Source organism: Burkholderia sp. SR8 (assembly GCF_052851275.1).
Window position 1 is genome coordinate 114065 of sequence record NZ_JAULUC010000010.1, and the last position, 55484, is coordinate 169548.

General features: G+C 68.6%; 56 protein-coding genes and 1 pseudogene (2 of these 57 running past the window's edge). 23 read left to right on the forward strand and 34 right to left on the reverse strand.

Annotated elements, in window-relative coordinates; translation table 11 throughout:
- Positions 1-568, forward strand: partial view of a LysR family transcriptional regulator gene (locus Q3A80_RS15370; RefSeq protein ID WP_446329817.1) — the 3' portion only. Its footprint begins 332 nt before the window's first position; the window shows 568 of its 900 coding nt (coding positions 333-900); its start codon lies off the left edge, out of view; it ends in the stop codon at positions 566-568.
- Between the two features lie 43 nt (positions 569-611).
- Here the strand turns inward: Q3A80_RS15370 and Q3A80_RS15375 are convergent, their stop codons facing one another.
- Genes Q3A80_RS15375 through Q3A80_RS15385 form a run of 3 tightly spaced genes read right to left on the reverse strand, consistent with a single transcriptional unit; the run spans position 612 to position 2148 of the window.
- Positions 612-932 carry a DUF7660 family protein gene (locus tag Q3A80_RS15375; RefSeq protein WP_446329818.1) on the reverse strand — a complete coding sequence of 107 codons (321 nt, stop codon included), beginning with the start codon at positions 930-932 and terminating at the stop codon, positions 612-614.
- 24 nt (positions 933-956) lie between these two features.
- Complete coding sequence (locus Q3A80_RS15380) at positions 957-1223, reverse strand: hypothetical protein (protein ID WP_446329819.1); 267 nt, start codon at positions 1221-1223, stop codon at positions 957-959.
- Positions 1224-1275: 52 nt separating this feature from the next.
- Positions 1276-2148 carry a LysR family transcriptional regulator gene (locus tag Q3A80_RS15385; RefSeq protein ID WP_446329820.1) on the reverse strand — a complete coding sequence of 291 codons (873 nt, stop codon included), beginning with the start codon at positions 2146-2148 and terminating at the stop codon, positions 1276-1278.
- A gap of 177 nt (positions 2149-2325) precedes the next feature.
- Here Q3A80_RS15385 and Q3A80_RS15390 point away from each other — a divergent pair, with 177 nt between their 5' ends.
- Positions 2326-3789: an MFS transporter gene (locus Q3A80_RS15390; RefSeq protein WP_446329821.1), complete on the forward strand. Its 1464-nt coding sequence runs from the start codon at positions 2326-2328 to the stop codon at positions 3787-3789.
- Between the two features lie 105 nt (positions 3790-3894).
- On the opposite strand, the gene Q3A80_RS15395 is transcribed toward Q3A80_RS15390, so the two are convergent.
- Positions 3895-4098, reverse strand: a complete 204-nt coding sequence (locus tag Q3A80_RS15395; protein WP_446329822.1) for an oxidoreductase-like domain-containing protein — start codon at positions 4096-4098, stop codon at positions 3895-3897.
- An 88-nt stretch (positions 4099-4186) separates the two neighbouring features.
- Here Q3A80_RS15395 and Q3A80_RS15400 point away from each other — a divergent pair, with 88 nt between their 5' ends.
- Positions 4187-4609, forward strand: coding sequence for a RidA family protein (locus Q3A80_RS15400; RefSeq protein ID WP_446329823.1), 423 nt, complete (start codon positions 4187-4189; stop codon positions 4607-4609).
- Positions 4610-4629: 20 nt separating this feature from the next.
- Here Q3A80_RS15400 and Q3A80_RS15405 read toward each other — a convergent pair whose 3' ends face one another.
- Positions 4630-5343, reverse strand: a complete 714-nt coding sequence (locus Q3A80_RS15405; protein ID WP_446329824.1) for an SDR family NAD(P)-dependent oxidoreductase — start codon at positions 5341-5343, stop codon at positions 4630-4632.
- A gap of 353 nt (positions 5344-5696) precedes the next feature.
- Between Q3A80_RS15405 and Q3A80_RS15410 the strand changes: the two genes are divergently transcribed.
- Complete coding sequence (locus Q3A80_RS15410; protein WP_446329825.1) at positions 5697-6404, forward strand: dihydrodipicolinate reductase; 708 nt, start codon at positions 5697-5699, stop codon at positions 6402-6404.
- Between the two features lie 80 nt (positions 6405-6484).
- Here the strand turns inward: Q3A80_RS15410 and Q3A80_RS15415 are convergent, their stop codons facing one another.
- Positions 6485-7294, reverse strand: a complete 810-nt coding sequence (locus Q3A80_RS15415) for an SDR family oxidoreductase (RefSeq protein ID WP_446329826.1) — start codon at positions 7292-7294, stop codon at positions 6485-6487.
- Positions 7291-8124 (reverse strand): molybdenum cofactor biosynthesis F family protein, encoded by an 834-nt coding sequence (locus tag Q3A80_RS15420; RefSeq protein ID WP_446329827.1) that lies wholly within the window; start codon positions 8122-8124, stop codon positions 7291-7293. Before Q3A80_RS15420 ends, Q3A80_RS15415 begins: the two co-directional genes overlap by 4 nt.
- A 172-nt stretch (positions 8125-8296) precedes the next feature.
- Between Q3A80_RS15420 and Q3A80_RS15425 the strand changes: the two genes are divergently transcribed.
- From Q3A80_RS15425 to Q3A80_RS15435, 3 genes are all read left to right on the forward strand, one after another.
- Positions 8297-9091 carry an AraC family transcriptional regulator gene (locus tag Q3A80_RS15425; RefSeq protein WP_446329828.1) on the forward strand — a complete coding sequence of 265 codons (795 nt, stop codon included), beginning with the start codon at positions 8297-8299 and terminating at the stop codon, positions 9089-9091.
- Between the two features lie 202 nt (positions 9092-9293).
- The gene (locus Q3A80_RS15430; protein ID WP_446329829.1) at positions 9294-10250 is read left to right on the forward strand and encodes a DMT family transporter; all 957 of its coding nucleotides are present in this window, start codon (positions 9294-9296) and stop codon (positions 10248-10250) included.
- Between the two features lie 125 nt (positions 10251-10375).
- The gene (locus Q3A80_RS15435; RefSeq protein WP_446329830.1) at positions 10376-10924 is read left to right on the forward strand and encodes a permease; all 549 of its coding nucleotides are present in this window, start codon (positions 10376-10378) and stop codon (positions 10922-10924) included.
- 98 nt (positions 10925-11022) lie between these two features.
- Here Q3A80_RS15435 and Q3A80_RS15440 read toward each other — a convergent pair whose 3' ends face one another.
- Entirely contained in the window at positions 11023-11157 is a 135-nt protein-coding gene (locus tag Q3A80_RS15440) for an entericidin A/B family lipoprotein (RefSeq protein ID WP_011659177.1), read from the reverse strand.
- A gap of 235 nt (positions 11158-11392) precedes the next feature.
- On the opposite strand from Q3A80_RS15440, the gene Q3A80_RS15445 reads away from it, so the two are divergent.
- Positions 11393-12685 (forward strand): aspartate carbamoyltransferase, encoded by a 1293-nt coding sequence (locus Q3A80_RS15445; RefSeq protein WP_446329831.1) that lies wholly within the window; start codon positions 11393-11395, stop codon positions 12683-12685.
- Positions 12686-12825: 140 nt separating this feature from the next.
- On the opposite strand, the gene Q3A80_RS15450 is transcribed toward Q3A80_RS15445, so the two are convergent.
- Both Q3A80_RS15450 and Q3A80_RS15455 read right to left on the reverse strand, forming a co-directional pair.
- Positions 12826-13245, reverse strand: a complete 420-nt coding sequence (locus Q3A80_RS15450) for a PIN domain-containing protein (RefSeq protein WP_446329832.1) — start codon at positions 13243-13245, stop codon at positions 12826-12828.
- Entirely contained in the window at positions 13242-13481 is a 240-nt protein-coding gene (locus Q3A80_RS15455) for a FitA-like ribbon-helix-helix domain-containing protein (protein ID WP_446329918.1), read from the reverse strand. Before Q3A80_RS15455 ends, Q3A80_RS15450 begins: the two co-directional genes overlap by 4 nt.
- Before the next feature lie 322 nt (positions 13482-13803).
- Here Q3A80_RS15455 and Q3A80_RS15460 point away from each other — a divergent pair, with 322 nt between their 5' ends.
- From Q3A80_RS15460 to Q3A80_RS15490, 7 genes and pseudogenes are all read left to right on the forward strand, one after another.
- Complete coding sequence (locus tag Q3A80_RS15460; RefSeq protein ID WP_446329833.1) at positions 13804-16047, forward strand: TonB-dependent receptor; 2244 nt, start codon at positions 13804-13806, stop codon at positions 16045-16047.
- A gap of 3 nt (positions 16048-16050) precedes the next feature.
- Entirely contained in the window at positions 16051-16806 is a 756-nt protein-coding gene (locus tag Q3A80_RS15465) for a tetratricopeptide repeat protein (RefSeq protein ID WP_446329834.1), read from the forward strand.
- Positions 16803-17486, forward strand: coding sequence for a Fe2+-dependent dioxygenase (locus Q3A80_RS15470; protein WP_446329835.1), 684 nt, complete (start codon positions 16803-16805; stop codon positions 17484-17486). The genes Q3A80_RS15465 and Q3A80_RS15470 overlap by 4 nt, the downstream gene beginning before the upstream one ends.
- Positions 17487-17606: 120 nt before the next feature.
- Positions 17607-17846: a type II toxin-antitoxin system Phd/YefM family antitoxin gene (locus tag Q3A80_RS15475; RefSeq protein ID WP_446329919.1), complete on the forward strand. Its 240-nt coding sequence runs from the start codon at positions 17607-17609 to the stop codon at positions 17844-17846.
- A pseudogene (locus Q3A80_RS15480) lies at positions 17843-18234 on the forward strand (type II toxin-antitoxin system VapC family toxin). The gene Q3A80_RS15475 and the pseudogene Q3A80_RS15480 overlap by 4 nt, the downstream one beginning before the upstream one ends.
- A 353-nt stretch (positions 18235-18587) precedes the next feature.
- Entirely contained in the window at positions 18588-19172 is a 585-nt protein-coding gene (locus Q3A80_RS15485) for a nucleotidyltransferase family protein (RefSeq protein ID WP_446329836.1), read from the forward strand.
- 198 nt (positions 19173-19370) lie between these two features.
- Positions 19371-19514 (forward strand): hypothetical protein, encoded by a 144-nt coding sequence (locus Q3A80_RS15490; RefSeq protein ID WP_170297501.1) that lies wholly within the window; start codon positions 19371-19373, stop codon positions 19512-19514.
- Positions 19515-19715: 201 nt separating this feature from the next.
- On the opposite strand, the gene Q3A80_RS15495 is transcribed toward Q3A80_RS15490, so the two are convergent.
- From Q3A80_RS15495 to panE, 8 genes are all read right to left on the reverse strand, one after another.
- Positions 19716-20474: an SDR family oxidoreductase gene (locus Q3A80_RS15495; protein ID WP_446329837.1), complete on the reverse strand. Its 759-nt coding sequence runs from the start codon at positions 20472-20474 to the stop codon at positions 19716-19718.
- Complete coding sequence (locus Q3A80_RS15500) at positions 20471-22018, reverse strand: FGGY-family carbohydrate kinase (RefSeq protein WP_446329838.1); 1548 nt, start codon at positions 22016-22018, stop codon at positions 20471-20473. Before Q3A80_RS15500 ends, Q3A80_RS15495 begins: the two co-directional genes overlap by 4 nt.
- A gap of 31 nt (positions 22019-22049) precedes the next feature.
- Entirely contained in the window at positions 22050-23138 is a 1089-nt protein-coding gene (locus tag Q3A80_RS15505) for an alcohol dehydrogenase catalytic domain-containing protein (RefSeq protein ID WP_446329839.1), read from the reverse strand.
- 46 nt (positions 23139-23184) lie between these two features.
- Positions 23185-24192, reverse strand: coding sequence for an ABC transporter permease (locus Q3A80_RS15510; protein ID WP_446329840.1), 1008 nt, complete (start codon positions 24190-24192; stop codon positions 23185-23187).
- Positions 24179-25699, reverse strand: a complete 1521-nt coding sequence (locus Q3A80_RS15515; protein ID WP_446329841.1) for a sugar ABC transporter ATP-binding protein — start codon at positions 25697-25699, stop codon at positions 24179-24181. The genes Q3A80_RS15510 and Q3A80_RS15515 overlap by 14 nt, the downstream gene beginning before the upstream one ends.
- A 62-nt stretch (positions 25700-25761) precedes the next feature.
- Complete coding sequence (locus Q3A80_RS15520) at positions 25762-26715, reverse strand: substrate-binding domain-containing protein (RefSeq protein ID WP_446329842.1); 954 nt, start codon at positions 26713-26715, stop codon at positions 25762-25764.
- A 129-nt stretch (positions 26716-26844) separates the two neighbouring features.
- Complete coding sequence (locus Q3A80_RS15525) at positions 26845-27804, reverse strand: AraC family transcriptional regulator (RefSeq protein ID WP_446329843.1); 960 nt, start codon at positions 27802-27804, stop codon at positions 26845-26847.
- A 336-nt stretch (positions 27805-28140) separates the two neighbouring features.
- Complete coding sequence (panE, locus tag Q3A80_RS15530) at positions 28141-29079, reverse strand: 2-dehydropantoate 2-reductase (RefSeq protein ID WP_446329920.1); 939 nt, start codon at positions 29077-29079, stop codon at positions 28141-28143.
- A gap of 359 nt (positions 29080-29438) precedes the next feature.
- On the opposite strand from panE, the gene Q3A80_RS15535 reads away from it, so the two are divergent.
- Positions 29439-30992 carry a methyl-accepting chemotaxis protein gene (locus Q3A80_RS15535; RefSeq protein WP_446329844.1) on the forward strand — a complete coding sequence of 518 codons (1554 nt, stop codon included), beginning with the start codon at positions 29439-29441 and terminating at the stop codon, positions 30990-30992.
- A gap of 90 nt (positions 30993-31082) precedes the next feature.
- Here the strand turns inward: Q3A80_RS15535 and Q3A80_RS15540 are convergent, their stop codons facing one another.
- Positions 31083-31760: a LuxR C-terminal-related transcriptional regulator gene (locus Q3A80_RS15540; protein ID WP_446329845.1), complete on the reverse strand. Its 678-nt coding sequence runs from the start codon at positions 31758-31760 to the stop codon at positions 31083-31085.
- Positions 31761-32136: 376 nt separating this feature from the next.
- Here Q3A80_RS15540 and Q3A80_RS15545 point away from each other — a divergent pair, with 376 nt between their 5' ends.
- Positions 32137-32628 (forward strand): hypothetical protein, encoded by a 492-nt coding sequence (locus Q3A80_RS15545; RefSeq protein WP_446329846.1) that lies wholly within the window; start codon positions 32137-32139, stop codon positions 32626-32628.
- A 39-nt stretch (positions 32629-32667) separates the two neighbouring features.
- Here Q3A80_RS15545 and Q3A80_RS15550 read toward each other — a convergent pair whose 3' ends face one another.
- From Q3A80_RS15550 to Q3A80_RS15580, 7 genes are all read right to left on the reverse strand, one after another.
- Complete coding sequence (locus tag Q3A80_RS15550; protein WP_446329847.1) at positions 32668-34029, reverse strand: sigma 54-interacting transcriptional regulator; 1362 nt, start codon at positions 34027-34029, stop codon at positions 32668-32670.
- A 143-nt stretch (positions 34030-34172) separates the two neighbouring features.
- A complete protein-coding gene (locus Q3A80_RS15555; RefSeq protein WP_446329848.1) occupies positions 34173-34757 on the reverse strand; it encodes a hypothetical protein in 585 nt (194 codons plus the stop codon).
- A 155-nt stretch (positions 34758-34912) separates the two neighbouring features.
- Positions 34913-36634 (reverse strand): chemotaxis protein CheA, encoded by a 1722-nt coding sequence (locus Q3A80_RS15560; RefSeq protein ID WP_446329849.1) that lies wholly within the window; start codon positions 36632-36634, stop codon positions 34913-34915.
- A gap of 44 nt (positions 36635-36678) precedes the next feature.
- Entirely contained in the window at positions 36679-36960 is a 282-nt protein-coding gene (locus Q3A80_RS15565) for a hypothetical protein (protein ID WP_446329850.1), read from the reverse strand.
- A gap of 77 nt (positions 36961-37037) precedes the next feature.
- A complete protein-coding gene (locus tag Q3A80_RS15570; protein WP_446329851.1) occupies positions 37038-37628 on the reverse strand; it encodes a hypothetical protein in 591 nt (196 codons plus the stop codon).
- Between the two features lie 111 nt (positions 37629-37739).
- Positions 37740-38066 carry a hypothetical protein gene (locus Q3A80_RS15575; protein WP_446329852.1) on the reverse strand — a complete coding sequence of 109 codons (327 nt, stop codon included), beginning with the start codon at positions 38064-38066 and terminating at the stop codon, positions 37740-37742.
- 1973 nt (positions 38067-40039) lie between these two features.
- Positions 40040-40966, reverse strand: a complete 927-nt coding sequence (locus tag Q3A80_RS15580) for an AraC family transcriptional regulator N-terminal domain-containing protein (protein WP_446329853.1) — start codon at positions 40964-40966, stop codon at positions 40040-40042.
- Between the two features lie 181 nt (positions 40967-41147).
- On the opposite strand from Q3A80_RS15580, the gene Q3A80_RS15585 reads away from it, so the two are divergent.
- The 6 genes from Q3A80_RS15585 to Q3A80_RS15610 all read left to right on the forward strand — a co-directional run bounded on the left by Q3A80_RS15585 (position 41148) and on the right by Q3A80_RS15610 (position 47647).
- Positions 41148-41609 (forward strand): (2Fe-2S)-binding protein, encoded by a 462-nt coding sequence (locus Q3A80_RS15585; RefSeq protein WP_446329854.1) that lies wholly within the window; start codon positions 41148-41150, stop codon positions 41607-41609.
- A 2-nt stretch (positions 41610-41611) separates the two neighbouring features.
- Positions 41612-43822: a molybdopterin cofactor-binding domain-containing protein gene (locus Q3A80_RS15590; RefSeq protein WP_446329855.1), complete on the forward strand. Its 2211-nt coding sequence runs from the start codon at positions 41612-41614 to the stop codon at positions 43820-43822.
- Positions 43823-44197: 375 nt separating this feature from the next.
- Complete coding sequence (locus Q3A80_RS15595; RefSeq protein WP_446329856.1) at positions 44198-44596, forward strand: winged helix-turn-helix domain-containing protein; 399 nt, start codon at positions 44198-44200, stop codon at positions 44594-44596.
- 400 nt (positions 44597-44996) lie between these two features.
- Entirely contained in the window at positions 44997-46181 is a 1185-nt protein-coding gene (sctQ, locus tag Q3A80_RS15600; RefSeq protein ID WP_446329857.1) for a type III secretion system cytoplasmic ring protein SctQ, read from the forward strand.
- Positions 46182-46184: 3 nt separating this feature from the next.
- Entirely contained in the window at positions 46185-46859 is a 675-nt protein-coding gene (gene sctR / locus Q3A80_RS15605; protein WP_040140436.1) for a type III secretion system export apparatus subunit SctR, read from the forward strand.
- Positions 46859-47647 (forward strand): lytic transglycosylase domain-containing protein, encoded by a 789-nt coding sequence (locus Q3A80_RS15610; protein ID WP_446329858.1) that lies wholly within the window; start codon positions 46859-46861, stop codon positions 47645-47647. The genes sctR and Q3A80_RS15610 overlap by 1 nt, the downstream gene beginning before the upstream one ends.
- A 41-nt stretch (positions 47648-47688) precedes the next feature.
- On the opposite strand, the gene asnB is transcribed toward Q3A80_RS15610, so the two are convergent.
- The 8 genes from asnB to sctJ form a co-directional block, all read right to left on the reverse strand.
- Positions 47689-49656: an asparagine synthase (glutamine-hydrolyzing) gene (gene asnB / locus Q3A80_RS15615; RefSeq protein ID WP_446329859.1), complete on the reverse strand. Its 1968-nt coding sequence runs from the start codon at positions 49654-49656 to the stop codon at positions 47689-47691.
- A gap of 233 nt (positions 49657-49889) precedes the next feature.
- Positions 49890-50921 carry an EscU/YscU/HrcU family type III secretion system export apparatus switch protein gene (locus Q3A80_RS15620; protein ID WP_446329860.1) on the reverse strand — a complete coding sequence of 344 codons (1032 nt, stop codon included), beginning with the start codon at positions 50919-50921 and terminating at the stop codon, positions 49890-49892.
- 27 nt (positions 50922-50948) lie between these two features.
- Complete coding sequence (gene sctT, locus Q3A80_RS15625; protein WP_446329861.1) at positions 50949-51758, reverse strand: type III secretion system export apparatus subunit SctT; 810 nt, start codon at positions 51756-51758, stop codon at positions 50949-50951.
- Positions 51752-52453 carry a hypothetical protein gene (locus Q3A80_RS15630; protein ID WP_446329862.1) on the reverse strand — a complete coding sequence of 234 codons (702 nt, stop codon included), beginning with the start codon at positions 52451-52453 and terminating at the stop codon, positions 51752-51754. Before Q3A80_RS15630 ends, sctT begins: the two co-directional genes overlap by 7 nt.
- Positions 52446-53831: a type III secretion system ATPase SctN gene (sctN, locus tag Q3A80_RS15635; RefSeq protein ID WP_446329863.1), complete on the reverse strand. Its 1386-nt coding sequence runs from the start codon at positions 53829-53831 to the stop codon at positions 52446-52448. Before sctN ends, Q3A80_RS15630 begins: the two co-directional genes overlap by 8 nt.
- Positions 53828-54457 carry a type III secretion system stator protein SctL gene (gene sctL, locus Q3A80_RS15640; protein WP_446329864.1) on the reverse strand — a complete coding sequence of 210 codons (630 nt, stop codon included), beginning with the start codon at positions 54455-54457 and terminating at the stop codon, positions 53828-53830. The genes sctN and sctL overlap by 4 nt, the downstream gene beginning before the upstream one ends.
- Positions 54439-55179 carry a SctK family type III secretion system sorting platform protein gene (locus Q3A80_RS15645; RefSeq protein ID WP_446329865.1) on the reverse strand — a complete coding sequence of 247 codons (741 nt, stop codon included), beginning with the start codon at positions 55177-55179 and terminating at the stop codon, positions 54439-54441. The genes sctL and Q3A80_RS15645 overlap by 19 nt, the downstream gene beginning before the upstream one ends.
- Positions 55176-55484, reverse strand: the 3' end of a protein-coding gene (gene sctJ / locus Q3A80_RS15650; RefSeq protein WP_446329866.1) for a type III secretion system inner membrane ring lipoprotein SctJ. The gene runs 582 nt beyond the window's last position; only the last 309 of its 891 coding nucleotides appear in the window; its start codon lies off the right edge, out of view — the gene reads right to left on this strand; its stop codon occupies positions 55176-55178. The genes Q3A80_RS15645 and sctJ overlap by 4 nt, the downstream gene beginning before the upstream one ends.

Consider the following 55484-nt stretch of genomic DNA (forward strand, 5'->3'; position numbering starts at 1 on the left):
GCCGATGCTCGCGCAGTTGCGGCGCGACCATCCGGGGCTCGTGATCGAACTCGTGCCGACCGACCGCATCCAGGACGTGCTGAATCGCGAAGCCGACGTCGCGGTGCGGATGGCCGCGCCCGCGCAGGAAGCGCTCGTCGCGCGGCGCGTCGGCGAGATCGACGTCGGGTTGCATGCGCGCGACGACTATCTGGCGCGCAACGGCACACCGGCTACGATGGACGAACTCGCCCATCACGCGCTGATCGGGTTCGATACGGTGACGCCGTTCATTCGCTCCGCCGGGCGCGGGATGCCGTTCTGGAAACGCGATGCGTTCGCGCTGCGCACCGACAGCAATCTCGCGCATCTCGCGATGATCCGCGCCGGCTACGGGATCGGCTTCTGCCAGAACCGGCTCGCGCAACGCGATGCGCGGCTCGTGCGCGTGCTGCCGGACGGGCCGGGAATGAAGCTGGAAACCTGGGTCGTCATGCACGAGGATCTGCGCACGAGCCCGCGCTGCCGGGCCGTGTTCGATGCGCTGGCGAACGGGCTGCGCGCGTATGCGCAAGGGACGGCCGACTAGGTCGTTCGCACCCGGCGCGCGCGTGCATCGCCGCGGCGCGGGCTCATTCGCAAGTCTTGCCGGCGAACAGGATGTCGGCGATGCGCCGCCACGGGTTGCCGGGCAGATCGTGGCAATGCAGCGCTTCCTCCGATGCTTCGGCCCAGTCGACCATCGCGTCCAGATACTCGCCGATCGAGCGATTTTCCGAGCCGGGCGCGGCGATCGCATGCGGCGACAGCGGCGCGTCGGCTTCGAGCTGGCGCTCGGTGTGCCAGTCGTGGCCGAGCACGCGCAGGAAGTGAATCAGCGAGCGTTCGTCGACCACGCGTTCGAGCGCGTGCTGCAGCCGCTCGGCCATCCGGCGTTTCAGTTCGTCGTGCATGCGTATCGCCCTGGTACGCAACGCTCAGAAAGCTTCCATCTCGCACCAACCGGGATACGTTTCCTCGACGATGAAGAAATCGTCGAAGTAGACCAGCCCGAGACGTGCGAGCGACCTCATGCACGCATCGGCAGCGTCGCCGCCGAAGAATGGGCCGAGCGACACCAGCCGGTCCGACTCGTCGAAGCAGCAGGTGAAATTGAATTCGCGCATGACCGCTGACAGGTCGACCGCTTTCTCGACGAGAGCCGCGCGCCGCACGACAATCCCGAAATCGCTCGATATTTTCATCGGCGCCGACTCCCATCGAATGCGTATTGCCTCGCTAACGCACATCCGTGCTTCACATCAGCAACTGCCGCGACAGCACCTCGCGCGCCTGCGTGACCGTGTCGCGCTCGCCCGGCATCGGCGGCGTCAGCGAGAACACCGCGTCGGGCAGCGCCGGCAGCCGGTATTTCGCGCCGAGCCGCACGAGGCCGTCGCCGATCGCCGACGCGCACAGGCAACCGACACCCAGCCCCGCCGCCAGCATCGACTGCAGCCCGGCGACACCCGACGCGCTGTGCACCAGCACGTACGGCGCGTGCTGCTCGTCGAGCGAGCGCACCGCGATCTGATGCATCATGCAGTCGTCCGGCAGCAACACCAGCGGCAACGGCTCGGGCAACTGCTCGGCGAGCGCGGGCGACGCGACCCACGACAGCGCCTCGCGCCGCAGCACCCACCGCGTATCGGCCGACGCGGGCCGGAACGGGCCGCTCGACAGGTTCATCACGACGCCGAGATCGATCTGTCCGCGCGCATGCGCGGCCTCGATGTCCGCGCTCTTCATCGCGCTCACGTGCAGGCTCAACTGCGGGTAGCACTCCCGCAATCGCGCGAGCAGGCCCGCGACTTCATGGGTCCGGTAGTAGTCGGTGATCGCGACGCGCAATTCGCCCTTGATCGCCTGTCCGCGCAGTTCGTCGAACGCGGCCTCGTTCAGCGCCACGATGCGCCGCGCATGCTGCAGCAGCCGCGCGCCGGCCGGCGTCGGCTCGACGCCGCGCTTGCTGCGCACGAACAGCGGCACGCCGGCGCGCGACTCGAGCTTGCGCACCTGCTCGCTGACCGTCGACTGCGACAGATGCAGCAGCGGCGCGGCGGCCGTCAGGCTGCCGGCGTCCGCCACCGCCGCGAAAGTGCGTAACTGATCCAGGTCGAAACCGCGCATCGCGCCCTCCATCCATCGAATAACCCGATGGATGCTACCACCAATTCCCGCTTTTCCGAATCATCGACGATCCGCAGAATATCGGTTCAACGGCCGCCTGGACGCGTCGCCACGGGATTCGGGACGCGTTGTGCGCACTGCGTGCGTTGCGGCCCTCATTCTTTCGGATCTTCATTCATGAGCGACAACACTCTCGCCCCTTGCGCGCCGGCCGGCGCGGCCGCCGCGGCACCGCCGCGCAGCCATCACGGCTGGGCGCTCGTGGTCCTGCTGGTCGGCGCCATTCTGCCGCCGCTCGACTACTTCATCGTGAATCTCGCGCTGCCGGCGATCCGCGACGGCATCGGCGCGCGGCCGGCCGAGCTGCAGCTCGTCGTATCGGCCTACGCGTGCGCGAACGCGGTCGTGCAGATCACCGGCGGGCGTCTCGGCGATCTGTACGGCCGCAAGCGGATGTTCATGGTCGGGATGGCGGGCTTCGTCGTCGCCTCCGCGCTGTGCGGGCTCGCCGGAAGCGGCGCGGTGCTGGTCGGCGGCCGCGTGCTGCAGGGCCTGTTCGCCGCAATCCTCGCGCCGCAGGTGCTCGCGACGATCCGCAGCGTATTCAGCCCGCAGGAGCAGGTGCGCGTCATGGGCTTCTACGGTTTCGTGTTCGGGCTCGCGGCCGTGCTCGGCCAGTTGGGCGGCGGCGCGCTGATCAGCCTGCATCCGTTCGGACTCGGCTGGCGCGCGATCTTCCTGGTCAACGTGCCGATCGGCATCCTTGCGCTGCTCGGCAGCTGGCGGTTCATTCCGGAAAGCCGGCCGCCGCGCGGCCAGCGCATCGACGTGCCCGGCACCGTGCTGCTGTCGCTGTTCCTGTTGATGCTCGTCTATCCGCTCACGCACGGACGCGAGGCCGGCTGGCCGCTGTGGATGGTCGCGTGCATCGTCGGCGCGTTGCCGATGCTGGGCGCACTGCTGGCAGTCGAAGCACGGCGGCTCGCCGGCGGCCGCGATCCGCTGCTCGACGTGCGGCTGCTGCGCAATCCGGTCGTCGCGCTCGGGCTCATGCTCGCGTTCCTGTTCTACATGCTGAGCGCGTTCTTCCTGAGCTACGGGATCTATCTGCAGGGTTGCCTGAACTGGTCGCCGCTCGCGTCGGGGCTGGCGATTCTGCCGCTCGGCCTCGGCTTCCTCGCGAGCCCGCTGCTGATGCCGCGCCTGGTGGACCGTTTCGGCGGCCATCGCGTGCTCACGCTCGGCTTCGCGATGCTCGCGGCCGGCGTCGCGACCGCCGCCGCACTCGCAGGCGAGCATGCGCCTGGCGCGGGTTTCTATGCGGGCATCGCGGCGATCGGCATCGGGCAGGGTCTCGTGCTGCCGTCGGTCGTGCGGATCGTGCTCGCCGAAGTGGACGCGGCGCGCGCCGGCGTCGCATCCGGCATGGTCACCGCGATGCTGCAGATCGGCGCGGCAGTCGGCGCGGCGACGCTCGGCGGATTGTTCTTTGCGCGGCTCGGCGCGCAGCCCGGTGCGCTCGACTACGTGCAGGGATTCCGGACGGCGATGGGGGCGTTGACGGTGGTGCTGCTCGTGTGCGTCGCGTTGTCAGCCGCGTTGGGGCCGCTGCACCGGCGCCGGATGCGGGCCGCCGCGTGATGCTCTCGGATCGGGAACGCATCGGCGGCAGCGCAACGGGACGAAACGGCACGCGCACGGCCGGTAGCCGGTAGCCGGTAGCCGGTAGCCGGTAGTGGGATCACTTCACCGCTGATGGTTCTGTTGCGGGTGCCGCGCTTCCCATTCGGCCAGTTCGACGCGATAGCGCGCCAGTGCTTCGTCGTACAGGTCGAATACGCACGGCGAGCAGCCGCTGTTGCAGCAGTCTTCCAGTTCGGGTTGTTCGGGCGGGGTCGGACGCGGATCGTCGGCGAGCGCGGGCGTATCCGCGGAGGCAGGCTTGGTCACGGCTTCAGTCACATAATGTCGAATTCCAAGTATACGGTGACGGTCCGCGGCATGCATCCGCGCGTCCATCACCGACCGGAGTCGCGTCATGTCGAAAGCAGTGAATCCGCCGGAAGTCTGGGCGCCGTTCGGCGCGTTCTCGATGGCCGTGATCCAGGGCGACGGCCGGATCGTGCATCTGAAGGGGCAGGTCGCGCTCGACCGGGACGGACACGTCGTCGGTCCCGGCGATATGCGCGCACAGGTCAGGCAGGCGCTCGGCAACATTCGCGACGTACTCGCCGCACTGGGCGGACAGATGCAGGACGTGATCTCGCTGGTTCACTACGCGACCGACATCGACGCGTTCATGCAGGCCGGCGACATTCGCAATGCGTTCTTCGCCGAGCCCTACCCGGTGACGACGACCGTTCAGGTCGAACGCCTGTACCGCACCGATCTGCTGATCGAAATCGCGGCGATCGCGGAAATTCCGCTGGCGCGATTCCGGATGGCTTCGCGTCGAACATGAGTCGGCGAGCAAGCCTTTCGTTACGCCACGCGCCCGCTCACCGGAATCGATGCGCCGGTGATCGCCTGCGCGTCCGCCGACAGCAGGAACCCGATCGTCGCCGCAAGCTGCTCCGGCCGCACCCAGCGCGAGAAGTCCGCATCGGGCATGTCCTTGCGGTTCGGCGGCGTGTCGATGATGCTCGGCAGCAGCGCGTTCACGGTCACGCCACGGTCGAGCAACTCCGCCGCAAGCGCCTCGGTGAGCCGCGCGACGCCAGCCTTTGCGGCCGCATACGCGCCCATCCCCGCACCGGCCTTGAATGCCGCGCCCGCGCCGATGTTGACGATGCGGCCCGCCGGGCTCGCCACCAGATACGGCAGCGCGGCCTTCGACGCGTTCAGCGCCGTCTTCACGTTCAGGTCGTACATGCGGTCCCACGTCGCCGCATCGCCATCGGCGATCGTCTGCCACACGAATGCGCCCGCGATGTTCAGCAGCGCATCGACCCGGCCGAATTCGCGATTCATGGTATCGAGCGCGCGCACGGCCGCCTGCGGATCGACCAGATCGATGCCGCCGATGCGCAGCGCATCGGCCGGCACGCCGGGCAACGCATGCGCGTCCGGCGCCGCGCCGCGGCCGATCAGCGCGACGCGCGCGCCACGCGCGCCGAGCCACGCGGCCGTTGCAATGCCGAGATGGCCAAATCCGCCGGTAATCGCGACTGCCTTGCCTTTCAGGTCATGTTCCATCGATATGCTCTCCTGGGTCGAGTGGGTATCGGATGATACGGCGTTCGGAGCCGGTGCGGCCGCGACACGGACAGACCGGTCGGCGTTTCGACAGCGTAGCGCCGTTCACGCTGCGGTGCGAACGGCGGCGAACGAGCGGGTGCGACGAATCGGCGAAGCCGATGCACCGACACCACGACGAGCCCGGGCCGACCCGCACGCGGGGAACCCGCGCGGGCATAATGCGCGAGGCCGCTGCGCAGCGCGGCGCAACGGACACGGCGGTTTCGCCGGTCCTTCGAACGCGCTGCGCGGGCTGCCAATCGAAACCCGAAAGAAACCCGAAAGAAACCCGAAACTTACCCCGCCCTCCCATGCAAGTACTCGTCGTAGGCACCGGCAAGCTCGCAACCGAACTGCTCGGTTCCCACCGGCTCGACCCGGCAACCTGCCGCGTGGTGCCGTGGCCCGACCGCGCCGCCGCCGAGGCCGCACATGGCGACGCCGCGCCCGGCGACGCCCGTTCGATCGTCGTGCACGCCGGATCGGGCCGCGAGCTGCCCGCCGCGATCGAATTCTGCCGCGCGACGGGTTCGCCGCTCATCGAGCTGTCCACCGGCTCCGCACTCGAAACCGGATCGCACGGCTTTCCCGTCGTGCTTTGTCCGAACACGAACATCCTGATGCTCAAGTTCATGAGCATGCTGGAAACCAGCGGCCACCTGTTTCGCGACTGCCGCATCAGCGTGACGGAGTCGCACCAGGCCAGCAAGACGTCCGTGCCCGGCACCGCGCTCGGCATCGGCCATTCGCTCGGCGTTCCGGCGCACGACATTCGCTCCGTACGCGATCCCGCGGAGCAGCGCGACGCGCTGCAGATTCCCGACGATCAGCTCGGCCGCCATGCGTTTCACCGGATCCGCATCGACGACGGCGCATGCAGCCTGCAGTTCGAATCGCGCGTGTACGGCGCGGCGCCCTACGCGGACGGCGTGTCGCGAATCGTGGACGCCGTGCGGCAGCACGAACTCGAGCCGCGCCGCTACTCGATCGTGGAATTCATTCACAACGGCTGGCTGTAGGCGCGCCGCGGCACGAGCCGCCGGCCCACGCTCCGCCGGCGCACACGGCGGCCGCGCCGGCGCCAGGGTCGGCATTCCCGTCACCCGCCGCCCAGCACGGCCCCGCTCTCCGGCAGCGTCGCGCCGCCGTCGACGACGATCGTCTGCCCGGTGATGTACGCGGCATCGGCCGATGCGAGAAACAGCATCGCATTCGCGATGTCTTCCGGCTCGCCCATCCGCGCGAGCGGAATGTCGCGCGCGATCTGCTCCGCGACGGATGCGTCGCCGAGATTGCCGGCTGCCGGCGTGCGGATCATCCCCGGCTCGACACCGTTGACCGTCACGTTGCGGCGCGCGAGTTCGAGTGCCGCCGCGCGGATGAAGCCGTTCACGCCGGCCTTCGATGCCGCGTAGTGCGCGAGCCCCGGATACGCGACGCGCGGCCCGGTCACCGACGACGTGACGAGCAGCCGGCCCGCCCCCGCGCGCTCGAAAGCCGGCAGCGCCGCCTGCGCGAGCCAGAACAGCGCAGACAGGTTGACGGACAACGTGCGTTCGAGCGTCGGCTCGTCGATTCGCGCGAACGGCGTGAGCGGGAAATACGCGGCATTGTGGATCACGACGTCGAGCCGCCCGCCGTCGCGCTCGACCGCCGCGACGAGCGCGACGAGTTCGGCGCGGCTGGCGGCGTCCACGCGATACGCACGCGCATTGGCGCCCGCGCACGCCAGCGTATCGGCTTGCGCGGCGGCGGCATCGCCGTTCAGGTCGGCAATCGCGACGAATGCATCGGATTCCGCGAAACGGCGCGCGATCGCCGCGCCGATGCCCTGCGCGGCACCCGTGACGAGCACGACGCGGCCGCTGAAATCCGCACGCAACCGGCCGCTGCCCGGCACGGCGTTCATCGTTGCGCCTCGGCACCGAGCGGATGCACGGTTTCGTTCAGCACCTGCGCATGCGCGCCGACGGGAAAGTTCGACAGCGTGCCGAAATCGCCACCCTGATAGCCGAAGATCTTGCCGTCGGTCTTGCGCTGCGCGAGGTCGATCAGCACGACACCGAGCGTCGGCACCACCTTCTCGCGCCACACGAACAGATACAGTTGCTCGGCGATTTTGAAGTAATGACAGCGGTCCACGTCGGCGAGCCCGCCTTCGACGCCCTGCAAACACTGCCATGCATAGAAGTTCTCGTTCAGGTAGATGTGCTCGTAGCATTCGGTCGGGCTGTAGCGGTACATCGTGCGCTTGCCGATCAGTTCGCGCGTGGGCCCGTGCAGCGCGCCCGGCTGCGCATGGCCGCCGAGCATGCCGTGCCGGAACGTCGCGTCGACGCCCGTCAGCGGCAGCCCGCGCGCGACGCGCGTGAATGCGTCGATATGCGTATCGGCTTCGGTCGGCAGCGTGCCGACCACCGACGTCCATACGCCGTTGCCGATGTCGATCACGAGGCTGACCGACGTTGCACGCGCGGCCGGGTCGATGTAGTCGACGAAATACAGGTCGTCGCGCAGCCGCGTCACGCGGCACGGCGCGCGGCCGCCCGTGTCGGTCGCCGCGTCGCGCCATTGCAGCGCGTCCGCGTCGAACGTATAGACACGCCACGCGCCCGATGCATCGTCGAGGGCGATCGAGCGCCCGACGAGCGCGTTGACGGGCGCGAGGATGTTGGCGTCGGGCGCGAAGCCGTCCGCCAGAGCGCCAACCTGAATGAATACCGGATCCTGTCGTTCCACCTGCCGTCTCCCGCGCGGCTTCAGGCCCGGCGGGCCGTGTACGCTGCGCATGTGCACACATGGTGCGGGTTGCGCGCGGTGCGCGGTATCGGCCAAAAGGATGAAGGGCGCGCGACGCCGGAACGCGCTAAAGTGCACGTGATCCGCGCCGCGGCCGGCGCGAGGAGCGCTCATGCATCGTGTCACCCATTACCGACGCACCGACGAAGGAATCGAGGCGATCAGCCTCGAGTCCGATCGCGCGTTTCCGCGGCATGCGCACGACGAGTTCGGCATCGGCGTGATCGTCAGCGGCGCACACCGCTCCTGGAGCGGCCGCGGGCAGGTAGACGCGCTGGCCGGCGACGCGATCATGGTCAATCCGGGCGAAATGCACGACGGCATGCCGATCGACGCAGGCGCGGTCCGGCGCTGGCGGATGTTGTACCTCGCACCCGCGCTGGTCGCGGGCGTCGCGGCGGAAGAAGGCCTGGGCGCGGTCGAGCTCGCGCATCCGGCCGTGCGCGACGCCCGGCTTGCCGCCGCATTCGGCCGGCTGCATGACCGGGTCGTCGCGGGACACGCGCCACCGTTCGCCCGCGACGAGGCGCTCGTCATGCTGGTCGCCGCGCTCCTGGCACGGCATGCGAACCGCACGCTGCCGGCCACCGGCGTCGCACCGGCCATCCGCGTGGCCCGCGAACGGCTCGACGCGGCGCCCGGCGCGCCCGTTTCGCTCGCCGAGCTGGCCAGCCTGAGCGGCGTGAGCCGGTTCCAGCTGCTGCGCGGGTTCGCGCGCGAACTCGGCATCACGCCGCATGCGTATCTGGTGCAATCGCGCACGCGGCTGGCTCGCGCACTGCTCGCGAGCGGCCGGCCGATCGCCGATGCCGCCGCCGAAGCCGGGTTTGCGGACCAGAGCCACCTCACGCGCGCGTTCGCACGCCAGTTCGGGATCACGCCGGGACGATTCACGCAGGCCGGCTGACGGGTCTCCGCATTCGCCGCACGGCGACGATCGCGCGGAGGTGCCAATCGTTGCGAATCCGCGGTGACGAGCGATGATGCCGGCGCGCGCGATCGTCGGGAAACACCGGCTGCTGCATGCCTCTACCCGTTGCGCTGCGCCCGGCCACGTCGCTGCAATTTCGTTCAAGACGCCCGCGGCCCCGCACGCGATGATGCGACGCATGAAGACACGACTGATCGGTTATCTCTATCTCGCCGCCGCGATGGCGGGCGTCGGCAGCACCGTCATCGCGAGCCGCCTCGCGGCAGGCGGCCTGCCGCCGTTCGCGGCCACCGCGCTGCGCTTCCTGATCGCAACGCCGTTGCTGTTCGCGCTGATGCGCGCGCAGCGGCTGCGCTGGCCGCGCATCTCCGCACGTGATGCCGTGCTGCTGGTCGTGCAGGCTGCGGCCGGCGGGGTCGGCTATACGGTGCTGCTGATCTGCGGCACGAAGCTGTCGTCGCCGGTCGATGCAGGCGTAATGTTGGGCACGCTGCCGGCGATGTCGACGCTGATCGCGGCGGTCGTGCTGCGCGAGCGGCAGACGCCGCGCGACTGGAGCGCGGCCGCGCTTGCCACCGCCGGCGTGCTGTTCGTCACGTTCGCGCCCGGCCATGCGATGCCGTCGCTGCGCACGCTCGCCGGCGACGCGCTCGTACTGGCCGCCGTCGCATGCGAAGCCGTGTTCATCCTGCTGAACCGGCGGCTGTCGGCGCCATTCCCGCCGCTCGCGCTGTCGACCGCGATGTCGGGCCTCGGCTTTGCGCTCGCGCTCGTGCCGGCCGTGTTCGAATGGCACGCGGTGGCGGCGAGCTGGACCGTCGGCGCGGTATCCGCGATCGCGTACTACGCGCTGATCCCGACCGTGCTCGGCTATGTGTGCTGGTATGCGGGCTCGGCCCGCACGAGCGGCACGGAAGCCGCGCTGTTCACCGCGGTCGCACCGGTCTCGGCCGTGCTGTTCGCCGTGGTGCTGTTCGGCGAAACGCTGGGCGGCACGCGGTTGCTCGGCATCGCGCTCGTCGTCGCCGGAATGCTGGTGGGCGCGACGCGCCGGCGTGAGGTGCCGGCGCGCGGCACGGAAGCGCGGTCGACGTCGCCCGAGCGGGCGCCGACAACGTCGGCCGCTACCGACTGATCCGCGCGAACGACGGCTGTAGGAATGTGTCCGCGCGCGGCAAAACCGTTGCGCACCGCCGTGCAAGATGCAATATTCGCGTGGCCGGGCCATTTGACAACCACCGAACAATAATTCGCATCGCCATGAACAAGAAGGAAGCCAAAACGAGAATCGCGGCGCTGCTGTCCGCGGGCGCAAGGAAGGCCGACGTGCTGGCCGAACTGGCCGGACAGGGCCTCAAAGATAGTGTGCTCGCCCGCCTGATCGCGTCGCGCGCGGACCCCGGGCTGTGCCGGAAAAACAAGCTGCACACGCGCGTCCTCGTCGGGCTCGGCGTCGCGCAGCTGTTTATCAGCATCGGCCTGGCGTACCTGCTGTTGGTGGACACCCTCAGCAAGGGCGCGTCGCTGCTGTTCCTCGCCGCGACGGTGCCGCTGTCGCTGCTGTTCATCTGGGGCTTCGCGACCCATCGCGTCGGCGCGTATCACGCGTTCATCATCCTGTCGCTGCTGCAACTGCCGAAGACCATTGCCGATCTCGCGCACGATCCGTCGACCGCGCTGCCGAGCCTCGCGCTGACGGTCGTTCTCGTCGGCTACGTGTGGTTCGTGCGCAACCGGATGTTCCCCGATTTCGGCTGGTTTACGCCACGCAAAGTCGACGGCCGCTACGCGTTCGTGGAAACCGCCTGACTCCGGCTGCACCCGCGCCGCGAACAATAAAAAAGGCGCCGGCCCGCCCCGCAATCGCGGGACGGGCCGGCGCCTTCTGCATTCCGGAACCCGGCGGCTTACTTGGCCTTTTCAGCCGAGTCGCTGATCGCCTGGCCGCCCTTCGAAATGTCCTGCCCGACGCCTGCAACGGTATTGCAACCGGCGAGCGCGGCGGTCACCACCAGCAGCACTGCAGCAATCGTACGCGTCATTCTCGTTCTCCTTTCGAATCAACAAGCCCGACCGGGCGAATCGTGTGCGGCGTGGCGTCCCGCGGTGCGCAGGACACGGGGCCTGACCTGATTATACGGAGACGGCTGCCGCGCGCCAGTAGTGACCGACGCGGCATTGCGCGCGGCCGCGCTGCGGGTCGCGCATATTTTCCTTGACATCGCGCATCCGCGAACTAATATACGCACCGCGTATATTTCTCATCAGGTGCCGCCGATGACCGTTCCCCAGCAAGCCTTCCTGCGCGACGCGATGCGCCGCCTCAACATGACCCGCGAAGCGTTCGCGAGCCGCATCGGCGTCAGCCGCCGCGCGCTGGACACGTGGCTGCTGCCCGACGATTCGCAGGAATCGCGCGGAATGCCCGAGATCGTCGAGCGGTTCGTGTCGGAAATCGTCGAGCGCTCGCCGGACGGCGGAGAATATACGCAAAGCGTAGACAAGCAAGGCCTCGCGAAGCAGTTCCTGTTCGAGGGCAAGCCGCAGCTGATCTCGGTCGACCAGTTCTCGCGGGACTCGGTCGAGGCGCTGTTCCGCGTCGCCGACGTGATGCAGCCGATCGCGCGCCGCCACAAGATTTCGCGCGTGCTCGAAGGTGCGGTGCTCGGCAACCTGTTTTTCGAGGCCAGCACGCGCACCCGCGTGTCGTTCGGCGCGGCGTTCTGCCGGCTCGGCGGTTCGGTGTGCGACACGACCGGCTTCACGTTCTCGTCGATGGCCAAGGGCGAATCGATCTACGACACGAGCCGCGTGATGGCAGGCTACGTCGACGCGCTCGTGATTCGCCATCCGGAAAAGGGTTCGGTGGCCGAATTCGCGCGCGCGACCAATCTGCCGGTAATCAACGGCGGCGACGGTCCGGGCGAACACCCGAGCCAGGCGCTGCTCGATCTCTATACGATCCAGCGCGAATTCTCGCGGCTCGGCAAGATCGTCGACGGTGCGCACATCGCACTCGTCGGCGACCTGAAATACGGCCGCACCGTGCACTCGCTCGTGAAGCTGCTCGCGCTGTACCGCGGGCTGAAGTTCACGCTCGTGTCGCCGCCGACGCTCGAAATGCCGGCGTACATCATCGACCAGATCGCGACGAACGGTCACGTGATCGAGCAGACGAACGACCTCGCGGCCGGACTGCGCGGGGCGGACGTGGTCTACGCGACGCGGATCCAGAAGGAGCGCTTCACCGACGAGTCGTTCGAAGGCTATACGCCCGATTTCCAGATCAACCAGGCGCTCGTCGATTCGGTCTGCAAACCGGACACGCTGATCATGCACCCGCTGCCGCGCGACAGCCGCCCCGGCGCGAACGACCTGTCGATCGACCTGAACCGCGATCCGCGGCTCGCGATCTTCCGGCAGACCGATAACGGCATTCCGGTGCGGATGGCGATCTTCGCGGTGCTGCTCGGGGTGGAGAATCTCGTCCAGCATTCGATGCGCGACGCGACGTGGCGCCCGCCCGCGTACCTCGGGCCGGAGGACGCGGTGTTTCACGGAATCGATTGATCTGCGTCGGGTGCCGCGCGGCTGAACTCGGGACTGCTCCGGTTCAACGGCCGCGCGCAGACGTAACGCACGCAACGCGCCGCCTCGCACGGCGCGTCGTCATTTTCGGCACCGGTAACGTGACGGCGGCCGCTCGGGCCTCAGCTGGCCCAAGGGTCGATCACGCGCAGGCCCGCTGCCTCGAACGGCGCGACGTCGCGCGTGGCCACGATCAGGCCGTTCGCCGCGGCGGTCGCGGCGATGAAGCCATCGGCGGACGTCATCGCGTTGCCCGTACCGCGCGCCTTCGCGCGAAGGCTCGCATACGCTTTGCCGGCCGCATCGTCGAACGGCAGGATCCGGCCGCGAAACAACGGCACGACGCGCTGCTCGATGCTTTGCTCGAGCCAGTCCCGTCGGCGCCCCGCCGGCAACGCCGCGACGCCGAAGCGCATTTCCGCCAGACTGATCGCGGCAAGAAACAGCGTCTCGACGTTCTGCGCGTCGAGCCATTCGATCACGGCCGTGCTCGGCTCCCGCCGCAGCGGTTCGGAAATGACATTGGTATCGACCAGGATCATTCGAAGCTCATCGGATCGGTTGGCGACGTGTCGCGCCGAACGTCGAAATCGATGCCGCCCGTCTCCCGCCCGATTTCAGCCAGCAGCGTTCCGAGCCTGGGCCGGCCGCCGGGCCGAACGGCTTGCTCCAGGATGTCCCGCACCTCGGCTTCGGTACTGCGGCCATGTTGGGCGGCCCGGATTCGAAGCGCGCGATGCACTTCGTCGGGCAAATTTCGAACAGTAATCACGGGCATGATGCGCCTCACCACATTTGCTTGCAATGCAGTCATGTTAGCACCTTGCTGTCAGTTGAGCGGAATGAAGATTCGACCACTGTAAGCCGTCCGTCACGCCTTTCCCACTCGGCCATTTGGCCGTCTGCCCCGCCCTGCAGGCCCCACAACCCATCCGCAACATTCGTCAACACTTTCCTTGCAAACGAGAACACGAACGCTTCTCATTTAACAAGAAATTACATAGAATGCCGGCTGAAAACAAATCGTAATAATTCCCGGCAGCATGCAAGTTTCCGTACCACGCCGTTGCCGGGGCCACATCGCGAGGTCGAAGCGCATCATGAAGTCCCGTCCTGAAGAGCTGAAGCTCGGCAAGTTCACCACCCTGTGCAGCGTGCTCGCCGCGAGCCCTGCGTTCGCCGACGGCACCCCGCCGCCCGCGCCCGTCGGCACCGAAGGCCATCTCGCGCCGATCGAGATCCAGGGCAAGACCGAGCACAGCTACAAGGCCGACTTTTCCGCGTCCGCGAAATTCACCGCGCCGCTCGTCGACACGCCGAAGTCGGTCACCGTGATCCCGCAGGAGCTGATCCGGAACAGCGGCGCGGCGACGCTGACCGAAGCGCTGCGCACCGTGCCCGGCATCACGTTCGGTGCCGGCGAAGGCGGCAACCCGCTCGGCGATCGCCCGTTCATCCGCGGCTACGACACGCAAGGCAGCATGTTCGTCGACGGCATGCGCGACACGGGCGCGACCACGCGCGAGATCTTCAACACCGAGCGCGTCGAGGTCACCAAGGGCTCCGACGGCGCATATGGCGGCCGCGGCGGCGCCGGCGGCAGCATCAACCTGATCACGAAGGCGCCGCACCTCGGCACGACGGCCGCCGCGAGCGCGGGCCTCGGCACCGACCGCTATCGGCGCTTCACCGCCGACGGCAACTGGCAGTTCGCCGATCACGCCGCGTTCCGCCTGAACCTGATGAGCCACAACAACGACGTCGCCGGCCGCGACGCGGTCAACAACGAGCGCTGGGGCGTCGCGCCGTCGATCGCGTTCGGCCTCGGCACGCCGACGCGCGTGACCGCGAGCTATTACCACCTGTCGACCGACGACATGCCCGACGGCGGCATTCCGTACTTCTACACGACCACGAACAAGCCCGCGAATGTCGACACGATCTATCCGGCGCCCGTCGACCGCCACAACTTCTACGGCCTGATCGACCGCGACTTCCGCAAGACCACGTCGGACATCAGCACGATCAAGATCGAGCACGACATCACGCCGAACCTGACGGTGCGCAACACCACGCGCTACACGGAATCGACGCAGGACTACATCTGGACGCAGCCGGACGACAGTCAGGGCAACGTGGTCAACGGCAAGGTCTGGCGCCGCAACAACAACCGCAATAGCTCGATCAACAGCCTCGCGAACCTGACCGAACTGTTCGGCGAATTCCGCACCGGCCCGTTCAAGCACAGCTTCACGACCGGCGTCGAGCTGTCGCGAGAATGGGGCAAGCGCGATTCGTACACTGTCGCAACCGACACCGGCAAGATCTGCCAGAAGGGCATCGGCGCGGCGTCGGGCTACAACTGCACGAGCCTGTGGTCGCCGAACCCGAACGATCCGTGGGCCGGCTCGATCACGCGCAACAACGACTACGCACATGCGCGCACCACGACGAAGTCGATCTACGGCTTCGACACGATCGAGCTCACGCCGCGCTGGCAGGTCAACGCCGGCGTGCGCGTCGACGACTACTCGACCCGCTTCACCGATACCAAGGCGAACGGCGGCAAGACCTACACGCGCGACGACACGCTCGTGAACTGGCAGGCCGGCCTGGTGTTCAAGCCCGCGCAGAACGGCAGCATCTACGCGTCGTACGCGACGTCGTCGACGCCGGCCGGGATGCTGCTCGGCGAAGGCAGCGAAACGCAATCGCTCACGCCGGGCCGCGGCGGCGTCGGCCCGAACGCCGACCAGATGGCGCCCGAGAAGAACCGCAGCATCGAGCTCGGCACGAAGTGGAACGTGCTGAACGACAAGCTGTCGCTGACGGCCGCGCTGTTCCAGATCGACACGACGAATGCGCGCGTGACGCTGCCGAACAACCAGTATGCGATGGTCGGCAACAAGCGCGTGCAGGGTCTCGAACTCGGTCTCGCGGGGCAAATCACCAAGCAATGGCAGGTGTTCGGCGGCTACACGTACATGAAGAGCGAGCTGCGCGACAACGGCAAGGACGCCGCGAACAACGGCCACCGGTTCCCGAACACGCCGAAGCACAGCCTGACGATGTGGTCGAACTACGACGTGACGCCGAAGTTCACCGTCGGCGGCGGTGCGTTCTACATGTCCGAAGTGTTCGGCGACCCCGCGAACCTGCGTGCGGTGCCGTCGTACTGGCGCTTCGATGCGATGGCGCAATACTGGATCAACAAGAAGCTGGATCTCCAACTGAACGTGAACAACCTGTTCAACCGCACGTATTTCGATCAGGCGTATCCGGCGCACTACGCGTCGATCGCGCCGGGGCGCTCGGCGTTCGTCACGCTGAACGCGCGCTACTGATCGATGGAGGCCGTCTCGCTGAAGGCGCTCGCGTCGGTGTCGCCGCGCGCGTTCGCCGACATCCTCGCCGGGCCGCCGGAACGCGCCGCCGCATGGGTCGCGGCGGCCGCCGAAAACGGCATCGTCGATGCGCAGGCCGTGTACGGACAGTACCTGCTCGACGGGCATGGCGTCGCGCGCGATCCGGCCGCCGCCTTCGGCTGGTTCGGGCATGCGGCGCGCGCCGGTCACGCGATGGCGATGAACATGCTCGGGCGCTGCTACGAGTTCGGCTGGGGCACGGCCGCGTGCGCGCCGGTGGCCGTGTACTGGTACCGGCTCGCCGCGCAGGCCGGGCTCGACTGGGGCATGTACAACTATGCAACGGCGCTCGCACTCGGCAACGGTGTCGACGAGAACCGCGCCGACGCGCTCGACTGGTTTCGCCGTGCGGCCGCACTCGGCCATGCGAAATCGATCAACCTGATCGGCGGCTTCTACGAGGACGGCTGGGTCGTGGCCGCCGATGCCGACGCGGCGTTCGATCACTATCGCCGCGCCGCCGAGGGCGGCGACTTCCGCGGCCAGTTCAACTATGCGCGGCTGCTCGCCGAGCGCGGGCGCATCGACGAAGCGCTCGTCTGGCTCGCGCGCGTGCCGGCCACCGCGACGCCCGCGTTCGTCGCGAAGATGCGCGCGTATCTCGCGGCGTCGCCGCTCGATGCTTTTCGTTCGGCGGCCATGCAACTGGCGCCGCACGCAATGGAATCCGCATCATGATGCTTCATATCCCCGGCGTACTGACCAAAGCGCAAGTCGCGCAATGCCGCGACCTGCTCGATGCCGCCGACTGGATCGACGGCAACGCAACGTCCGGCGCGCAGTCGGCGCTCGCGAAACGCAACCGGCAGTTGCCGGAAAGCTCGCCGGTCGCACGCACCGTCGGCGACGCGATCCAGGATGCGCTGGCGCAGCACGCGCTGTTCTTCTCGGCGGCGCTGCCGTTGAAGGTGTTTCCGCCGCTGTTCAATCGCTATGAAGGCGGCGAGACGTTCGGCACGCACGTCGACAACGCGATCCGGCTGCTGCGCGGCACGGATTTTCGCGTGCGCAGCGATCTGTCGGCGACGCTGTTTCTCGCGGAGCCCGACGCGTACGACGGCGGCGAGCTGTGCGTGGAGGATACGTACGGCGTCCATCGCGCGAAGCTGCCGGCCGGCGATCTCGTGCTGTATCCGGCGTCGAGCCTGCATCGCGTGACGCCCGTGACGCGCGGCGAACGGGTAGCGTCGTTCTTCTGGATTCAGAGCATGGTCCGCGACGATGGCGACCGCACGCTGCTGTTTCAGCTCGATACGCAGATTCAGGCGTTGTCCGCGGAGAAAGGCGCGAAGGATCCGATGGTCATTGCATTGACGGGGATTTATCACAACCTGTTGCGCAAGTGGGCGGATGCGTAGCGCGAATCGGCCCCGCCGCCCCTGCCGGCCATCCGCGCCGTCGGCGCGCGCCGGCCAGTGCTTGCGCCGCATCCGAGCGCGGGTCTAAATTGACCATCGTCAAATGACCATGCTCATATCCTGATGCCGCACACTCCCGTATCGAAATCCGAATTCAAGGCTCGCGCACTCGAATACTTCCGGCTCGTCGAGGCGTCGGGAGAAAGCCTCATCGTCACCGACCACGGCAAGCCGACGCTCGAAATCCGGCCGTATCGCTCGCGCGAAGCTCAGCCGTTGGACATATTGCGCGGTTCGGTCATGCGCTACGACAATCCTCTCGATCCGATTGCGGAAGATGCTTGGGAGGCGTCGCGGTGATCGTGCTGGATACGCATGCATTGGTGTGGTGGGCAGCGGGCGACCCTGCGCTCAGCAAGAAGGCGCGAAGCGCGATCGGGCCCTGAGCGAGGGCGCGCTCGCCGCATCGGCAATCTCGGCGTCGGAAATCGCGATGCTGGTGCGCAACGACCGCCTCGCGCTGACGATGAATGTCGACGCGTGGCTCGCCACCGTCGCGCAGATCGACGGCATGCGCTTCGTGCCCGTCGATGCCGACATCGCCGCGAAATCCACCGACCTGCCCGGCACGTTCCACACGGATTCGGCCGATCGCATGATCGTCGCGACCGCACGGCGGCTCGGCGCGCCGCTCGTCACCCGCGACGAAAAGATTCGCGCTTATGCGCACGTCAAGACGCTCTGGTAAAGCGCGCATCGCCGGCACGCACACCGGCCGCCCCCTTCCGCCGGGGGCACCGCCCATCGGAGATTCATCTGACATGATGGTCCACGACGATCCACCCACGCGCACCCCGCGACTCCACGCCGGATTCAAGCATTACCGTCCGGAACGGTGACATTCGCGATTCGGCAAGCGCGATTACTCGGTGAGGCTGCACGAATCGCATGCCATCCACGGCTCCGTCGACGAATCCCTGCTCGACCCAGCCACACGCCGACATTCTTTCCGGCCACCCCCACCGATCGGTAACATCCGCACTTGCCGATCCCCGCCCGCTCCCGCACAATCGGGCCACCTGCCTTCCTCCCCCCGCGCCGATGTCCTATGCGTCACTCGCCACCGGCGTCCTGCTCGCCGGCGGTCTCGGTCAACGCTTCGACCCGAGCGGCCTGCACAGCAAGCTGCTCGCGCTGCTTCCCGACGGCACGCCGGTCGCGGTCGCGGCCGCCCGACATCTCGCCGCCGCCACGGCCGACGTGATCGCCGTCGTGCGCCCCGGCGCCGAAAAACTCGCGATGCTGCTGAACGAAGCCGGCTGCCAGGTCGTCTACGCGCCCGATGCGATGCGCGGCATGGGCGCGAGCCTGGCGGCCGGCGTCCGCGCGACGCCGGAAGCGACCGGCTGGCTGGTCGCGCTCGGCGACATGCCGTGGATCGCGGCATCCACGTACGAAGCGGTTACACGCGCGCTGGATGCCGACGACGCATCGATCGTCGCGCCCGCGCACCGCGGCGTGCGCGGCCATCCGGTCGGCTTTGCCGCGCACCATTACGAAGCACTCGCCGCGCTCGACGGCGACACGGGCGCCCGCGCGCTGTTCGCCAGCGCACCGGTGCACCTGCTCGACGTCGACGATCCCGGCATCCTGCGCGACGTCGACACGCCGGCGGACCTGCGCTGATATCGGCGCGCGCCGGCCACGCAGCGCGTCGCACATACCCGTTTGCCGCCGGATCGGGCGCGATCGCCGAGACCCCCGAATATCGCGCGCAATCCCGATGCTGCGGAGAATCCCGCTGCAAACGCCCGTCCGATTGCCTATAACGGAGACGAGGCGCGCCCGCCGCGCCACCGCCGTCACGCATTGCGCGAGCTTTCCATGGACCACACGACCCCGATGCCCGAACCCCCGGCCGACCCGAACCGCGATCCGGAAGACGATCCGCTGTCGCCACCCGCGCCGGGCCATCCTCACGACAACCCGCAGCAACCGGACGGGCCGCCGAGCAAGGATCCGATATAGCCGGACGCGCGGCGTTCGCGCTTTCAAGGCCGATCCGCCGCACACGCGTCCGACGCGGGCCGGCGGCCGCCGGCCACGTATGCGTCGCCGCCCGGCGCCACCGGGTGCCGCCGCGGACCCCACCACGCCGCTCTCAGCCCAGAGCGGCGTTTTTCGCCCCGTCGCGTACGCGTTTCAGCGATGCGCGACGGGCCGCGCCCGCTACCGCGCCGTATACCCGCCGTCGATCGCCAGCGACACACCGCTGATCATCGACGCCGCGTCGCTGAGCAGGAACAGGATCGGCTCGACGACCTCGTCCGGCTCCGCGAAGCGCCCGAGCGGAATCGCCGCGAGCATCGGCGCGCGCTTCTCCGGCTCGCTCCACGCGAATTGCGCCATCGGCGTCAGCGTGACGGTCGGGTTCACGCTGTTCACGCGAATGCCAAGCGCGCCGAGTTCGATGCACAGCACCCGCGTGATCGCGTCGAGCGCCGCCTTCGATGCGCAATAGCTCAGATGCGCGGGCAAGCCGACCAGCGCGGCCTGACTCGATACGTTGACGATGCTGCCGCGCGCATGCGCGGCGCCGCGTCCGTCGCGCGCGATCATCTTCCTCGCGACGGCCCGTGCGACGAGCGCAGCGCCTCGCGCGTTGACGGCCATCACGCGATCGAACTGCCCGGCGCTGATCTCCAGCGCCGGTTCGAGCGATGCGATGCCCGCGCAATTGACGAGCGCATCGAACGCGTCGTGCGCGGCGAGCGCTGCGTCGATCGCCGGCTCGTCGCCGCCGACATCGATGCGCAACGTATCGCACGCGATCTCGCGCGCGAGCCCGTCGAGCGCGCCTGCATCGCGCCCGGCCGCGACGACGTGCGCGCCCGCAGCGGCCAGCGCGATCGCGCAGGCGCGCCCGATCCCGCTCGACGCGCCGGTGACGAGCACTCTTGAACCGCTGAAATCGAATCGTGTCTTCATGATGACGTGTGCAGCTCGTGCATGATCGGCTTGAGCGCCGGATACAGCGCCGTATAAAGCGCGAAGCGCGCCGCATACGCGTTCGCGCGCGCTTCGCCGGGCCGCGCGCGTTCGACGAGCGTGACCCAGCCGCCCTGCGCATCGTCGTGCGACACGAGGCCCGCGCCGACGCCCGCAAGCAGCGCGGCGCCCATCGCGGCTTCGACGTCCTGCTCGATCGTCCACACCGGAAAGCCGGTCACGTCCGCGATGATCTGCATCCACAGCGCGGAATGCGCGGCGCCGCCGACGACGATCAGCCGGTCGTCCAGCGCCGCCGCGCCGCGCCGGCCGGCCTCGATGTTGTGCCGCAACGCGAACGCGACGCCTTCGAGCACCGCGCGGTACAGATGCGCACGCGTATGCGCAAGGCTCAGCCCGACGAACGCGCCGCTCGCCTTCGCATCCCACACGGGGCTGCGTTCGCCCATCAGATACGGCAGGAACAGCACGCCGTCCGCGCCGGGCGGCACGCTTTCGGCCGCCTCCTCGAGCAGCACGTGCGGATCGCCGTGCGGCAGCAATCTCGCCGCATCGATTTCCGCATGACAGAACTGCTCGCGAAACCACGCGACCGATGCGCCGGCCGCGATCGCGCCGCCGAACACGTACAGGTCGCGCTGCCCGTTGAACACGTGCGGCATGCTGACGAGCCCGTGCCGCGCATCGACGTGCTGGTTCACGTAGCCCCAGCACATGCTGGTGCCGATCATCGCGACATGCTGGCCGGTGCGCGTCGCGCCGGCCGCGAAGGTCGCGACCGCCGCGTCGACCCCGCCCGCAACGACCGGCGTGCCGGCCGGCAGGCCGAGCCGTTCGGTCCACTGCGACAGCAGCCCGCCGACGACGTCCGTCGATTCGACGAGCCGTTCGGGCATCATCGTTGCCGGGATGCCGAGCATGTCGAGCGCATCGTCGGACCATTCGCGGCGCGCGACGTCGTACACGCCGCCGATATTGCCGGCCGAACTGTGGTCGACCGCGACTTCACCGGTCAGCAGGTAGATCACGTACGCGTTCGGCGGCAGGAAATAGCGTACGTTCGCCCATACGTCGGGCCGCTGCTCGCGCAGCCACAGCATCTTGGTGAAGCCGTAATAGCTGTCGACGCCGTTGCCGGTGATCACGCGCAGCCGCTCGACGTTCACGTTGCCGTTCACCCAGTCGACTTCCGCGGTCGCGCGCCGATCCATCCAGATCAGGCACGGATGGAGCGGCCGCATGTCGCTGTCGACCGGAATGCCGGAGCCGCCGTACAGGCTGCTCACGCACACGGCGCGGATCGCATCGGCCGGCACGCCGCGCGCGCGCGCGGCGCGCACGCAGCCGCCGATGCATTCGAGCACCGCGTCGAACCACACCTGCGGCCACTGCTCGGCCCACAGCGGGCGCGGCGTGTCGGGCTGGTAGCCGGCCGAGCGGCGCGCGACGATCGTGCCGTGCCGGTCGACGAGCAGCGCCTTGGTGCTCTGCGTGCCGATGTCGACGCCAATGACGTATTCCATGATGTCTCCGGTGAGGCGTGTGCGCGGGCCGTCAGCCGGCCGGCTTCAGCAGCACCTTGATCGATTCGGACGACTTCGCGATGCGGATCGCTTCGTCCCAGTCCTCCAGCGCGAAACCGTGCGTGACGATGCCCTTCGACGTGACGAGCCCGCGCGCGAGCAGGTCGATCGCGACCGGATAACAGTATGGGCCCAGGTGCGCGCCGCGCACGTCGAGCTCCTTGCGGTCGCCGATGATCGACCAGTCGGCGGTCGTGTCCTCGCCGAACACGCTGAATTCGACGAAGCGGCCGAGCTTGCGGATCAGCTCGAGCCCCTGGTTCACGCCGACCGGTACGCCGGTCGTCTCGATGTACACGTCGCAGCCGTAGCCATCGGTCAGCGCGCGGACGATCTCGCGTGCGTCGTCGCGCTTCGGGTTGATCGTCACGTCGGCGCCGTATTGCCGTGCAAGCTCCAGCCGCTCGTCGATCAGGTCGATCACGACGAGCTTCTTCGGCGTCTTCAGATGCGCGACCTGCGTCATCATCAGTCCGAGCGGCCCGGCGCCGGCGATCACGACGACATCGTCGAGCTGGACGTCGCCGCGGTTCACCGTATGGATCGCGCACGACAGCGGCTCGATGATCGCCGCATCCTCCAGCGAGACGCCCAGCGGAATCCGGTGCACGATCGCGGTCGGCGGAATGCGCATGTATTCGGCCATCCCGCCGTCGGCGACCTCGCGCTGGAAGCCGAAGATGTTGTGCACCTCGCACATCCAGTACTGTCCCGACTTGCAGTAGCGGCACTTGCCGCACGGCACGATCTGCTCGGCGATCACGCGGTCGCCCAATGCGACGCCGAAATGCTCGGCCGCGCCGTCGCCGAGCGCTTCCACGTAGCCGAAGAATTCATGGCCGGGAATCACGGGCGCCTTGACCCACGGGCTCGGGCCGCCCCAGAACATCTTCGCGCCCGTATAGCACTTGCAGTCGCTCGCGCAGATCCCGCACGCGGCGATGCGGATCACGAGCTCGTTCGGGCCCGCATGCGGTTTCGCGACCTGTTCGACGCGGTAATCCTCGGGGCCGTGGCAAACCACCGCGGTCATGCGCGGCCGGGCTTCGGGTGTCGTCATGAGTTGTCTCGTTCGTTGATGATTCGGATGGCTGATGAACGGCGCGTTACCGCGACCGTTCACGGCTGATGTAGATCGCGAGCAGGATGATGCCGCCCTTGATCACGTTCTGCACGTACGGGTTCACGCCGATCATGTTGAGCCCGTTGTTGAGCACGCCGAGCAGCAGCGCGCCGACGAGCGTGCCGAGAATCGCACCGCGGCCGCCCGAGATCGACGTGCCGCCCATCACGACGGCCGCGATCGCGTCGAGTTCGAAGCCGACGCCCGCGTTCGGCTGCCCGCTCATCAGGCGCCCGGTCAGCACGATCGCCGCGATCGCCGACGTGAGCCCGGCGAGCGTGTAGACGATCAGCTTCACGCGCGCGACGCGCACGCCGGTGAGCCGGGTCGCCTGTTCGTTGCCGCCGATCGCATACACGTAGCGGCCGAACGGCATCCGGTCGAGCAGCAGCCACGCGATCGCATAGACGACGAGCATGATCAGCACGGGTGCCTGGATGCCGAGCACCTTGCCGCTGCCGAAGAACGCGACCCAGTCGGGCAGCCCGTCGATCGGATAGCCGCCGGTATAGATCAGCGCGAGACCGCGCGCGATGCCCATCGTCGCGAGCGTGACGATGATCGGCGGCATCCCCGCGAACGCGACGAACACGCCGTTCAGGAATCCGAACCCGAAGCCGACCGCGATGCCGATCGCGAGCGCGGCGACGGCATTGACGCCCGCGACCATCAGCCCGGCCGCGAGCGTGCCGGACAGCGCCATCACGGAGCCGACCGACAGGTCGATCCCGCCGGTCAGGATCACGCAGGTCATGCCGACCGCGATGATCGCGTTGATCGACACCTGACGCAGCACGTTCTCGAGATTCGCGGCGGACAGGAAGCTCGGGCTCGCGATCATCATCGCGATGCAGACGACGATCAGCCCGACGAGCGGATAGAACAGCGTCGAGCGCCGCAGTTGCGTCCACATCGCGCGCGGCGGCGGCGCATCGCCGGCCGCGGCCGCGAGCGTCGTGGACGGCGTGGAAGAAGAATCAGGCAGGTTCATGGTTCGCTCCTCGCGTGCCGGCCGTGGCATGGACCATGACCGTGTCGGGATCGATCTCGTCGCCTTCGAGCGTCGCCTCGATGCGGCCCTGCCGGAACACGGCGACGCGGTCGCACATGCCGACGATCTCTGGCAGTTCGGACGAGATCATGATGATGGCGTAGCCGCGCGCGGTCAGTTCGCGCATCAGCCCGTAGATTTCGGCTTTCGCGCCGACGTCGATGCCGCGCGTCGGCTCGTCGAAGATCAGCACGGTCGCGTGATGGTTGAGCCAGCGCGCGATCACGACCTTCTGCTGGTTGCCGCCGGACAGCGTCGCGACCTCGGTGTGGATCGACGGCGCCTTCACGCCGACGCGCCGCATCACGTCGTGCGTCGTGCGTGCCTCGCCGCGCCGGTCGATCAGCCAGCGCAGCGACCGGTACTTGCCGAGGTTGTTCAGCGAGATGTTGTCGCGGATCGAGAACGACGTGACGAGCCCTTCGGTCTTGCGGCTTTCCGGCAGCAGGCCGATGCCCGCGCGCAGCGCATCGGCCGGATCGGCGAGCTTCGCCGCCGCGCCGCGCACGCGCACGTCCTTGCGATGCGCGCGCGTCGCGCCGATCACCGCGAGCGCGGTCTCGGTGCGGCCGGAGCCGACGAGGCCGGCGAAACCGAGGATCTCGCCTTCGTGCAGCGCGAAGCGGTTCACCGGGCCGTCGCGCTCGATCTGCAGCGCATCGACTTCGAGCACGGCGCGCGCATCGGCGCGCCGCACCGGCTTCGGCGGAAAGCTGCTCTCGAGCCGACGGCCGACCATCATCCGCACCAGCTGCTCGACGTCCGTGCGCGCGACGTCGGTGGTCGCGACATACTGGCCGTCGCGCAGCACCGTGATGCGATCGCACACCGCGAAAATCTCGTCGAGGTGATGCGAGATGAAGATCATCGCGACGCCCTGCCGCTTCAGCTCGCGCATGATCGCGAACAGATGCTCGGCCTCGGCCGGCGTCAGCGTGGCGGTCGGTTCGTCGAGAATCAGGATCCTTGCGTCGAGCGACAGCGCCTTGCCGATCTCGACGAATTGCTGCTGCGCGACCGACAGCATGCGCAGCGGCGCATCGAGGTCGATCGACACGCCGAGCCGCGCGAAGATGCCGGCCGCCGTGCGCCGCATCCGCGCGCGGTCGCGCACGCCCCAGCGCGTGCGCAGCTCGCGGCCGAGGAACAGGTTGTCGACGGCATCGAGATGCGGAATCAGGCTGAATTCCTGGAACACGATGCCGACGCCGGCCGCGACCGCATCGTGATAGCTCGCGAACTGCCGCGCGGCCCCGTCGATCTCGATCGTGCCGGCATCCGGTCGATAGATCCCGCACAGGATCTTCATCAGCGTCGACTTGCCGGCGCCGTTCTCGCCGAGCAGCGCATGCACCTCGCCGCGTGCGACTTCGAGATGGATGTCCGACAGCGCCTTGACGCCGGGAAAGCTTTTCGTGATGTGGCTGAGCCTGAGTATCGTGTCCATCGGCTTCTCCGCGCGAAGGGCAGCGACCGCGCCGCCGCCCTTCACGTCACGTTGCACGCGGTTCACCAGCTGAAGCCCTTCGCATTGCCGCGATCGACGACCTTCACGTCGACGGGGATCGCCTTCGGCACCGTCGCGCCCCACTTGCGCGCGATCGCGATGCCGAGCGCGATGCGGACCTGGTCGGCCGGGAATTGCGCGGTGGTTTCGACGAACTTCGAGTTCGGCTTCTGGATCGCCGCGATCGCCTCGGGCGCGCCGTCGACGCTGGTCAGCTTGATGTCCTTGCCCGAGCCTTCGATCGCGGCGAGCGCGCCCATCGAGCCGCCGTCGTTCACGCTGAAGATGCCCTTCAGGTTCGGGTGCGCGGAGATCATGTTCTCCGTCACCGACAGCGCGGTCGCGCGCTCCTGCTTGCCGTTCTGCGTATCGACGAGCTTCACGTTCGGGAATTTCGCGAGCCCGGCCTTGCAGCCGCGCACACGCTCGAGAATCGGCACGACCGGGATGCCGTCGAGGATCGCGACCTCGCCGCTGCCGCCGATCGCCTTCGCGAGGTATTCGCACGACATCACGCCCGCGTCGTAGTTCTTCGAGCCGACGAACGAATCGACCGGACCGTTCGCGTTCGCGTCGACGGCCACGACTACCGCGCCGGCCTTCTTCGCCTGCGTGATGGCCGACTGGATGCCGGTCGAATCGGTCGGATTCACGAGCAGGATGTCGATCTTTTTCTGCAGCATGTCCTCGACGTCGCTGACCTGCTTGCTGACGTCGTGATGCGCATCGGTGACGACGACCTGCGCGCCGATCGACGCGGCCGCGTCGGTCAGCGCCTTCTGCATCGTCACGAAATACGGATTGTTCAGTTCCTGAAAGGTCATGCCGATCCGCAGCGGCGCGGCATGTGCGGCCGCCGGCAGGACTGCTGCGACGGCAAGCGCGGCAACGGCCGCGACGCGCGCGGCACGGCGGGGAAACGAGGCGGGCAACAAGGCAGGCGATGCGTGCGTCATGACGGTGTCTCCGGTTATGTGCGGCTTTTTCGTGGGTAAGCGTGGATGAGCGCGCCCCTCGCGACGCGAGCGGCGCGATGCGGCTGGGTGAAACGGCAAGGAAAACTCAGGCGGGCAAGAGCCCTTCGATCATCCGGGCTGCGGTGCGGGCGCCGGCCTGCCGAGCGTGACCACGCGCGGCGGCATCGGGTTGCCGGTCGGGGCCGCATGCAGCGCGAGCTCGCGGCTGCGCGCGTTCAGCCGCTGCAGCGCGCGGAATTCGGATGGCGCCATCCCTTTCACCGCGCGGAACTGGCGGTTGAAGTTGGATACGTTGTTGAAGCCGGACTGGAAGCAGATGTCGGTGATGTTCGCGTCGTCGGCGAGCAGCATCTGGCACGCCGATTCGATCCGCAGCCGGTTCACGTACTGGACGAACGGCAAGCCGGTATGACGGTGAAAGGCCCGCGAGAACGCGCTGACGCTCTGCCCCGTCAATTGCGCGAGATCGGATTCGCGCAGCTCGGACGCGAGGTTCTTGCCGATGTACGACAGCGCGTGGCTGAGCCGCGTCGGCGTCACGTGCGCCTGGTCGTACGCGGGGCTCGCGAGCAGCGTGCGTTCGGCCGCACCGCACAGGCGTTCGAGGATCGTCATGAACAGTGCGATGCGGCGCATGCCGCGCGCGCCCAGCAGTTCGTCGAACAGCGGCGCGATCGCGGCGCTGGTCGCATCGTCGAAGCCGACGCCGCGCCGCGCGTCGTCGAGCAGCGCCTGCGCATCGCGGCATTCGGGAAACGCGTCCATGCAGCGGCGCACGAACGACGGATCGAACTGGATCACCAGGTTGCGGCGCTCGACGGTTTCGCCTTCGGCCATGTCGCTGACCCAGTTGTGCGGCAGGTTCGGGCCGAGCAGCACGAGATGGCCGGGGCCGAACGAGCCGATATGGTCGCCGACGAAATACTTGCCGCGCGTCGCGACGATCAGGTGCAGTTCGAATTCGGGATGGAAATGCCAGCGGATCGTGCGATACGGATAGCCGTGCGACCAGACCTTGAACGACTCGTCGCGTCGCACTTCGACCACTTCCAGATCGGGGTGCATCATGTTGGCGTCTCCATTCCCATGTGTCGCTGGCCGGCCGCTCGGCTCGTGCGCTTGTTCGCGCGTTCGCCGCGAGTTTCGCGCGGCGCTGCGGACCGGTCGCATGGGAAGCAATGTAGGTCGATCGCGCGCGCGGCTCCACCAACTTTACGCCTGATTTTCGATACTTTTTTGCCGTTCGCGGGCCGAAACCGCGCCCGGCGGCAAAATTGTGCAGTGCGGCAGGGGCAGCGGGCCGGTGGTTCGCGGAGCGTGTGAACCGCGCGGCTGCCGGCTTCACCGCCGCCGAACCGCCGCCAGCCGCCCCACGCAGCGGACCGGCGGCGGCCGTGACCGTCCCTACGCCGCCGCGCTCTCCCGCGCGACACGCACTTCATACGTCTTCAGATGGTTGTAAGCGATCCGCAGCAGCGACAGCGCGTCCGCGGCCTGCGGGTCGCGGCGCGCGAGCAGGTCGCCGATCACGTGATCGGCCTCGACGCGTGCGCGGTTCTCGACGTCGCGCAGCATCGATGCGGTCAGCGGCGACGGCGTAAGCACCATTCGCTGCATCCGCTCCACCGCCGCCGGATCGGGCCGGTGGCCGTTGTACGCGGCGATCGCGCTGCATTCGTCGAGCATCGTCTGCAGCAGCCGACGGCCGTCCGGCGCCGCGAGAATGTCGCCGATCGACCCGCGAAACAGCGACGTGCTCGCCGCGAGCGTCGCGAGGAACACCCATTTGTCCCACATCCGCGCGGCGATGTCGTCGCTGAGCGTCGCATCGAAGCCCGCGCCGCCGAGCACGTCGGCCACGGCGCGCACGCGCGCCGATTCGCCGCCGGCGAGTTCGCCGAACGACAGCCCGTGCGTGTCGTTCAGGTGCACGATCCGCTGCTCGCGATCGAGCGTCGCGGCGATCACGCACAGGCCGCCCAGCACCTGCGCGGCGCCGAACCGCTCGCGCAGCACGTCGAGATGGCGCATCCCGTTGAGCATCGGCAGGATCAGCGTCGACGGGCCGACGAACGGTGCGAACGATGCGATCGCATCGTCGAGGCTGTATGCCTTGCAGCTCAGCAACACCAGATCGAACGGCGCGGCGGCATCGCCGGCGCGCAGCGTCTGCACGTTCGCGAGCGTCAGGTCGCCGCGCGGGCTGCGGATCAGCAGCCCGTCGCGCGCGAGCGCGGCCGCGCGGCCGTCGCGCACCAGGAACGTCACGTCGCGCCCCGCCGCGGCAAGCCGGCCGCCGAAATATCCGCCGACCGCGCCGGCCCCCACCACCAGAATTCGCATCGTTGCCTCCTTTCGGGTTCGTTCGGCACTGCCGCTCGGCCGGTTTGTCCGCGCCCGGCGCGCCATCGCCATCGCCATCGCCATCGCCATCGCCATCGCCATCGCCATCGCCATCGCCATCGCCATCGCCATCGCCATCGCCATCGCCATCGCCATCGCCATCGCCATCGCCATCGCACGACAGTATAGCGATGGCGACTATGTATATGCATAGATGACCGACCCGCGGCCGCTGACATTGCGCGGCCGCGCGGTTTCTTAGGGATTTCCCCCCTACGGCAACGTTCGTTGCGCGCCGTCAATGACTTATCCCGTCACGCCGTTCCGGCGCGCCTGTTCGACCGACCGACCTCACTACCATGCGCACCCTTTCCCTGAACCAGAAACTCGCTTCGATGATCGTCATTCTGTGGCTCGGCCTGCTCGTGATCGCCGGCGTCGGTGCATGGCAGACGCGCGCGTCGATGATCACCGACCGCCGCGACCAGCTCGCGTCGCTGGTCGCGCAGGCGGCGAGCGTGGCCGACCACTACTACAAGCTGTCGCAGCAGAACGCGTTGCCGGAAGCCGACGCGAAACAGAAGGCGCTCGATGCGATCGCCGCGATGCGCTACGGCACCGACGGCTACATCTCGATCAACGACTCGAAGCCGGTGATCGTGATGCATCCGATCAAGACCGAGCTCAACGGCAAGGACGTATCGGGTTTCGCGGATCCGAACGGCAAGCACCTGTTCGTCGAAATCGTGAAGGCCGGCAACGCGGAAGGCGGCAAGGGCTTCGTCGAATATCTGTGGCCGAAGCCGGGCGCCGACAAGCCGCAGGACAAGACCAGCGCGGTGCAGCGCTTCGCGCCGTGGGACTGGTATCTGGTGACCGGCATGTACATGGACGACGTGCGCTCGGCAGTGCTCGCGAGCGTCGGCCGCTGGCTCGCGATGACGGCCGTGCTGGGCGCGATCGCAACCGCCGTGATGGTGCTCGTGCTGAAAAGCGTGCGCGCGAACCTCGGCGGCGAGCTCGAAGTGGCGCTCGACGCGGCGCAGCGCATCGCGCAGGGCGACCTGACCGCGCGCGTGAACGTGAAGCCCGACGATCGCGGCAGCCTGCTGCATGCGCTGCATACGATGCAGGGCGGGCTGATCGACATGGTGTCGCGCGTGCGGACGGGCACGGAGAACATCAACGTCGGCGCGAGCGAGATCGCGTCGGGCAACACCGACCTGTCGCAGCGCACCGAGGAACAGGCGGCCGCGCTCGTGCAGACCGCATCGAGCATGGACCAGATGACCGCGAACGTGAAGCAGAACGCGGACAGCGCCGCGCAGGCCGCGACGCTCGCCGGCCAGGCCGCGCAGGTCGCGACGCGCGGCAGCGAGGTGGTCGACGACGTCGTGCGCACGATGAACGAGATCACCGACCGCTCGCACAAGATCGGCGACATCATCGGCGTGATCGACGGGATCGCGTTCCAGACCAACATCCTCGCGCTGAACGCGGCCGTGGAAGCGGCGCGTGCGGGCGAACAGGGCCGCGGCTTCGCGGTGGTCGCGGCAGAGGTGCGCTCGCTCGCGCAACGCTCGGCGACGGCCGCGAAGGAAATCAAGTCGCTGATCGTGTCGTCGAACGAAACCGTCGAGCACGGCGCGGCGCTCGTCACGAACGCCGGCGAGACGATGGCCGAGATCGTGCAGTCGGTGCGGCGCGTGAACGAGATCCTCGACGAGATCAGCCACGCGTCGCGCGAGCAGAGCGCCGGGATCGAGCAGGTCAACCGCGCGGTGGGCGAAATGGACCAGGTCACGCAGCAGAACGCGGCGCTCGTCGAGCAAGCGGCGGCGGCCGCGCATTCGCTGCGCGACCAGGCCGAAGCGCTGCGCGATGCGGTCACGCGATTCGCGTTGCCGGCCTGACACGGCCCCATTCCTCCCGGTTCCGCCCGACGGGCCGGCGCCGCGCGGCGCTGGCCGCCGCCCGGCCCGCGCCGGCTCACCCTGCCCCGCCTATCCGGCGCCACCGTGGCGGCACGCTGCCTTCGCGCCGCCGAATCCCAGCACGGCCGCCCGCTGAACCAGCTCGATGTCGTTGGTCACGCCGAGCTTCTTCATCGCGCTGATCTTCTGCGCGCTGACCGTCTGCTTGCCCTTGTTCAGCCGCTGCGCGATCAGCTTGATCGGCACGCCGTCCAGATAGAGGCGGATCACCTCGATCTCGCGCGTCGACAGTTTGACGGGCGGCTGGTCGTGGTCGGCGAGCGCATCGAGCGCGCGCCGGACGAGCGGCGACAGATAGCGGCCGCCGCTGTAACTCGAATGGATCGCGGTGACGATGTGGCCGACCTCGTCGAACTTGCTGACGAGGCTCGTGCGGCCTTGCGCGAGGATCGAACGCAGGATCACCGGCGTCTCGTTGCCGACCAGCGCAACGATCCCGACGTTCGGGCGCATGCGCCGCAGCCATTCGAACAGCGCGAGGCCGTCCATCTGCGCGTCGCCGCGGACCGCATAGTCGACCAGCGCGATGTCGCAGTCGATGCCGTCGAGCGCCGCGACGAGTTCGCCCGGCGTCCGATAGACGCCGACGAGATCGATCGCGCAGACGTCGCCCGCGATGTGCTCCATGCCCGCGACCGCCAACGGCCAGTCGTACGCGAAGACAGTGCGAATCCTGAATTTCCCCATGCGCAGTTCCAGAAGGTTCGCCGGGCCGCGCGGCGCGGGATGCGCGTGCGGCCGGATCGGCGTTGAATCGACGGTCGAGATATTTTTATCCCGACCTACATTCTAGAAAGCTGTGCGCGGCCGGACTATCGGACGACATATAGATCGACCCGCGGGAACGTAATACGAGTTTGATATTTGCGCCGATTCGATCATTCGGCAGCGGTCTGCATCGGCCGGATGGCCAACGGTGCGGGCGACGGGGCAGCGCCGGCCGCCGGCGCGGTAAAATCGCGGCCTTTGCATGCCATTCCGGGCGCCCGGCGGCGTGCCGCGCGTGGCGGCCGGCCGCGCGCGCGTCCGCCGTTCGCCGGCAGCCCGTACCTTTGCTTTCTCCATGACCGAATCCGATCTGCAATCCGACGACACCACCATCCACGAAGACGGCCTCTGGCACGACAACGGCTGGACGGCCCGCATCATCAAGAACGAAGACGACGACGGCTGGGCTGTCGAGATGATCAAGGACGGCGAGGCCGAACCCGCGCTCGTCGGGCCGTGGACGATGGGCCGCGACAAGAAGAACCCGAAGCCGATGGACGCGAACGCGTTCCGCACGCTGGTGAAGACCGCGACCGAGGTGCTGATGCGCCACGAGCAGCAGCGTCGCGCGATGCTGCACAAGGAAGTGACGGTCCAGCGCGACGACGGGCAGGATGTGTCGGTCACGCTCGACATCGTGCCGGACGAGTTCGAGCCGTATGCGGAACTGAAGGCGTTCGACCCGTACGGCGAGCTGCTGGCCGACGCGAAGGTGTCCGCCGGATTCAAGCTCGACAAGGCCAGCGCCGCACGCTGGGTCGAATCGGGCTTCGAGCGGCCGGCCTGACGGCGCGCCGCACCCGACGCACCGCACGCCCGCCCGGCGTCACGCGTGCAGACCGTGCGCGATCATCAGGCGGTACAGCGTCGCGCGCGAAATCCCGAGTTCGGCCGCGACGTCGGCGTGCTGGTGCCGGTGCCGCGACAGCGTGTCCTCGATCGTGCGCCGCTCGGCCTGCCGGCGCGCTTCGGCAAGCGTCGGCGGCCGGTGCGACGTGTACTGGTGCAGTTCGAGATCGGCGGCCGAGATCAGCGGGCCGTTCGTCATCACGATCGCGAAGCGGATCCGGTTGATCAGCTCGCGCACGTTGCCGGGCCATGGGTAGTTGTGGATCGCCTCGATCGCGCACGGCATGAAGCCGCGGATCCGGTGCGAGCTGTCGCCGCGATAGCGCTGCAGCATGTGGTCGGCGAGCAGCATGATGTCGCGGCCGCGCGCGCGCAGCGGCGGTTCGTCGATGCGCAATACGCACAGCCGGTAATACAGATCCGCGCGGAACCGTCCCGCCGGCACCGCGGCCTCGAGGTCGACATGGGTCGCCGACACGATCCGCACATCCACCGGAATCGACGCGTGGCCGCCGAGCCGCTCGATCTTGCCTTCCTGCAGAAAGCGCAGCAGGCTCGCCTGGCTTTCGAACGGCATGTCGCCGATTTCATCGAGAAACAGCGTGCCGCCGTGCGCGGCCTCGATACGGCCGATCTTGCGCTGATGCGCGCCTGTGAACGCGCCGCGCTCGTGGCCGAACAATTCGGCCTGCAGCAGCGTCGGCGGAATGGCCGCGCAATTCACCGCGACGAACGGCGCGTCGGCGCGCGGCGAGTGCTGGTGAATCGCCGCCGCGGTCAGCTCCTTGCCGGTGCCGGATTCGCCGGCGATGAACACGGTGGCCTCGGTGTTCGCGACCTTGCGGATCGTCGCGAACAGGCGGCGCATCGCGTCGCATGCGCCGATCATCGTGCCGCCGGGCGGCGTGGCGTCGGCGGCCGGATCGCTTTGCCCGAGCTGCAGCATCCCGTACGCATGGCCGACGGAATAGGCGATCGTCGCGCCGGCCGCCGGATGACGCACGTAGTCGAAGCAGCACTGGCGGATCAGGCGCGCGACGGTGATGTCGCGCAGCAGCGCGTCGTCCGCGAGCGCGACCCAGCCGATACGCGAATCGCGCAGCAGCGCCTCGAACGACGCGGCGTCGGGCGACGCGAAGTCGCGGAAATCGACGATGCCTCCATGCAGGCGGTTCGCCTTCACGAGATTCAGTGCGTCCGCAACGGACTTCGCGCGCAACACTTCCCAGCCGCGCGACGCGAGATAGTCGACGAGCGCCGCGTCGGGACGCTGCGACAGATAGACGAGCGGGCGCGCCACCATGTCATGGTGATGCCGGAGCACGCCGGGTAACGGCATGCAGGCGGCCCGTTCGCGCTCCTGCGGACCTGACAATCTGATCGTGCAGCACTGGTTCACGATGGCCTCGCCGCGTAAGTTGTCCGTCGGACCGGGCCGTGCGACACGGTGCGCGGCCGGCATGTCCGATCGGGAAGGTTTCGTCATCGGCAGAACACGACGCGCTTCGTATAGATCTGCGGTTCGACGACGGGGCGCGCGGACCGATTCAGGTCGTCTCGATAGCTGCGGTACGTCTTGCCGTCCACCGTGACCTCCGTCGTGCGCGCGGCCTCGATCCGGTTCAGCCCGTTGATTTGCCAGTCGTCGACGCGGTTCGACGCGGACACGCTCGATGCGCCGGCGATCTTCTGCGTGATTGCGCTGCTGTCGCTCCACGGCTGGGTCTGCATGTCTTCGGCGTGCTGCGTCGCGCCGTCCGGCTTGCCCGTCGGCACCGGCCCGTTCTGCGCGACGAACGGCGCGCCGCGGCCGTACACCGGCGACTGCCACGACGGCGCGTGCCCTTCCTCCGGCATCATGTAAATCATCTGCGGGTCGCCGATCATCATCATCGGCACGCAGGCCGTGTTGTCCGGGCGGCCGAGCGTCGTGAGCGCCTGCTGGACGCTCGCGGCATTCGCGAGCGTCTGCTCGCTCAGGATCACGAAGACCGCAGGGTTCTGGAAAACCGACTGCGCAGCGGCCTGGGTGCCGTACAGCAGCAGAGCGACCAAAAAGATCCTCATGATTGAGGCCTCCCTGTACCCTCGTCAGGCAAAAAGAGGTGTTGACCTCGGGGAGGGACCAACACCCGTCAAACTGGCGGCGCGCGTGGCGCCGCGGCTCCGTGCGTCTGACGCGCGACCGGCATGCCGGCCGCGCGGACGACCGGTCGGCCGGCCTACGACGACGTGCTCGTCGAGATGACGGCCGGCGCCGGCAGCACCGGTGCGGCCTGCTGGTCGACCGTGGCGGGGACGGCGACCGCCGGCATGTCGGCGGCCGGGGCCGCTGCGGATTCGACCGCGTCCGTCGCCGTCGCGTCGGCGGCCGGCGCGGCTTGCGCTGCGTTGTCGGCTGCCGGTGCGGGTTCGGGGGTCTTGTCGGCGATGGCCGGCGCAGGCTCCGGCGCCTTGTCGGCGATGGCCGGTGCGGGCTCCGGCGCCTTGTCGGCGATGGCCGGTGCAGGCTCCGGCGCCTTGTCGGCGATTGCCGGTGCGGGCTCCGGTGCCTTGTCGGCGATGGCCGGTGCGGGCTCCGGTGCCTTGTCGGCGATGGCCGGTGCGGGCTCCGGTGCCTTGTCGGCGATGGCCGGTGCAGGCTCCGGTGCCTTGTCGGCAACCGCCGGCGCTTGGACCGGCGCCTTGTCGGCAACGACCGGCGCGGGCTCCGGTGCCTTGTCGGCAACCGCCGGCGCTTGGACCGGCGCCTTGTCGGCAACGACCGGCGCGGGCTCCGATGCCTTGTCAGCGACCGCCGGCGCTTGGACCGGCGCCTTGTCGGCAACGACCGACGCCGGCTCCGGTGCCTTATCGCCAACAGTCGGCGCGGGGACCGATGCCTTGTCGGCAACCACCGGCGCGGCGACGATGGCGGCAGCCGGGACCGCGCCCGTCGCGGCCGGCGCGACAGCCGGCGCGGCACTCATCGCCGGCGCAGCCGCGGCAACCGGTGCGGCAAGCGCCGCCGGCACGACCGCAGCGGCTTGCGACGCCTTCACGGCGGCCGCTTGCGCCGCAGCCGGCACCGCGCCGACCGCAGGCGCCGCGAGCGCCGGCGCGGAAACCGGCACCGGCACCGGCGCCGGCGCCGCCTGGACCGCGGTCGTCGCGACCGGACGCGTCTGCGCAGGTGCCTGCGCGGCCGCGTCGAGCGGCGGCAGGCCCATGCGGCTGCGCACGAGCGGATCACGATACTTCACGTCGTCGGCCACGGTCGCTTCTGCGGACGGCGCCACGTTCGAGCGCGCGAGCGGCGCGGTCGTACCCGGGCACAGGTGGCCGGTCGCTTCCACCGCGCGCCGGTTCGCATCGCTCTGGCACAGCAGCGCCAGCGCGACGTCGGTCAGCCCCATCGCGCGGAATTCGCGCGCATCGAGACGGCGCACGCACGCCTGGTCGACCAGGGTCGTGCCGCCGGTCGCGCCGAATCCCGGAAACGACACGCCGACGCTCACCGAACCCATGCAGGTATCGGACAGCGTAGTCGTGAGGCCCGGCGCCTGGATCGCCGGGTTCGTCTTGATCGTCTGCGTGCCCGAGTAGTTGACGTTCTCGCTCGCCTGCGTGTTGTAAGGGCTGGTGCCTGGCGCGCCGGCCGCGAGCGAACTCGTGCCCTGCGGCGTCACGTTCGAGCCGCCGCTCGTCGACGACGGCAGGTTCAGGTTCACCTGCACGGTCGAGTTGCCGCTGCCGCGCACGCCGCTGGTGCTCGAACTGCTGGCGTTGCCGCCGCGCGAACTGGTGACGTTCGTGTTCATGCTCGAGCCGCCGCCCTGGCTGATCGCCGTCGACGACGTCGAGGACTGCGCACTTGAAGTCGAGTCGGCGGTCTGCGCGTGGGCACCGATCGTGGCCATCGCGAACATCGCCGCACATGCCACCCTGATCTTGTTGCTGTTCATTTCACTCTCCGGACGAGGTTTGACCTCCCACCCAGGCAACCGTATTAATTCCCCTGAATTCCTTCAGATTTGCCTGCTTCCCCGAACTGCTTCCAGCCACTGCCCAGCTGGGACCACGAACCGCCCGACATGCCCTGCCATTGCAGGGCCGCCGGCGCGCCGATGGCACTGCCCGACGAAAGCGCTTGTTGTTGTGACGGTCTGGTTGTCTGGTCAGGGTTGTTTGACGTCTGCACATTCGATTGCACGTCGTCGGCAGCACGGTCAGCGCCATATGCCGTCAGAGACGCGAGCATCAGAGCGGCGGCAATCACTTTCTGCTTCATGCCAACTCCTTACGGTGACAACGATGCGGGGAAAGAGACCAGCGTCGCTGCGAAACTGGTCCCCCCCGACACCCGAATCAGGGACTGCCGGCGGTCGCGCCCGAACTGCCCTGGCTGCCGCCCGACGCGAACGGCGATCCGGCCGGACCGGTGCTCCATACGGTCGACGAGTTGAGGTGATCCGAGCCCGCGATCGCGCTCGACCCGCCAATGCCCGTGAGGCCGGCGGCGCCGGCAGTGGCAATGCCGTTGTCGTTCGCACCCGTTGCCGTGTAGTGGTTCGCGCCCAATACGATCGTGGCGGTTACCCCTCCCGACAACGCATTCGCGTTCTCGCTCGTATTGCCGGTTCCACCGAACGAGCCTGCGGCACCGATACCGCCGCCCGCCGCGAACGCGCCCCCGTTCATGCCGAAACCGCTGGCCGTCGAAGTCGAGTCGTGGAATGCGGTGGCCGTGCCGGTGGAGCCGGCGGGCGTCACGGTACTTCCGGCGCTCGCGCCCGCGACCGAAGTCGAGTTGCTCGTATAGCTGCCGGTGCCGACCAGCGCCGCACCGGACACGCCCGCCGCAACGGATTGCGTCTGGTTGAAGGTGGTCGGTCCCGCCGCCAGCACCGCCGACGACACGACGGTGAGCGCTGCCGCTAAAAAGACGTTGGCTTTCATAGCAATTCCTTTCTGTGAGGAAGTTCGGTGGCCGGGGCGCCGGGGGCGCCCTCGCGGGACGACACCCGGCATCCGTGCCACCAGTCCATGACGAACGCTATGCGCCTCGGCTTAGTAGTGGTACATCGTCCAGCCGGTCGAGCCGGCATTCGCGCCGCTCGAGCCGCCGGCTTGCGCGCCGCCCCAGCCGAAGCCGCTCACCGTCGACGTGTTGGTGTGGTCCGTGTACGAGATCGAGCTGCTGCTGCCGTGGCCGGCCGTTGCACCGGCTGCGCCGAGTGCCGCGCCCGAATCCGTGGCCGTGAACGAGCCGTATCCGACAACGCCGGCGAACGTTTGGCCGCCGCTCGACGAGTTGCTGGTCGAAACCGTGCCGCTCGCGGCGAACGCTGCACCCGAGACCGCCATAACTGCTGCTGCAATCAGAAGCTTCTTCATGGTCGACTCCATAACGGCGTGAACGAAACAAGCGAGGAAAGCTGCACGCCATCAACTTCCCTGCCTCGAGCAATCCCGGTAAATAAGGATCACTATCCATTAAAAGACCCGCTTCGCTTCGAAACCGGGTTTCCATAATTTCGGCCAGTCGAAGTGTAGGTTCGTTTTATTTAGTTTTACGAACTTTCCAGTAGGTGTTTTCGATATGGCATAAACCCGGTCGATTATCGAAAACGAAAAACCTCCCACAACCGGAATCAGGCAATCGCCGTTCCGGATTGTTTTCAGTCGATATGTAGCGCGACGAACACACAGGCGCGCGGCGTCCGCTTCAGCAAGCTGAAATACGCGAATAGATCAATTACCGAAAATGCAGGACCGCCGAAAACAGTGGCCTTTATCGGGCCGATAACGAGTCTGCACTCCAGTCAGGCGGCATCGCTTCTCCCCAGGCTACCGATCGAAGACTGTCCGGACGATCCGGCCGATGGACGTTCGATCTAATCCGGCCGGCGCCGGGCGATACCCGGCGCGATCGAAACGCCCGCGCACGGACGAAGGCCGGGCGGCGTCGCGCTGTCCGGCACGAACGGCAGGACCCATCCGGATGAATCGAAAGAAGGCGGGCACCGCTGTCGGTCGGTTGTCGCACGAAACGACAGCCGCTTCAGCACGCGCAATGCGCGGATGCCCGGAAGCCCGCAATAACGGACGCGCGACGCTGGCACTGCATCGCGAGTCAGGCTCCCAGTTGTCGAACTGCCCCACCGGTGCGCGAAGAATGCGCGGATCAGGTGACTGCTACTGGTCTTCATCGCTGTTTCCCCGACTACTTATTGACGAGATGGCCGCCCCCCAATCTTTCATTCATCAGGTCGACCGCCCGCCGGTGCGTCCAATATCGCAAGCGGCATGCCATGCGCGATTCCGCCGACGGTTGCGCGGCGTATCGCGCCCGCTACGCCGCTCGTGTCGCCGGGAACGGGATTTTTTGTTTCAGGAATGTATCGCGGCAACAGGCGCGGACCTCCGGCGATCATTGAATACCGGGAAGCAATCCCGCGAAACGCCGGATGACCGCGGGATACGGCGGCTCGCGGAGCGCGGACGCAAACAGGTGTTTCATCGTTGAGAAGCGCACCGGCGCGCGGCGCGCGGCCGTGCCGTGTCCACGCATGCCGACCGGCCGTAGCGGCGTGTCGGCGGCAGCCGCCGCGCGCGAATTGACGGAATCCGCGGGTTCGGCGGTCGGTTTCCACGACCCGGTGTGCAGGACGTCGCGGCGTTTTCAGGATGGGCGTGCCGGCTGCCGGCGAAACGCAATTGATTCATCCATGAAAATACCGACGGGATCACGCGTACCGTGACAATGCCGACGCACGGAAAAAATCGGTAAATGCGACCTTGCCGGCAAGGTTTGCACACTGGCCGACTCGCAAAAAACGACGGCACGCTCGCGCATCAACCCTTCAATCCACTTTAGCGATTTTTACTTTCCGAATTCGATTCACCGACATTCAATGCCGATAGCCATTTCACTTCAATGACTGAAACGCGCCGAATCCGCCGAAGCGTGATACCCGTCAGAAACATTTCCGACACGACATCGGCCGCGAATCTCGTCGTTGAACCATGCATGCAAACGCGCGATCCACGTAGAAAATGCGTCGCGACGCGAGTTTTGTGCGCGTTTCGGCGCGCCGGTTCGCATCGGTGCCGGCAAGCGCTACATCCGCCGGCCGCTTTCGGGATGCGCGCATGAAACAGAAGCACGGGCGCGGCGATGCGCCGCGTCCCGATGCCCCGATTCCGCTTGCATCGACGCGCAAGGCGCGCGAATTGCAAGTTGCCCGATTTCGGCATACTGCACGGCATCCGGGAAAGCCCGCGCGCATCAATCGACACGCCGGACCGGCGGACCCGACCCGCGCTTGCCGACGACGACGTTCATCGCGGCATGACCGGCACCGCGATCAGGTACCGAGCAGTTCCTTCTTGCGCAGATGCACGACGTCGCGCATCGGCGGCGCGCCGAACAGCCGGCTGTATTCGCGGCTGAACTGCGACGCGCTTTCGTAGCCGACGGTCGCGGCGACCGAACCGACGTCGCCGCCCTGCCGCAACAACAGGCGCCGCGCCTCGTGCAGCCGCAACTGCTTCTGGTATTGCAGCGGGCTCAGTGTCGTCACGTGCTTGAAGTGATGGTGGAGCGACGACACGCTCATGTTGACCGCCTGCGCGAGCGTCTCGACCCGCATCGGCTCCGCGTAGTGCTCGCGGATCCATTCGATCGCGCGCGCGATCCGGTGCGTCTGGCTGCCGGCGACGGCCATGTGCCGCAGCCGCGTGCCCTGCCCGTTCGTCATCAGCCGGTACAGCAGTTCCTTTTCGATCAGCGGCGCGACGACCGGAATGTCCGCCGGCGTATCGAGCAGACGCACCAGCCGCAGCGCCGCATCGAGCAGCGGCGGCGTCAGCTCGCCGACCGCGATGCCCTCGCCTTCGGGGCCGGCATCGGGCTCGGGCAGCCGCATCTCGGCCGCAAGCTCGACGATGCGCTCCAGGTCGAGTGTCAGCGTCAGGCACAGGTACGGGGCATCCGGCGACGCCTGCGTGACGCGCGAGAGAATCGGCAAGTCGATCGACGTAATCAGGCAATGCTGCGGGTCGTATTCGTACGCGTGGCCGGCGACGATCACGCGCTTCGCGCCCTGCGCGGCGATCACGAGCGCGGGGCGCGACACGCCGCAGCCGAGATCGACCGGATGCGTGTGCCGGTGCAGCATCAGCGCGGGCACGGCGGTCGGGTGGGAGCCGTCCGCGGGCGCGAAACGGCCGATCAGCGACGCCAGTTCGCGCCGGCCGGATTCGCGCGACGCCGCGATATCGGTCATGTCCATGGCGGATTCCTCGCTTCGTTTACCTGAATCGCGGGAGCATAGCGAAACGCCCGGCGCCGTGCCGGGGATTTGCAGGATTGTTCAATAAATTTGCAGGATTGGGTAGACGCAAAAGCAGGTGTGTCGCGCACACTCGCGGCTATCCTGGCGCATGCCGGGTTTTCCCCACGGAGACAACACAATGCCCACCACGTTTGTCCTGAACGGCAAGAGCGTCACGCTCGACGCCGATCCGTCGATGCCCGTCCTCTGGGCGATCCGCGAACACGCGGGGCTGACCGGCACGAAATTCGGCTGCGGCATGGCGCAGTGCGGCGCATGCACCGTCCATCTCGAAGGCCAGGCCGTCCGCTCGTGCGTGCTGCCGCTCGCCGGGATCGCGGGCAAGCACGTGACGACGATCGAAGGGTTGCAGAGCAAGCCCGCGCAGGCCGTGCAGGCCGCGTGGGTGAAGCTGCAGGTGCCGCAATGCGGCTACTGCCAGTCCGGCCAGATCATGTCGGCCACCGCGCTGCTCGAACAGAACCCGAAGCCGACCGACGCGGACATCGACGCCGCGATGAACGGCAACATCTGCCGCTGTGCGACCTACGCCCGCATCCGGGCCGCGATCCACGACGCGGCCGCGACGCTGGGAGCCTGACCATGACGATCGAACTCGACAATGCCGGTGCGGTGCGTCCGTCGCGCCGCACGTTCCTGAAAGCCGCGGGTGCCGCGACCGCCGTCAGCCTGACGATCGGCTTCGAATGGGCCGGGCTCGGCCGCCGCGCGCTCGCCGCGACGGCACCGGCCGCCGACTTCGCGCCGAATGCGTTCCTGCGCATCACGCCCGACGGCGCGGTCACCGTGATCGCCAAGCACGTCGAAATGGGCCAGGGTGCGTATACGGGCATCGCGACGATCGTCGCCGAAGAACTCGATGCCGACTGGTCGAACGTGCGCGTCGAAAGCGCGCCGGCCGATGCGAAGCGCTATGCGAACCTCGCGTTCGGCACGATGCAGGGCACGGGCGGCAGCTCGGCCATGTCGAACTCGTGGCAGCAGTTGCGCGAAGCGGGCGGCAAGGCGCGCGCAATGCTCGTGTCGGCCGCGGCCGCGCGCTGGAAGGTGCCGGCCGGCGAGCTGACCACCGCCAACGGCGTCGTCACGCATGCGAAGACCGGCAGGACGGCCGCCTACGGCACGCTCGTCGCCGATGCGTCGAAGCTGCTGGTACCCGACAAGGTCACGCTGAAGCAGCCGGCCGACTTCAAGCTGATCGGCCATCGCATTCCGCGCGTCGACGGGTCGGCGAAGTCGAACGGCACCGCGCATTTCACGCTGGACACCACCTTCCCCGGGATGCGCGTCGCGCTGCTGCAGCGCCCGCCGCGCTTCGGTGCGACGGTCAAGTCGTTCGACGCGACGGCGGCGAAGGCCGTGCCCGGCGTGGTCGCGGTCGTGCAGGTGCCGCACGGCGTCGCCGTCGTCGCGAACGGCTTCTGGGCCGCGAAACAGGGCCGCGATGCGCTGAAGATCGACTGGGACGAAACGCACGCCGAAAAGCGCGGCTCGGACGAGCTCATGCGCGAATACCGGCAGCTCGCCGAGAAGCCGGGCGCGTCGGCGCGCAAGGACGGCGATGCCGACGCGGCGATCGCGGGCGCCGCGCGCAAGATCAGCGCGACGTACGAGTTCCCGTATCTCGCGCACGCGCCGATGGAGCCGCTCGACGCGGTCGTCAAGCTGACGGCGAACAGCTGCGAGATCTGGGCCGGCGACCAGTTCCAGACGGTCGACCAGGGCAACGCGGCCAAGGTCGCGGGCCTGAAGCCCGAGCAGGTGCAGATCCATACGCTGTACGCGGGCGGCAGTTTCGGCCGGCGCGCGAACGCGTGGTCCGACTACGTGGTCGAGGCCGTGTCGATCGCGAAGGCGCTCGGCGCGGACGGCAAGCCGGTGAAGCTGCAGTGGACGCGCGAGGACGACATCCAGGGCGGCTTCTATCGCCCGATGTATTTCCACAAGCTCGACGCGGGGCTGACCGCCGACGGCCGGCTGGTCGGCTGGCGCCACCGCATCGTCGGCCAGTCGATCCTCGCCGGCACGCCGTTCGAGGCGTTCATGGTGAAGAACGGAATCGACGCGACGTCGGTCGAGGGCGCGGCGAACCTGCCGTACGCGGTGCCGAACGTGTCGGTCGAACTCACCACCACCAAGGTTGGCCTGCCGGTGCTGTGGTGGCGCGTGGTCGGCAGCTCGCACACCGCGTATGCGGTCGAGGCGTTCATCGACGAAGCCGCACACGCGGCGGCCAAGGATCCGTACCTGTTCCGCCGCGACCTGCTCGCGAAGGAGCCGCGGATGCGCGCGGTGCTCGAACTGGCCGCGCAGAAGGCCGGATGGGATCCGGCCAAGCCGCTGCCGAAAGGTCGCGGGCGCGGGATCGCGGTGGCCGAGGCGTTCAAGAGCTTTGTCGCGCAGGTGGCCGAGGTGTCGGTCGACGCGGACGGCAAGGTGAAGGTCGAGCGCGTGGTATGTGCGGTCGACTGCGGGATCGCGATCAACCCGGACATCGTCGCCGCGCAGATGGAAGGCGGCATCGGCTTCGGGCTCGGCGCGGCGCTGCACAGTGCGATCACGCTGAAGGACGGCCAGGTCGAGCAGCGCAACTTCGACGGCTATCACGTGTTGCGGATGGCCGAGATGCCGAAGGTCGAAGTGCATATCGTGCCGTCGGCGGAAGCGCCGACCGGGGTCGGCGAGCCGGGCGTCGCGCCGATCGGGCCGGCAGTCGCCAACGCGATCTTCGCGGCGACCGGCAAGCGCCATTACGTGCTGCCGTTCGATTCGGGCGATAGCGCGAAGGCTTGACGGAGCGACGGCGCGACGCCGGACCGGCCGCGTGACGGGAACGTTGCGCGGCCGGTTCGTTGTCGCGCTGCCGCGCGTGCCCGATTTTTTGCCATCCCGGATCGAACGATCGGCCCATTCGCTACCTCACTATCACGTTACGCCCCCCGTAACGCCCGTAACGTTCCCGTTTGATGCTACGTAACAATCCTTCACTATTGGTCCGACCCTGTGTCGCGCATCGCTCGCCCCCGCGTTAAAAGTTCTTTTAGATTCAAGGCCGGCGCGCCGTCCGCCCCGCCCGCGTCCGTCGTCGCGTGCGGATAGCCCGTCCCTGGCCCGGAAGTTGCAGCACATGGCCCGCAAACACTCCTTTACGGACATGCGAGGGCCACCATGGATTGCAAATACCTGTACATCGACAACATAAAAATCAACTTCGTACGTCGCACGATCGAAATCGACAACAAAGTCGTCGACGTCACGCCGCGTGAATTCGATGTCGTCGAATTCCTGCTCGACAACATGAACAAGATCGTGCCGCGGCAAGCGATCCAGGAAGCGGTCTGGGGCCGCGAGCTCGGCGTGTCGTCACGCACGCTCGACACCCATATCTCGCGCATCCGTTCGAAGCTGCAGCTCGATCACGACAAGAACCTGCGGATCATCCCGATCTATGCAGTCGGCTATCGGCTCGTGCTGTTCGGTGCGGCCATGACGCACGTCGAGCGCCACGACGCGGCGCCGCTGCTGCGCGCCGCGCCGCAGCCGTCGCTGGCCGCCGACTACGTCTGACGCGTCGCGGCTTACCCGCGCGCCGCCATCGCGCGGCGCGCCGGCACGGTTCTCCACCACGCTGCGCCGGACGCGCAGCGCATCGCGGCCCGACACGCTCGCCGCGCCGCGACACGAACGCCGCCTCCGGGCGGCGTCCGTCTTTGTGCCCGGCACGTGGACCCGCGCCGGTGCGCGCCGCCATGCGACAGCCTCTCCACCTCCTCTCCTTTCCTCGCTCCCCGCGCAGCGGCCTTCGTAGCTCGCCACCACCTGCACCGCCACGCGATGCGCGCGACTACGGATTCCGGCGCGGCACGCGGCCGGCGCCATCCCTACAATCGACGCAGCAGCCGCGCGCAACCCGCGCCGCCGGCCACGACAACCCGACGAACCAACGCCGAATCCGCCCAATCCCGCCGTGCCTGCGCTGCCCCTGACGAATGCCGACGCCGGCGACGCCGCGAACCGGGCGCCGCCCGCCGCGGCCGCCCCGGCCGCAGCCGCCCCCGCCCTGCCGCATGCGACTGCGCCGGCCGCCGTCGCGCTCGACGCGTCGCCGTATCTGCCGCGCTTGTCCGCCGCCGCCGCGCGCGGACTGTCGCATGCATACGGCGCGACGGCGGCTGTCCCCGTCACGCTCGGCGAACACGCATACGAGGTGCGCTGGCGCGTCGACGCCGAACCGGCCGCCGATGCGCACGCATACCGCTTCGTCGTCGGCCCGGCGGCCGGCACGCTGTGGATCGATCCGGCCGCGGAAAGCGAATGGCTCGGCGACGCCGCCGATCCGGCCGTGCCGGCCGTGATCCGCGCGGCACTGCTCGCCGACCTCGCCGCGCCGCTCGCGGCCGTCCTGCAGGCAGCAACGCGGCAGCCCGTGGAACTGCTGCCGCCGCCCGCGAGCGAGTCCGCCTCGCACACCGCGCCGGCCGCGCTGCGCTTCGAGCTGCGCCGCGCCGACGGCGCATGGCGCTGCCACGGCGCGCTGCTGTTCGATGCGCCGGATGCGCTCGCGGTGTTCTTCGCGACGCCGCCGGCCGCGCGGCCCGAGACGCGCGCCGCGTACGCGAGCCTGCCGGTGCCGCTGGTGTTCGAAATCGGCCGGACCGAGCTGACGACGGCCGAGCTGGCCGATGTCGTCGGCGGCGACATCATCGCGATCGAGCGCTGGCGTGCGCACGAGCAGAACCTGCTGTGCGTTGCACGGCTGCCCGCCGCGCCGGCGTGGGAGATCACCGGACGGCCGTCGGGCACCCGGCTGACCGTCGAACGAATCAGGGAGATGCCTTTGGAACCGACCCGCAACGACACCCCGCCGGCGACGACGAGCGCGCACGACGCGCCGCCGGACGATGCGCCGCGCTCGCTCGACGGCCTCGCGGTCGATCTGCGCTTCGAATTGCCGCCCACGTCGATCCCGCTCGGCGAACTCGGCACGCTGCAGCCGGGCGCCGTGATCGAACTGCAGCAAGGGATCAACCAGAGCGTGATCCATCTCGTCGCGAACGGGATGCTGATCGGCACCGGCCATCTGATCGCGGTCGGCCAGAAACTCGGCGTGCGCGTCGTCACGCTGACGCAACCCGCGCCGCGCGAGCGCTGAACGATGGGCAATCTGCCGAATCCGGTCGCGCTGATCGCGGTAATTGCCGCGCTAGGCATCGCGCCGTTCGCGGCGCTGATGGTGACGAGCTATACGAAGCTCGTGGTCGTGCTCGGCCTGTTGCGCTCCGCGCTCGGGATCCAGCAGGTGCCGCCGAACCTCGTGCTGAACGGCATCGCGCTGATCCTGTCGCTGTTCATCATGGCGCCGGTCGGGATGTCGATCCGCGACGCGCTGCAGGCCCGCCACTTCGACGCGTCCGGCCAACTGTCGACCGCCGATATCGGCGCGCTCGCCGATGCCGCGCTGCCGCCGATCAAGGACTTCCTGGTGTCGCATACGCGGCAGCGCGATCGCGAATTCTTCGTGCGCACGGCCACCTCGGTGTGGCCGAAGAACCGCGCCGACGGCATCAAGGACGACGACCTGCTCGTGCTGGTGCCGAGCTTCACGCTCGCCGAGCTGACCAAGGCGTTCCAGATCGGTTTCGTGATCTATATCGTGTTCATCGTCGTCGACCTGCTGGTCGCGAACATCCTGCTCGCGCTCGGGATGCAGATGATCTCGCCGACGACGATCTCGGTGCCATTCAAGCTGCTGCTGTTCGTCGCGCTCGACGGCTGGTCGCTGCTCGTGCACGGGCTCGTGCTGTCGTATCGCGTCGCCGGAGCCGGATGATGCGCGCCCGCACCCTGCGAACCGCCGCCGCGTGCGTTGGCGCGCTCGTCGCACTCGCGCTCGCGTGCGCGCAGCACGGCGTCGCGCATGCAGCCGGCAGTGCCGCGGGCTTCGCGCAGCTTGCGCGCGCGTGCGCGCCGAACGTCGATGCCGCTACGCTCGCCGCGCTGGTGCGCACCGAATCCGGCTTCAATCCGTATGCGATCGGCGTGGTCGGCGGCCACCTGACGCGCCAGCCGGCGTCGCTCGACGAAGCGCGCGCGACCGTGCGCGAACTCGCGGCGCGCGGCTTCAGCTACAGCGTCGGGCTCGCGCAGGTGAACGAACGCAACTTCGCGAAGTACGGACTCGATGAAACGACGATGTTCGAGCCCTGCCGCAACCTGCAGGCGGGCGGTGCGATCCTGACCGAATGCTTCGCCCGGTCGTCGAATACCGGCCGCCCGGCCCAGGCCGCCTTGCGCGCGGCGCTGTCGTGCTACTACAGCGGCAACTTCACGACCGGTTTCTCGAGCGGCTACGTGAGCCGCGTCGTCGCGAGCGCGCAGCGCAACGCGCGCGAAGGCGGCGTGGAGCCGATTCCGGTGGTGCGCGACGTGCCGCCGCCGGCGCGGCAGCGGCGCATGGACGCGGCCGCGACCACGCCGCCCGAACGCGCGCGCAGGATGCCGTTGCCGACCGCGTCCGCCGACGCACCGTCGTGCCATGCGCGCCCGGTCGTGATGATGTGCCGCGGATTGTCGGCAAGCCAGGCGAAGCGGCTGTGCGTGCGGTGTCTCGATCAGTGAGCGTCGACGCGGCGCGCGCGTGACGTGCGCGCCGCCCCGCTTCACGCCGCGCGCTGCCCCTCCAGCCACGCCTGGAACATCAGCACCGTCCACAGCTGGTGCTGCCAGTTCATCCGGCCCGTCTGGTGCTGGCGCCACAGCCGCTCGACCGCCGCCGCGTCGAAGAAGCCCTCGTCGCGCAGCCGCGACGGCTGCAGCAGCGCATCGGCCCAGTCGCGCAACGCACCGCGCAGCCAGTGATCGACCGGTGCGCAGAAGCCCTGCTTCGGCCGGTCGATCAGCGACGACGGCACGTACTGGTCCAGCAGCCGGCGCAGCAGCGCCTTCGATTGCCCTTCCGGCAAACGCACCGACGCCGGCACGCGCCACGCGAACTCGACGACGTGATGATCGAGGAACGGCATGCGCGTCTCGAGGCTCACCGCCATCGCCGCGCGGTCGACCTTCGCGAGGATGTCGGTCGGCAGGTACGTGAGCGTGTCGATCGCCATCGCCTGCTCGGCGAAGCTCAGGTTTGCGGGCCACGCGGCCACCGTATCGAGCGGCGTCGGCGGCTCCTGTCCAGTGAGCGCGATGCGCTCCGGATGATGCACCGACGACATCAGCAGCCGGTACAACCCGATCCGGCTCTCGGCCGTCATCACGTGGCCGAGCTTGTGCAGCCGGTCGCCGATGCGGGTCGCCGAGTCGCGCGCTTCCACGCCGCCCCAGGCGCCCTGCGCGACCGCCGCGAGCTGATCCGCATGATCGGGCCGCAGCGCGTGCAGCGCGGCGGCGATGCGCGCGCGCACCGCCGCCGGCACGCGATGCAGCTTGCGCCACAGGCGCGGCGTCAGGAAGTAGCGCGTATAGCCGCCGAACAGTTCGTCGCCGCCGTCGCCGGACAGGCTCACCTTCACGTGCCGGCGCGTCAGCTCCGACACGAGGAAAGTCGGAATCTGCGATGCATCGGCAAACGGCTCGTCGTAGATCGCCGGCAGCTTCGGCACGACGCCGAGCGCATGGTCGGCCGTCACGTACAGCTCGGTATGCCGCGTGCCGAGGTGGCGCGCGACCGCCTTCGCATAGCCGGCCTCGTCGTAGCCGGCCTCGTGAAAGCCGATCGTGAACGTGTCGACCGGAGTGGCCGACTGCGCCTGCATCAGCGCGACGATCGCCGACGAATCGATGCCGCCGGACAGGAACGCGCCGAGCGGCACGTCGGCTTCCATCTGCCGCGCGACCGCCTGGCGCAGGATCGCGTCGAGCTGCCCGACGGCCTCGTCGGCGCTGCCTTCGAACGGCCGCTCGCGGCCCGCGTCGATCGCCTGCTGCAGCGTCCAGTACGCGCGCACGCGCGGCGTGTCGCGCGCATGTTCGAACTGGATGAAGGTGCCGGGCGGCAGCTTGCTGATGCCGCGATAGATCGTGTGCGGCGCGGGCACGCTCGACTGGCGCAGGTACAGGCACAGCGCGTCGCGATCGATCGCGCCGTCGAAGCCCGGATAACCGCGCAGCGCCTTCAGCTCCGACGCGAACACGAGTGCGTCGCCGATCCGGCCGTAATAGAGCGGCTTCTCGCCGATCCGGTCGCGTGCGAGCGTCAGCACCCGCGACGCGCGGTTCCACAGCGCGAACGCGAACATGCCGGTCGCGCGCCGCAGCGTCGCGTCGACGCCCCATGCGGCGATCGCCGCGATCAGCACTTCGGTGTCGGAATGGCCGCGCCACGCCGGTGCGCGACCCGCGCGCTCGAGCTCCGCGCGCAATTCGCGGTGGTTGTAGATTTCGCCGTTGAAGACCATGACGTAGCGGCCGCATGCGGACGCCATCGGCTGCCGGCCGTGGACCGACAGATCGACGATCGCGAGCCGCCGGTGGCCGAGCGCGATGCCGGCTTCCGGGTCGACCCAGAGGCCCTGCGCGTCCGGCCCGCGATGCGCGAGGCTCGCCGTCATTCGCGCGAGCGTGCCGCGCGCTGTCTCCTCATCGAAGGCGACGCTATTCAGAAAGCCGTCGATTCCGCACATTGATTTGTCTGCCCCTGTTGACCTGTTCCGTCAGCGGCGGCGCACACCTCGCGGCCCGCCGTCCGGCTGACGGTCGAGCCATATTACGAAGAAATAAATCAGCAATAATTCATGGGTGAATGCGGGGCAAGACCGGAAAAAAAGCGGCGTCAAGCGGTGGGCGCACCGTACGGCGATACAAGCAGGCTGGCGATCAAAGCGCGCGTGCGATCCGACCCCGCACTTCCCAACGGTCAGTGGCCGCCCGTGGCCCACTTCAGCAACTGCGCGACCTCGCGGAAATGCTGCTGCTGGATTGTGCCCTTTTCCGGCGTGCTGTCGTACAGCGCATGCGCGAGACCGGCGTTCGCGAGCGTCGGGCGCAGCGCGTCGCGCGCGAGCTTCACGATCCGCTCGGCCGCCTCGCCCTCGCCGCGCGCGAGCACCCACGGCAGCGTGCCGATCCCGCCGTAATAGAGCGCCACCGCGACGCTGGACGAATACACGACCACCGACGCAAAGCCGATCCGGTCCTGCAGCGACGAGAACTGCGCTTCGCGCGCGAGCTGCCGGCGCTTGGCCTCGATGTGCGGATCGCCTTCGTCTTCCTTGTGCTCGCGCCGCACTTCGTCGATCGACATCTTCATCTTCTGGTTGAACTCGTGACGCTGGTGCACGATGTCGATCAGCGCCATCACGATGTAGATCAGCGCGGCCCAGCCGAACAGCAGCATCAGCAGCTTCACGATCAGCGCGAGAATCGACATCGGCCGCGTGAAGCCCGACTGAACCGACGGATCGAGCGACTCGACGATCAGCCAGCCGAGCGTCGCGACCAGCAAGGCGGTCTTCAGCAGCATCTTCGCGAGATTCACGAGGTTGCGCATCGACCACATGTTCTTCAGCCCCTCGGCCGGATTGAGCCGCGACAGCTGCGGCACGAGACGGCTCCACGCCATCACGCCGCCCACCTGCACGAAGCCGGCGAGCAAACCCGCCAGCAGCCCGGCCGCGACGATCTGCGCGGACAGCATCGCCCAGTCGCGCGCGGCGCCGTCGATCAGCACCGCGAGCCGCGCGGACGGATCGGCCGCGCCGGCCGTGTCGAACACGAGCCGGAACAGCGCCTGCAGCCGTGCGAACAGCGTGCCGAGGCCGACCGCTAGCGCGACGCACACGCCGACGAAGAACGCCGACGAGATCGTCTCCGCGCTCTTCGGGACGTCGCCTTTCTCGCGCGCCTCGCGCAGGCGCTTCGCGCTCGGCTTCTGGTCCTTTTCGGCCATGGATGTGCGTCCGGCTCCGGCGGCCCGTCACGTGCCGCCGTGCGCGGCGAACAGCGCGCGCAGCAGCGCCACCAGCCCGCTGTCGGGACTCAGCAGCGCATGCAGCGACGCGTACACCACCGGCAGGAACAGCACCATCATCAGCACCGCGAGCGCGCTCTTCAGCGGCTGCGAGAACACGAAGATGTTCAGCTGCGGCACCGCGCGCCCAACGAGGCCGATGCCGAGCTCGACCAGCACCAGCACGATGATCACCGGCGCGGCGAGCTTCACCATCCATTCGAAGATCGTGTCGGTCTGCCGCACGACGAAGGTCTGCAGCATCGACGAGAAATCGGGGCCGAGCGAACCGATCGGCCACCACGCGTACGACTGCGCGAACAGCTGCACGAGCACCTGCAGGCCGCCCGCGGTGACGAACAGCGCGATCGCGACGAAATTGAGAAAGCCCGACGTCGGGCCGCCTTCGTGCCCGCCCATCGGATCGAAGAACGCGGCGCTGCCGCTGCCGGTCTGGAAATCGATCAGGTAGCCGACGCCCTGGATCGCGAACAGCACCGCGCTGAACGCGCCGGCGAGCAGCATGCCGACCACCGCCTCCTTCGCGACCAGCAGGCACCACATCAGGAACGGCAGCGCGGCGACCTGCGCCGGGTCGATCACCGGCGCGACGAACGCGGCGATCACGACCGCGATGCCGTTGCGCACGAGGCCGGTGATGATCTGCTCGTTGAACACCGGCACGACGAACATGATCGGCAACAGGCGCGGCATCACGTAGAGCAGCGGGCGCAGCGTGCCGGCGATGTCGTTGAAGTTCGCGGCGTGGTCTAGCATCGGCGCTCCGCGGCGTCAGGAGCGGTGTCGTCGGCGGGCAGGATCGCCGACGGTGCAGCGGCCGCGGCAGTTCCCGCATTCGACTCCGTCGTCGCCGCCGCGTCGGTCGCCTTCACATCCGCCGCACCACCGGCCATCTCCGCATCGAACGCGGCAGCCAGGCCCGCAGGCGCCGGCGCAGCGCGATCCGCATCGCCGGCCCACACGCCGGACGTCGCGAAACGCCGCACCGCATGCGCGTCCGCGACTTCGTCCGCGTCGCGCTCGACGCGTGCGGCACGCGCGTGCAACGCCTTCTCGCCGGCCTTGTCGAGCTTGTCCTCGGCGGCCTTCGCCTTGCGCGCCGCGCGCTGCAGGTCCGCGAGCGTCGCCTCGTGATCGCGATGCGCGTGCGCGGCCTCGCTGACCGACGCGTTCGCGACGCCGATATGGCGGTCGAACGTGCGCGTGTCGGCCGCCGCGTTCTGCAGCGCGCGCGCCTCGCGCACGTCGCCGGCGAGCCGCGTCTGGATCGCCGCCTTCGCCGCGACCTGCTGCGCGAGCTGCGCCTGTGCGGCGTCGAGCGCGCGGCGGCTCTGCGCGGCGATGCCCTGCTGGCGCGCGGCCGCGACGCGCGCGATCTGGCTGCGCATTTCGCGCACGCGCTTCAGGCGTGCGAGCGTCGCGAGCACGAGGCGGTCGTCGGCTTCAGACATGATCGTTCGCGAGTGTCGTCAGCTTCGCGAGCAGCGCATCGAAACGCACGTCCTCGTGCGACGCCTGCGCGCAGAACGCACCGATCGCATCGCGCGCACGCAGCGCGAGATCGCCGAGCCGGTCGCTGCCTTCGCGATACTCGCCGATCTGCACGAGCAGCTCGATCTCCTGGTACTTCGCAATCAGCTCGCGCACGCGCGCGGCCGACTGCTGATGCGCACGGCTCGCGACGAGCGGCATCACGCGCGACAGGCTCGCGAGCACGTCGATCGCCGGATAGCGGTTCGCCAGCGCGATCTTGCGCGACAGCACGATATGGCCATCGAGGATCGAGCGCACTTCCTCGGCGATCGGATCCGATTCCTCGTCGCCTTCGACGAGCACCGTGTACAGCGCGGTGATCGAGCCGGTCGCGCCCTGCCCCGCGCGTTCGAGCAGGCGCGGCAGCACCGCGAACGTCGACGGCGGGAAACTGCGCCGCGTCGGCGGCTCGCCGCTCGCGAGCCCGACCTCGCGCTGCGCGCGCGCGAAGCGCGTCAGCGAGTCGACCAGCAGCAGCACGCGCTTGCCCGCATCGCGGAAATGCTCGGCGATCGCGGTGGCCACGAGCGCGGATTTCACGCGCTCCATCGCCGGGCGGTCGGACGTCGACACGACGACGATCGAACGCGCGCGCACCTCGGGCGACAGGCTGTGCTCGATGAACTCGCGCACTTCGCGGCCGCGCTCGCCGACCAGCGCGATCACGTTCACGTCGGCCTGCGCACCGCGCGCGATCATCCCGAGCAGCGTGCTCTTGCCGACGCCGGACGGCGCGAAGATGCCCACGCGCTGGCCGACGCCGAGCGTCATCAGGCCGTCGATCACGCGCACACCGGTCGCAAACGGCGTGTCGATCATCTTGCGCGCGAGCGGATTCGGCGGGTCCTGCTGCGTCGACACCCACGCGGCGCCCGTCACCGGCCCGCGATCGTCGAGCGGCCTGCCGAGACCGTCGAGCACGCGGCCGAACAGCGCGTCGCCGACCGGAAACACATGCTCGCGTCCGGACGGCACGACGGTCGTCTCCGGCGACAGGCCGGCGACGTCGCCGAGCGGCGTCAGCAACGTGGTCTGTCGCGAGAAGCCGACCACTTCGGCGAGCAGCGTCGGCTGGTTCGGCGTGCGCAGCTCGCAGATCTCGCCGAGCCGCGCGCGAATGCCGGTCGCGTTCAGGATCTGACCGACCGCGTGATTGACGCGGCCCTGCACCGACACCGGCGAGAAGAACGCGAGCCCCGCGTCGAGATCGCCGACGAGCCGGCCGCGATCGAACGGCGCGGCGTCGTCGGCGCGTTCGCCGCCGTCCGGCAGCGGATCGTCGAGCGGCGCGTTCATCGCGTCGCGCCCTTCAGCGCGTCGCGGCGGATCGCCTGGCGCAGCGCGTCGATCTGCAGGTCGAGGCTCGCGTCGATGCGCCCGGACGGCGTCTCGACCGTGCACGCGTGGCGTTCGAGCTGCGCGTCCGCGACGATGCGGATCCGTTGCCGGTTCGACTGGCCGGCGAACGCGCGTTCGAGCGCGTCGCGCATCTCGTCCTCGCGGCCGGGCGCGACCCGCACGATCAGGAATGCTTCGTCGCGCACGAGCGGCGCGATCCGCGCGAGCGCGGCCTCGTACAGCTTCTGCGTGCTCATCTCGCCGACGATCGCGCGCACGGCCTTCACGACGATGTCGGCCATCGAATCCTTCATCGACTCCATCGTGCGCGCGGCGGCGAGCGCCTGCGTATAGGTCTGCGCCGCATGCTCGCGCTGCGCGCGGCGCATCCCTTCGTCGTAGCCGGCGGCCTGGCGCTTGTCGAATTCGCGCTGCGCATCGGCGACGATGCGCGCCGCTTCGTCGCGCGCGGTCGCGATCACCGCGGACGCATCGAGCAGCGCCGCGTATTCGCGCTCCTTGAGCACCTTGCGCTCCGACAGCAGCTGCAGGTTGTCGCTCGTGATCAGAAAAGCCAGTCCCATGATGCGAGCCTCTCGGGAATCAGAAACAGGAACAGCAGTTCGCCGAACTGGTCGCGCTGCGCGCGGTTCAGCCAGTACGGCGCTTCGTCGTCGATCGCGCGGTTGAATTTCAGGCGCACGCGTCGCGCGACCGCGTCGCCCGCCACGCCGATGAAGTCCGACAGCAGCCGTCCGCCGCGCGCGCGAATCACGACCGGCAGCGCGGCCGGATCGGCTCGCCACGGTTCGAGCGTGTCGGCGAGCGCGCCGAATTCGGGCGCGCGCTCGAGCGCGAGCTCCAGCGCGTCGCCACCGAGCTTCGCCGCGACCTCCGCGCGAATGCGCCGCACGCCGAGCGCATCGCGCAGCCAGCCGCGATGCAGCAGCAACCCCGCATACGACGCGAGCTGTTCGAGCGCCGCACCGGGCAGCAGCGCGAGCCGCGCGCACGGATTCGCGACGTCGAAGTCGTGATGTCCGGCCACGCCGTTCGCGTCGAGCAGATGGCGCGCAAGCAGCTTGCGGCCGGCCGGACCGAACGCGTCGGGCGAACGATAGCGCGCGGGCCAGTCGGCCGGCACGCGCGTCACGTGCAGATAGCGGTCGGGCCGCAGGTTAAATTCGCAGACGAGCGCGTGAAACGCCGCGCGCCGCGCGGCAGGCGGCGGCGCGACCGGTTGCAGCCACGGCAGCGGCGCCGCGTCGGGCGCGGCGCCCGCCCGCAGCGCGTATGCGTCGTTCATGCGCCGTCGCGCGCGCCGTCCGGCGTGCGCAGGCTGGCGCCGCCAGATGGCGCGGCAGCACCGCCGGCGCCGTTGCCGCCGCGCGGCGCAACGCCGACCAGCGCGGCCAGCCGCGCGCCGAACATCCCGCGCCGTGCGGCCGACAGCGCGATCACCGCGCAGGTCAGCAGGATCAGCGCGAACACCAGCCAGCCGAGCGGCGAGCGCAGCCGCAGGATGTCCGACACCGCGCTGCCGATCCCGTCGACGCGCGTCGTGCGGGCCGCGGCCGGCTGCAGGAACAGCGACACGTTGTCGTACTGCAG

Coding starts and splice junctions, on each gene's coding strand:
- Q3A80_RS15595 (WP_446329856.1), top strand. CDS start 44,198: ATGGATTGCAAATACCTGTACATCGACAACATAAAAATCAACTTCGTA.
- Q3A80_RS15565 (WP_446329850.1), bottom strand. CDS start 36,960: ATGAAGCAGAAAGTGATTGCCGCCGCTCTGATGCTCGCGTCTCTGACG.
- Q3A80_RS15455 (WP_446329918.1), bottom strand. CDS start 13,481: ATGCCCGTGATTACTGTTCGAAATTTGCCCGACGAAGTGCATCGCGCG.
- Q3A80_RS15390 (WP_446329821.1), top strand. CDS start 2,326: ATGAGCGACAACACTCTCGCCCCTTGCGCGCCGGCCGGCGCGGCCGCC.
- Q3A80_RS15385 (WP_446329820.1), bottom strand. CDS start 2,148: ATGCGCGGTTTCGACCTGGATCAGTTACGCACTTTCGCGGCGGTGGCG.
- Q3A80_RS15460 (WP_446329833.1), top strand. CDS start 13,804: ATGAAGTCCCGTCCTGAAGAGCTGAAGCTCGGCAAGTTCACCACCCTG.
- Q3A80_RS15610 (WP_446329858.1), top strand. CDS start 46,859: ATGCGCGCCCGCACCCTGCGAACCGCCGCCGCGTGCGTTGGCGCGCTC.
- asnB (WP_446329859.1), bottom strand. CDS start 49,656: ATGTGCGGAATCGACGGCTTTCTGAATAGCGTCGCCTTCGATGAGGAG.
- Q3A80_RS15415 (WP_446329826.1), bottom strand. CDS start 7,294: ATGAACGCCGTGCCGGGCAGCGGCCGGTTGCGTGCGGATTTCAGCGGC.
- sctT (WP_446329861.1), bottom strand. CDS start 51,758: ATGCTAGACCACGCCGCGAACTTCAACGACATCGCCGGCACGCTGCGC.
- Q3A80_RS15500 (WP_446329838.1), bottom strand. CDS start 22,018: ATGGAATACGTCATTGGCGTCGACATCGGCACGCAGAGCACCAAGGCG.
- Q3A80_RS15405 (WP_446329824.1), bottom strand. CDS start 5,343: ATGGAACATGACCTGAAAGGCAAGGCAGTCGCGATTACCGGCGGATTT.
- sctN (WP_446329863.1), bottom strand. CDS start 53,831: ATGAACGCGCCGCTCGACGATCCGCTGCCGGACGGCGGCGAACGCGCC.
- Q3A80_RS15430 (WP_446329829.1), top strand. CDS start 9,294: ATGAAGACACGACTGATCGGTTATCTCTATCTCGCCGCCGCGATGGCG.
- Q3A80_RS15375 (WP_446329818.1), bottom strand. CDS start 932: ATGCACGACGAACTGAAACGCCGGATGGCCGAGCGGCTGCAGCACGCG.
- Q3A80_RS15590 (WP_446329855.1), top strand. CDS start 41,612: ATGACGATCGAACTCGACAATGCCGGTGCGGTGCGTCCGTCGCGCCGC.
- Q3A80_RS15470 (WP_446329835.1), top strand. CDS start 16,803: ATGATGCTTCATATCCCCGGCGTACTGACCAAAGCGCAAGTCGCGCAA.
- Q3A80_RS15495 (WP_446329837.1), bottom strand. CDS start 20,474: ATGAAGACACGATTCGATTTCAGCGGTTCAAGAGTGCTCGTCACCGGC.
- Q3A80_RS15400 (WP_446329823.1), top strand. CDS start 4,187: ATGTCGAAAGCAGTGAATCCGCCGGAAGTCTGGGCGCCGTTCGGCGCG.
- Q3A80_RS15525 (WP_446329843.1), bottom strand. CDS start 27,804: ATGATGCACCCCGATCTGGAAGTGGTCGAAGTGCGACGCGACGAGTCG.
- Q3A80_RS15575 (WP_446329852.1), bottom strand. CDS start 38,066: ATGAAGAAGCTTCTGATTGCAGCAGCAGTTATGGCGGTCTCGGGTGCA.
- Q3A80_RS15535 (WP_446329844.1), top strand. CDS start 29,439: ATGCGCACCCTTTCCCTGAACCAGAAACTCGCTTCGATGATCGTCATT.
- Q3A80_RS15380 (WP_446329819.1), bottom strand. CDS start 1,223: ATGAAAATATCGAGCGATTTCGGGATTGTCGTGCGGCGCGCGGCTCTC.
- panE (WP_446329920.1), bottom strand. CDS start 29,079: ATGCGAATTCTGGTGGTGGGGGCCGGCGCGGTCGGCGGATATTTCGGC.
- Q3A80_RS15445 (WP_446329831.1), top strand. CDS start 11,393: ATGACCGTTCCCCAGCAAGCCTTCCTGCGCGACGCGATGCGCCGCCTC.
- Q3A80_RS15645 (WP_446329865.1), bottom strand. CDS start 55,179: ATGAACGACGCATACGCGCTGCGGGCGGGCGCCGCGCCCGACGCGGCG.
- Q3A80_RS15540 (WP_446329845.1), bottom strand. CDS start 31,760: ATGGGGAAATTCAGGATTCGCACTGTCTTCGCGTACGACTGGCCGTTG.
- Q3A80_RS15440 (WP_011659177.1), bottom strand. CDS start 11,157: ATGACGCGTACGATTGCTGCAGTGCTGCTGGTGGTGACCGCCGCGCTC.
- Q3A80_RS15545 (WP_446329846.1), top strand. CDS start 32,137: ATGACCGAATCCGATCTGCAATCCGACGACACCACCATCCACGAAGAC.
- sctL (WP_446329864.1), bottom strand. CDS start 54,457: ATGGGACTGGCTTTTCTGATCACGAGCGACAACCTGCAGCTGCTGTCG.
- Q3A80_RS15515 (WP_446329841.1), bottom strand. CDS start 25,699: ATGGACACGATACTCAGGCTCAGCCACATCACGAAAAGCTTTCCCGGC.
- Q3A80_RS15630 (WP_446329862.1), bottom strand. CDS start 52,453: ATGTCTGAAGCCGACGACCGCCTCGTGCTCGCGACGCTCGCACGCCTG.
- Q3A80_RS15585 (WP_446329854.1), top strand. CDS start 41,148: ATGCCCACCACGTTTGTCCTGAACGGCAAGAGCGTCACGCTCGACGCC.
- Q3A80_RS15410 (WP_446329825.1), top strand. CDS start 5,697: ATGCAAGTACTCGTCGTAGGCACCGGCAAGCTCGCAACCGAACTGCTC.
- Q3A80_RS15490 (WP_170297501.1), top strand. CDS start 19,371: ATGGACCACACGACCCCGATGCCCGAACCCCCGGCCGACCCGAACCGC.
- Q3A80_RS15435 (WP_446329830.1), top strand. CDS start 10,376: ATGAACAAGAAGGAAGCCAAAACGAGAATCGCGGCGCTGCTGTCCGCG.
- Q3A80_RS15560 (WP_446329849.1), bottom strand. CDS start 36,634: ATGAACAGCAACAAGATCAGGGTGGCATGTGCGGCGATGTTCGCGATG.
- Q3A80_RS15580 (WP_446329853.1), bottom strand. CDS start 40,966: ATGGACATGACCGATATCGCGGCGTCGCGCGAATCCGGCCGGCGCGAA.
- Q3A80_RS15550 (WP_446329847.1), bottom strand. CDS start 34,029: ATGCCGTTACCCGGCGTGCTCCGGCATCACCATGACATGGTGGCGCGC.
- Q3A80_RS15450 (WP_446329832.1), bottom strand. CDS start 13,245: ATGATCCTGGTCGATACCAATGTCATTTCCGAACCGCTGCGGCGGGAG.
- Q3A80_RS15520 (WP_446329842.1), bottom strand. CDS start 26,715: ATGACGCACGCATCGCCTGCCTTGTTGCCCGCCTCGTTTCCCCGCCGT.
- Q3A80_RS15425 (WP_446329828.1), top strand. CDS start 8,297: ATGCATCGTGTCACCCATTACCGACGCACCGACGAAGGAATCGAGGCG.
- Q3A80_RS15485 (WP_446329836.1), top strand. CDS start 18,588: ATGTCCTATGCGTCACTCGCCACCGGCGTCCTGCTCGCCGGCGGTCTC.
- Q3A80_RS15620 (WP_446329860.1), bottom strand. CDS start 50,921: ATGGCCGAAAAGGACCAGAAGCCGAGCGCGAAGCGCCTGCGCGAGGCG.
- Q3A80_RS15465 (WP_446329834.1), top strand. CDS start 16,051: ATGGAGGCCGTCTCGCTGAAGGCGCTCGCGTCGGTGTCGCCGCGCGCG.
- sctR (WP_040140436.1), top strand. CDS start 46,185: ATGGGCAATCTGCCGAATCCGGTCGCGCTGATCGCGGTAATTGCCGCG.
- Q3A80_RS15510 (WP_446329840.1), bottom strand. CDS start 24,192: ATGAACCTGCCTGATTCTTCTTCCACGCCGTCCACGACGCTCGCGGCC.
- Q3A80_RS15505 (WP_446329839.1), bottom strand. CDS start 23,138: ATGACGACACCCGAAGCCCGGCCGCGCATGACCGCGGTGGTTTGCCAC.
- Q3A80_RS15555 (WP_446329848.1), bottom strand. CDS start 34,757: ATGAGGATCTTTTTGGTCGCTCTGCTGCTGTACGGCACCCAGGCCGCT.
- Q3A80_RS15570 (WP_446329851.1), bottom strand. CDS start 37,628: ATGAAAGCCAACGTCTTTTTAGCGGCAGCGCTCACCGTCGTGTCGTCG.